This is a genomic window from Pseudoalteromonas sp. B131b (assembly GCF_037162545.1).
GTDB classification, from domain to species: Bacteria; Pseudomonadota; Gammaproteobacteria; order Enterobacterales; family Alteromonadaceae; genus Pseudoalteromonas; species Pseudoalteromonas fuliginea.
Genome location: NZ_JARLUZ010000001.1, coordinates 749,728 through 807,398, shown reverse-complemented (window position 1 = coordinate 807,398; position 57,671 = coordinate 749,728). Strand labels below are relative to the sequence as shown.

General features: G+C 40.1%; 46 protein-coding genes, 3 rRNA genes and 4 pseudogenes (2 of these 53 only partly in view). 26 read left to right on the top strand and 27 right to left on the bottom strand.

The annotated features are described in order from the left end of the window. On the top strand, positions 1 to 925 hold the 3' portion of the coding sequence (locus tag P4S65_RS03815; RefSeq protein WP_008136135.1) for a bifunctional GNAT family N-acetyltransferase/carbon-nitrogen hydrolase family protein. It extends 608 nt beyond the left edge of the window; only the last 925 of its 1,533 coding nucleotides appear in the window; its start codon lies beyond the left edge, outside the window; its stop codon occupies positions 923 to 925. Next, a complete protein-coding gene (locus P4S65_RS03810) occupies positions 925 to 1,242 on the top strand; it encodes a DMT family transporter (RefSeq protein WP_337119598.1) in 318 nt (105 codons plus the stop codon). The genes P4S65_RS03815 and P4S65_RS03810 overlap by 1 nt, the downstream gene beginning before the upstream one ends. A gap of 67 nt (positions 1,243 to 1,309) precedes the next feature. Here P4S65_RS03810 and P4S65_RS03805 read toward each other — a convergent pair whose 3' ends face one another. Continuing rightward, a complete protein-coding gene (locus P4S65_RS03805) occupies positions 1,310 to 2,188 on the bottom strand; it encodes an EamA family transporter (protein ID WP_373462530.1) in 879 nt (292 codons plus the stop codon). A gap of 244 nt (positions 2,189 to 2,432) precedes the next feature. On the opposite strand from P4S65_RS03805, the gene P4S65_RS03800 reads away from it, so the two are divergent. Further along, positions 2,433 to 2,816: an MAPEG family protein gene (locus tag P4S65_RS03800; protein WP_007377321.1), complete on the top strand. Its 384-nt coding sequence runs from the start codon at positions 2,433 to 2,435 to the stop codon at positions 2,814 to 2,816. A gap of 74 nt (positions 2,817 to 2,890) precedes the next feature. Here P4S65_RS03800 and P4S65_RS03795 read toward each other — a convergent pair whose 3' ends face one another. From P4S65_RS03795 to P4S65_RS03785, 3 genes are all read right to left on the bottom strand, one after another. After that, positions 2,891 to 4,099, bottom strand: a complete 1,209-nt coding sequence (locus tag P4S65_RS03795) for a M56 family metallopeptidase (RefSeq protein ID WP_096793970.1) — start codon at positions 4,097 to 4,099, stop codon at positions 2,891 to 2,893. 9 nt (positions 4,100 to 4,108) lie between these two features. Next, the gene (locus P4S65_RS03790) at positions 4,109 to 4,483 is read right to left on the bottom strand and encodes a BlaI/MecI/CopY family transcriptional regulator (protein WP_007377323.1); all 375 of its coding nucleotides are present in this window, start codon (positions 4,481 to 4,483) and stop codon (positions 4,109 to 4,111) included. A gap of 101 nt (positions 4,484 to 4,584) precedes the next feature. Then, positions 4,585 to 5,277, bottom strand: a complete 693-nt coding sequence (locus P4S65_RS03785) for a pseudouridine synthase (protein WP_096793969.1) — start codon at positions 5,275 to 5,277, stop codon at positions 4,585 to 4,587. A 90-nt stretch (positions 5,278 to 5,367) separates the two neighbouring features. Here P4S65_RS03785 and P4S65_RS03780 point away from each other — a divergent pair, with 90 nt between their 5' ends. After that, entirely contained in the window at positions 5,368 to 5,673 is a 306-nt protein-coding gene (locus tag P4S65_RS03780; protein ID WP_007377325.1) for a DUF6482 family protein, read from the top strand. Positions 5,674 to 5,979: 306 nt separating this feature from the next. Then, on the top strand, positions 5,980 to 6,387 hold the full coding sequence (locus P4S65_RS03775; protein ID WP_008136147.1) for a GNAT family N-acetyltransferase: 408 nt from the start codon (positions 5,980 to 5,982) through the stop codon (positions 6,385 to 6,387). Between the two features lie 10 nt (positions 6,388 to 6,397). Here the strand turns inward: P4S65_RS03775 and P4S65_RS03770 are convergent, their stop codons facing one another. The 8 genes from P4S65_RS03770 to lptM all read right to left on the bottom strand — a co-directional run bounded on the left by P4S65_RS03770 (position 6,398) and on the right by lptM (position 12,518). Continuing rightward, complete coding sequence (locus tag P4S65_RS03770; RefSeq protein ID WP_024592619.1) at positions 6,398 to 6,754, bottom strand: HopJ type III effector protein; 357 nt, start codon at positions 6,752 to 6,754, stop codon at positions 6,398 to 6,400. 21 nt (positions 6,755 to 6,775) lie between these two features. After that, positions 6,776 to 7,879 (bottom strand): retroviral-like aspartic protease family protein, encoded by a 1,104-nt coding sequence (locus tag P4S65_RS03765; protein ID WP_096793967.1) that lies wholly within the window; start codon positions 7,877 to 7,879, stop codon positions 6,776 to 6,778. A 28-nt stretch (positions 7,880 to 7,907) separates the two neighbouring features. Beyond that, entirely contained in the window at positions 7,908 to 8,615 is a 708-nt protein-coding gene (locus P4S65_RS03760; RefSeq protein ID WP_096793966.1) for an HAD-IA family hydrolase, read from the bottom strand. A 10-nt stretch (positions 8,616 to 8,625) separates the two neighbouring features. Continuing rightward, positions 8,626 to 9,570: a tyrosine recombinase XerC gene (locus P4S65_RS03755; RefSeq protein WP_337119597.1), complete on the bottom strand. Its 945-nt coding sequence runs from the start codon at positions 9,568 to 9,570 to the stop codon at positions 8,626 to 8,628. Continuing rightward, a complete protein-coding gene (locus P4S65_RS03750; protein ID WP_337119596.1) occupies positions 9,567 to 10,178 on the bottom strand; it encodes a DUF484 family protein in 612 nt (203 codons plus the stop codon). Before P4S65_RS03750 ends, P4S65_RS03755 begins: the two co-directional genes overlap by 4 nt. After that, complete coding sequence (dapF, locus tag P4S65_RS03745; RefSeq protein ID WP_007377332.1) at positions 10,175 to 11,005, bottom strand: diaminopimelate epimerase; 831 nt, start codon at positions 11,003 to 11,005, stop codon at positions 10,175 to 10,177. Before dapF ends, P4S65_RS03750 begins: the two co-directional genes overlap by 4 nt. Before the next feature lie 64 nt (positions 11,006 to 11,069). Next, a complete protein-coding gene (gene lysA / locus P4S65_RS03740) occupies positions 11,070 to 12,323 on the bottom strand; it encodes a diaminopimelate decarboxylase (RefSeq protein ID WP_096793963.1) in 1,254 nt (417 codons plus the stop codon). Beyond that, positions 12,324 to 12,518, bottom strand: coding sequence for an LPS translocon maturation chaperone LptM (gene lptM, locus P4S65_RS03735; RefSeq protein ID WP_008136157.1), 195 nt, complete (start codon positions 12,516 to 12,518; stop codon positions 12,324 to 12,326). 157 nt (positions 12,519 to 12,675) lie between these two features. Here lptM and cyaY point away from each other — a divergent pair, with 157 nt between their 5' ends. The 8 genes and pseudogenes from cyaY (at position 12,676) to add (ending at position 22,441) form a co-directional block, all read left to right on the top strand. Beyond that, positions 12,676 to 12,999: an iron donor protein CyaY gene (gene cyaY / locus P4S65_RS03730; protein WP_007377335.1), complete on the top strand. Its 324-nt coding sequence runs from the start codon at positions 12,676 to 12,678 to the stop codon at positions 12,997 to 12,999. Further along, positions 12,996 to 13,652 (top strand): alpha/beta hydrolase, encoded by a 657-nt coding sequence (locus tag P4S65_RS03725; protein WP_007377336.1) that lies wholly within the window; start codon positions 12,996 to 12,998, stop codon positions 13,650 to 13,652. Before cyaY ends, P4S65_RS03725 begins: the two co-directional genes overlap by 4 nt. A 22-nt stretch (positions 13,653 to 13,674) precedes the next feature. After that, positions 13,675 to 14,651 (top strand): annotated as a pseudogene (locus P4S65_RS03720) (DUF2914 domain-containing protein). A gap of 35 nt (positions 14,652 to 14,686) precedes the next feature. Continuing rightward, on the top strand, positions 14,687 to 15,625 hold the full coding sequence (hemC, locus tag P4S65_RS03715) for a hydroxymethylbilane synthase (RefSeq protein WP_096793961.1): 939 nt from the start codon (positions 14,687 to 14,689) through the stop codon (positions 15,623 to 15,625). Beyond that, on the top strand, positions 15,626 to 17,467 hold the full coding sequence (locus tag P4S65_RS03710) for a uroporphyrinogen-III synthase (protein WP_337119595.1): 1,842 nt from the start codon (positions 15,626 to 15,628) through the stop codon (positions 17,465 to 17,467). Then, a complete protein-coding gene (locus P4S65_RS03705; RefSeq protein ID WP_337119594.1) occupies positions 17,464 to 18,573 on the top strand; it encodes a heme biosynthesis HemY N-terminal domain-containing protein in 1,110 nt (369 codons plus the stop codon). The genes P4S65_RS03710 and P4S65_RS03705 overlap by 4 nt, the downstream gene beginning before the upstream one ends. 58 nt (positions 18,574 to 18,631) lie before the next feature. Continuing rightward, positions 18,632 to 21,314, top strand: a pseudogene (locus P4S65_RS03700) (CHASE domain-containing protein). A 125-nt stretch (positions 21,315 to 21,439) separates the two neighbouring features. Beyond that, a complete protein-coding gene (add, locus tag P4S65_RS03695) occupies positions 21,440 to 22,441 on the top strand; it encodes an adenosine deaminase (protein WP_096793957.1) in 1,002 nt (333 codons plus the stop codon). Between the two features lie 54 nt (positions 22,442 to 22,495). Here the strand turns inward: add and P4S65_RS03690 are convergent, their stop codons facing one another. The 5 genes from P4S65_RS03690 to P4S65_RS03670 all read right to left on the bottom strand — a co-directional run bounded on the left by P4S65_RS03690 (position 22,496) and on the right by P4S65_RS03670 (position 27,810). Continuing rightward, positions 22,496 to 22,906 carry a CBS domain-containing protein gene (locus tag P4S65_RS03690; protein WP_007377343.1) on the bottom strand — a complete coding sequence of 137 codons (411 nt, stop codon included), beginning with the start codon at positions 22,904 to 22,906 and terminating at the stop codon, positions 22,496 to 22,498. A 163-nt stretch (positions 22,907 to 23,069) separates the two neighbouring features. Continuing rightward, the gene (gene fre / locus P4S65_RS03685; protein WP_008136172.1) at positions 23,070 to 23,783 is read right to left on the bottom strand and encodes an NAD(P)H-flavin reductase; all 714 of its coding nucleotides are present in this window, start codon (positions 23,781 to 23,783) and stop codon (positions 23,070 to 23,072) included. A gap of 109 nt (positions 23,784 to 23,892) precedes the next feature. Next, positions 23,893 to 25,359, bottom strand: coding sequence for a 4-hydroxy-3-polyprenylbenzoate decarboxylase (gene ubiD, locus P4S65_RS03680; RefSeq protein ID WP_096793956.1), 1,467 nt, complete (start codon positions 25,357 to 25,359; stop codon positions 23,893 to 23,895). A gap of 71 nt (positions 25,360 to 25,430) precedes the next feature. Then, on the bottom strand, positions 25,431 to 27,461 hold the full coding sequence (locus P4S65_RS03675) for a methyl-accepting chemotaxis protein (RefSeq protein WP_096793955.1): 2,031 nt from the start codon (positions 27,459 to 27,461) through the stop codon (positions 25,431 to 25,433). 67 nt (positions 27,462 to 27,528) lie between these two features. After that, positions 27,529 to 27,810, bottom strand: a complete 282-nt coding sequence (locus P4S65_RS03670; protein ID WP_007377347.1) for an MliC family protein — start codon at positions 27,808 to 27,810, stop codon at positions 27,529 to 27,531. Between the two features lie 147 nt (positions 27,811 to 27,957). Here P4S65_RS03670 and P4S65_RS03665 point away from each other — a divergent pair, with 147 nt between their 5' ends. After that, positions 27,958 to 28,860 (top strand): DUF808 domain-containing protein, encoded by a 903-nt coding sequence (locus P4S65_RS03665; RefSeq protein WP_337119593.1) that lies wholly within the window; start codon positions 27,958 to 27,960, stop codon positions 28,858 to 28,860. Positions 28,861 to 28,904: 44 nt separating this feature from the next. Here the strand turns inward: P4S65_RS03665 and P4S65_RS03660 are convergent, their stop codons facing one another. The 3 genes from P4S65_RS03660 to P4S65_RS03650 all read right to left on the bottom strand — a co-directional run bounded on the left by P4S65_RS03660 (position 28,905) and on the right by P4S65_RS03650 (position 33,602). Continuing rightward, positions 28,905 to 29,846, bottom strand: a complete 942-nt coding sequence (locus tag P4S65_RS03660) for a tetratricopeptide repeat protein (protein WP_096793954.1) — start codon at positions 29,844 to 29,846, stop codon at positions 28,905 to 28,907. Positions 29,847 to 29,932: 86 nt separating this feature from the next. Then, on the bottom strand, positions 29,933 to 31,333 hold the full coding sequence (locus tag P4S65_RS03655) for a M20/M25/M40 family metallo-hydrolase (protein ID WP_337119592.1): 1,401 nt from the start codon (positions 31,331 to 31,333) through the stop codon (positions 29,933 to 29,935). Between the two features lie 181 nt (positions 31,334 to 31,514). Further along, the gene (locus P4S65_RS03650) at positions 31,515 to 33,602 is read right to left on the bottom strand and encodes a TonB-dependent siderophore receptor (RefSeq protein ID WP_337119591.1); all 2,088 of its coding nucleotides are present in this window, start codon (positions 33,600 to 33,602) and stop codon (positions 31,515 to 31,517) included. A 189-nt stretch (positions 33,603 to 33,791) separates the two neighbouring features. On the opposite strand from P4S65_RS03650, the gene dbpA reads away from it, so the two are divergent. Then, positions 33,792 to 35,180, top strand: coding sequence for an ATP-dependent RNA helicase DbpA (dbpA, locus tag P4S65_RS03645; protein ID WP_007377352.1), 1,389 nt, complete (start codon positions 33,792 to 33,794; stop codon positions 35,178 to 35,180). Positions 35,181 to 35,200: 20 nt separating this feature from the next. Here the strand turns inward: dbpA and P4S65_RS03640 are convergent, their stop codons facing one another. Next, positions 35,201 to 35,773, bottom strand: a complete 573-nt coding sequence (locus tag P4S65_RS03640; protein WP_033028913.1) for a DNA-J related domain-containing protein — start codon at positions 35,771 to 35,773, stop codon at positions 35,201 to 35,203. A gap of 76 nt (positions 35,774 to 35,849) precedes the next feature. Between P4S65_RS03640 and P4S65_RS03635 the strand changes: the two genes are divergently transcribed. Then, a complete protein-coding gene (locus tag P4S65_RS03635) occupies positions 35,850 to 38,675 on the top strand; it encodes a tetratricopeptide repeat-containing hybrid sensor histidine kinase/response regulator (protein WP_337119590.1) in 2,826 nt (941 codons plus the stop codon). 68 nt (positions 38,676 to 38,743) lie between these two features. On the opposite strand, the gene rho is transcribed toward P4S65_RS03635, so the two are convergent. Then, a complete protein-coding gene (gene rho / locus P4S65_RS03630; protein WP_007377355.1) occupies positions 38,744 to 40,003 on the bottom strand; it encodes a transcription termination factor Rho in 1,260 nt (419 codons plus the stop codon). A gap of 186 nt (positions 40,004 to 40,189) precedes the next feature. Then, complete coding sequence (gene trxA / locus P4S65_RS03625; protein ID WP_002960942.1) at positions 40,190 to 40,516, bottom strand: thioredoxin TrxA; 327 nt, start codon at positions 40,514 to 40,516, stop codon at positions 40,190 to 40,192. A 91-nt stretch (positions 40,517 to 40,607) separates the two neighbouring features. Here trxA and rhlB point away from each other — a divergent pair, with 91 nt between their 5' ends. From rhlB to rrf, 5 genes and pseudogenes are all read left to right on the top strand, one after another. After that, positions 40,608 to 41,885 (top strand): ATP-dependent RNA helicase RhlB, encoded by a 1,278-nt coding sequence (rhlB, locus tag P4S65_RS03620; RefSeq protein WP_337119589.1) that lies wholly within the window; start codon positions 40,608 to 40,610, stop codon positions 41,883 to 41,885. A gap of 43 nt (positions 41,886 to 41,928) precedes the next feature. Continuing rightward, positions 41,929 to 43,421, top strand: a pseudogene (gene gppA, locus P4S65_RS03615) (guanosine-5'-triphosphate,3'-diphosphate diphosphatase). A 526-nt stretch (positions 43,422 to 43,947) separates the two neighbouring features. Then, a 16S ribosomal RNA gene (locus P4S65_RS03610) occupies positions 43,948 to 45,483 on the top strand. A gap of 298 nt (positions 45,484 to 45,781) precedes the next feature. Beyond that, positions 45,782 to 48,672: ribosomal RNA gene (locus P4S65_RS03605) — 23S ribosomal RNA — on the top strand. A 210-nt stretch (positions 48,673 to 48,882) separates the two neighbouring features. Next, positions 48,883 to 48,997: ribosomal RNA gene (gene rrf / locus P4S65_RS03600) — 5S ribosomal RNA — on the top strand. The 16S, 23S and 5S rRNA genes sit together here, the layout of an rRNA operon. A 181-nt stretch (positions 48,998 to 49,178) precedes the next feature. Here the strand turns inward: rrf and P4S65_RS03595 are convergent. The 3 genes and pseudogenes from P4S65_RS03595 to uvrD form a co-directional block, all read right to left on the bottom strand. Further along, positions 49,179 to 50,027 carry a chemotaxis protein gene (locus P4S65_RS03595; RefSeq protein ID WP_337119588.1) on the bottom strand — a complete coding sequence of 283 codons (849 nt, stop codon included), beginning with the start codon at positions 50,025 to 50,027 and terminating at the stop codon, positions 49,179 to 49,181. A 103-nt stretch (positions 50,028 to 50,130) separates the two neighbouring features. Then, positions 50,131 to 52,199 (bottom strand): annotated as a pseudogene (locus tag P4S65_RS03590) (GNAT family N-acetyltransferase). Then, positions 52,177 to 54,342 carry a DNA helicase II gene (gene uvrD / locus P4S65_RS03585; RefSeq protein WP_002963007.1) on the bottom strand — a complete coding sequence of 722 codons (2,166 nt, stop codon included), beginning with the start codon at positions 54,340 to 54,342 and terminating at the stop codon, positions 52,177 to 52,179. The pseudogene P4S65_RS03590 and the gene uvrD overlap by 23 nt, the downstream one beginning before the upstream one ends. Positions 54,343 to 54,644: 302 nt before the next feature. Between uvrD and P4S65_RS03580 the strand changes: the two genes are divergently transcribed. The 5 genes from P4S65_RS03580 to dcd all read left to right on the top strand — a co-directional run bounded on the left by P4S65_RS03580 (position 54,645) and on the right by dcd (position 57,012). Continuing rightward, on the top strand, positions 54,645 to 54,869 hold the full coding sequence (locus P4S65_RS03580; RefSeq protein ID WP_002963009.1) for a hypothetical protein: 225 nt from the start codon (positions 54,645 to 54,647) through the stop codon (positions 54,867 to 54,869). Positions 54,870 to 54,985: 116 nt separating this feature from the next. Beyond that, positions 54,986 to 55,354 carry a YacL family protein gene (locus tag P4S65_RS03575; protein WP_169060704.1) on the top strand — a complete coding sequence of 123 codons (369 nt, stop codon included), beginning with the start codon at positions 54,986 to 54,988 and terminating at the stop codon, positions 55,352 to 55,354. 97 nt (positions 55,355 to 55,451) lie between these two features. Next, positions 55,452 to 55,907, top strand: coding sequence for a dUTP diphosphatase (dut, locus tag P4S65_RS03570; RefSeq protein ID WP_182693661.1), 456 nt, complete (start codon positions 55,452 to 55,454; stop codon positions 55,905 to 55,907). Between the two features lie 20 nt (positions 55,908 to 55,927). Further along, on the top strand, positions 55,928 to 56,491 hold the full coding sequence (locus P4S65_RS03565) for a dCTP deaminase domain-containing protein (RefSeq protein WP_182693662.1): 564 nt from the start codon (positions 55,928 to 55,930) through the stop codon (positions 56,489 to 56,491). Continuing rightward, on the top strand, positions 56,491 to 57,012 hold the full coding sequence (gene dcd / locus P4S65_RS03560) for a dCTP deaminase (protein WP_337119587.1): 522 nt from the start codon (positions 56,491 to 56,493) through the stop codon (positions 57,010 to 57,012). The genes P4S65_RS03565 and dcd overlap by 1 nt, the downstream gene beginning before the upstream one ends. Positions 57,013 to 57,050: 38 nt before the next feature. Here the strand turns inward: dcd and yrfG are convergent, their stop codons facing one another. Continuing rightward, a protein-coding gene (gene yrfG, locus P4S65_RS03555; RefSeq protein WP_007378908.1) for a GMP/IMP nucleotidase crosses the window boundary here: on the bottom strand, positions 57,051 to 57,671 show its 3' portion. It continues 27 nt past the right edge of the window; 621 of the gene's 648 nt are visible here — the last part of the coding sequence; its start codon lies off the right edge, out of view — the gene reads right to left on this strand; it ends in the stop codon at positions 57,051 to 57,053.

The window sequence follows — 57,671 nt, the reverse complement described above, 5'->3', positions numbered from 1 at the left end:
GTGGAATAACATTATGTATGAACCAACCGACACGGTACTCGAGTCAACTAAATCAATTGTGCGCGTAGGTGCTGTGCAATGGCAAATGCGTTGTGTTGAATCGGTTGAAGAAATGCTAAAACAGGTTGAATACTTTGTAGATACCGTATCTGACTACAAAAGTGACTTTATCCTATTCCCTGAGTTTTTTAACGCGCCATTAATGGGCTTAGGAAATCAAAGCAACCAAACTGAAGCGATTCGTTATTTAGCGGAATATACCGAAACGTTTAAAAACGCGATGTCGCGTATGGCAATAGAATACAACGCCAATATTATTACCGGCTCTATGCCACTTGCCGAAGATGATAAAATTTATAACGTGAGTTATTTATGCCACCGCAGCGGTAAAATAGACGAGCAACGTAAAATACATATTACCCCGCATGAGCAAAACGATTGGGTTATTCAAGGCGGCGATAAAATTGCCGTGTTTGATACCGATGCTGGTCGTGTAGGTATTCAAATTTGTTATGACGTAGAGTTTCCTGAGCTTTCACGCATATTGGCCAAACAAGGTTTAGATATTTTGTTTGTGCCATTTTGGACCGATACCAAAAATAGTTATTTACGTGTGCGCCATTGTGCACAAGCGCGTGCAATAGAAAACGAATGTTATGTGGTTATTGCGGGCTCGGTAGGTAACTTACCACAAGTAGAAAGCCTTGATGTGCAGTATTCGCAATCAGCTGTATTAACGCCATCGGACTTTTCGTTCCCGCACGATGCAACACTTAACGAAGCCACGCCAAACACCGAAATGCTATTATTTAGCGATCTTGATATGGATAAACTTAAAATTCTTCACAGCGAAGGCACGGTGCGTAACTTAAAAGATCGCCGCGAAGATTTATACGAAGTTATTTTGAAAAAGAGAGACGTTTAATGGCGTGGGTGTACTTAATTATTGCTGGGTTACTTGAAATTGGCTGGCCGATAGGTTTAAAAATTTCGCAAAACGATGATACTCGCTGGCAAGGTATAGCAATAGCTGTGGCATTTATGGTCGCTAGTGGCTTTATGTTGTGGCTTGCGCAAAAGCAAATATCAATGGGCACATCATACGCCGTATGGACAGGTATTGGCGCTGCAGGTACGTTTTTGGTGGGGATATTGTTTTATAACGATGCCGCTACATTTAGTCGTATTGCGGGAGTATTAATGATTATTAGTGGTGTGATAACCCTAAAAATCAGCTCTTAGAATCAGTTCTTAAAGCTATAAAAAATTATAACAGCGCAGGTATAAAAGCCTGCGCTTTTTTATGCCCTTAATTCGGCAACATAACCAAAACAGCGGCAATGGCTATGAGGATTAAGCCTGCGGTGTCTTGCTTTTTAAGCGGTTGTTTTAGCCAAAGCACAGCAATTAGCATGGTAAAAAACACTTCAACCTGTCCAAGTGTTTTAACGTAAGCAACGTGCTGTAAGCTCATTGCACTAAACCAGCCAATAGAACCGACACAACTAAAAACACTAATTGCGGCTGTAGTGCCTTTGTATTGCCACAGTTTACTAAGTGTTTGCGGCTCTTTTAATAATAAATAGCCCAGTAGTATTAGTGTTTGTAGGCTAATTACAAACAGCAAAACCCAAGCAGCTGAGTGAGGAAATAGTAATCCTGAGTTTAAGCTCGCTTCACGTACCCACAGCGAGGTAAGTGCAAAGCAAGTACCACAAGCCAGTCCTAGTAATGCTGTTTTAGCATTAAAGTGTTTAACGCTTGTTATGCCGCTGAGTAGCAATACGGCAATAGCGCCAAAAAACACACCAAGCCAACCGAGTAAAGAAAGTGCCGAGCCAAAAAATAATACGCCTAAAATGGCAGCTACTAACGCCTCGCTTTTGGCAAGCCCAGCACCTACGGCGTAATTATTCATTTTAAATAGCTTAACCATTAAACCAGTGGCAAGTATTTGCATCACACTTGCGCCTACAATAAATGCCCAAAAGGCATTATTAAACGTAGGCATGGCGGTATCTTGATATTGATACAAACCATATAAATACACGCCAGCAATAGGGCCTGCGATAATAAAGCGGGAGAGGGTTACGCCAGCAACACTCACATCGTTACTTAATTTACTTTGCAGGGCATTACGCCATGCTTGCATAAAGGCGGCTAAAAAAGTGAAAAATATCCAGGTCATGGTCGTCATCGTTAAAATGTAAGGCAGTAAAGTTAACAAGCTTTTAGAAGTAAAGCGATGCATTAACCGTGATGTTGAATATTCATCATCTGCGACATTATGTCGCACAAGATTGAAGATAAATTTAGTTATAGTAAGCCTGATGTTATTGCTAGCCGCTAGAGTTTGCCATAAAACGCATCTGGCGGCTTTTTTACATTGGTTGTGTTATTTTATCTAATTAACAATAACTCAGAATACCACTATGACTATTTTAATTGTTTGTGCTTTATTGGCTGTATTAATGCCATACATTGCTAGAATCCCTGCCGTAATTGAGTTAAATAAACTCGGCGGATACGATAATAAACATCCTCGACAACAACAAACTCAATTAACCGGTTTGGGAGCACGTGCTTTGGCAGCTCATCAAAATTGCTTTGAGTCGCTAGCTGTTTTTGCGGTCGCGCTTGCGGTAGTTTTAGGTACTAACAATGCAAATGCAGTGACTGAAACCCTTGCCATGACACATATTATTGCACGTGTTTTATTTTGTGTTTTTTATTACTTAAATCTTGATATTATTCGCTCAATTATGTGGTTTATTGGTTTGGGGTCAGCCATTGCCATGATTGTGGTGAGCTTATAACTTTATAGCGTAAAACCACAAAGCAAGCAGCCTAAAAGGGCGCTTGCTTTGTAGTCTTGAAAAATCTAATAAAGTTAGTGCGATACTTTAATTCGCTCTATTAAATCGGTATTAGCAACTTCATTGTTTATTGCAAAATCGAGCTGTACAAGTACGTTTTGATAACCCATTGATGAGGGTTTATATTGCCACTGTCTTAGCGCCTTTTTAGCTTCACGGTCAAATATGGCTTCAGGCTTTGCACTAACAACAGAAACATTAGCGGTTTCACCATTGGGAGTTATATCGTACTTTAATACCACTGAGCCACTGATGCCTTGTTGAGCTGCTTGTTTCGGATAAAGGGGTTCAATACGCATTGTCGGTGAAATGTGATCCTCTTTAGTCATTGCCTCTGGTTGCTTTGCAATCGCCAATCCACTTAGCATACTTGCTGCTACAAGTAATAAGCCACCTTTAGCAAACTTTGAATGTTCTGTGCTGTGTTTTATATTAGTAAGTCGTTGTAACATCGTTTTTTTATCTCCGTAGTGTGAATAAGCCATAAGTCCTGTGGGCGCATTTTCCGCACAGCTTATTAAGGCTTTGCTGTATAAAATGTGTTGTTGTGTGGTTTTATTGGCAAGTACCCGTTCATCACAAGTCAGCTCTTGTAGTCGGCGCATGCTTGCGTAACAAGCCCAAGCTAGTGGGTTAAACCAAAGTAAAATAGTAGGCAGTAATATAAGTGCGTTTGTTAGGTTGTCTTTGCGTTTAATGTGTACGTTTTCGTGCTCTAAAATAAGGGCTAATGTGGCTTTATCGAATTGCGCATTATAGTTACTAGGTAACACCAGTTTACTGTTTAAAATCCCGATCACCATTGGCGTGGCTACATGTTGACTGATGTAAGTTTTAACATCAGCGGTAAGAGTGCCTTCAAATTGGGTTAACTCAGTTAACTGCAGGCTTTTAACAAAACGGGTATGTGTAATAAAACTAGCTATTAATAACCCTGCGGTAATAAGTGCATACATGAGCGCCCAGCTAATACCTACCTCGTTTGTAAAAGGTTGGTTGGGGGTGATTAAGTAGTGACTAATATTACTGTTTTGCAGTGGTTTAATCGCATTTGGTAAATTAGCAATAACCAATGCTGCAGGTAATAGCCATGCTAATTTATATACAAATCGCGAGCCAAGGGCTTTTAAACCAAATCGCTCGAGTAAAATAAATCCACAAAACAAAATACTTAATAGTAGTTGCTGCTCAATCAACCAATTAAAACCAGTTTGAATAACCATGTTAATCCCTTACTTTTGGTTTTTTTCCCAGTCATCTATAACTTTTTTAAGCTCGTTTATATCTTGCTGAGAAAGCTGCTCCGATTTAGCAAAGCCACTTACAAGTGGCGCAATACGCCCACTAAAAAATCGCTCAATAAAGTTTTGGCTTTCTTTTAGGGTGTAGTCGGCGCGCTCCATACAGGGAGTATAAATATATTGGCGACCTTCTTTTTCAAATGTAAGTGCGCCTTTTTTTACTAGTCGACCTAGCAGGGTTTTAATGGTTTTTTCGTGCCATTGCTTATCGTCGCTTAAGCGCTCAATTATTTGGCTCGCGGTGGCGGGGTAGTTAATCCAAAGTGCGTCGAGCACGTCAAACTCTGCTTTTGATAACTCAATCATGCTATTACCTACAAATGTAATCTTTAATTAAAGACTACACCTGTAATCTATAATTGCAAGTTTATTTTTAACTTTTTGAGATGTAGTTAAGTGACTTGGTATTAGATTTTTGAAATGTCGGTTTTATTAATTTGTATATATTGGTTTTCAGGTAGGTTTAGTTTTGAAAGGGTGAGGTCACTAAATTGCGATCTATATAAATCAATAACTTTGTATCCGCAGTAATGCGCCATTTTACGTATTTGCCTGTTTAGCCCTTGTTTTAAAACAATACTAAACTGATTACTGGCTATTTTATTTACTTCACAAGGCAGGGATATGTGTTTATCAACGGGTACGCCTGCTGCCATTTTGCTACAAAAAGCATCGTCTAAAGGCTTATTTACGGTGACTAAATAATGTTTAGGCTGGTGGAAATCAGGATGTATTAGTTGGTTACAAAAATCCCCATCGTTGGTCAAAATAAGCAAACCACGAGAGTCTTTATCTAATCGACCAATAGGGTAAACACGGGTAAGTGTAGGCAAGTGGTGAATAAGGCTGGCAGGGTCATCAATATTTAATTTGCAGTCAATGCCTACCGGCTTGTGATACGCAAAATAAACTAAATCGGCCGCGCCTTTAATTTCTTTTTCGTTCACTATTATCGTGTCTTGCTCGTCAACGTGATCTATATGATTCGCTGGGCGATTATTTACAGTCACAACACCTTCATCAATTAAACGCGATGCTTGTTTACGAGAGCAAATACCTGCATGGGCAATATATTTAGCGAGTCGGATTTTTGTGATCATAACGTGTGACGCCAGCGGCTAATAAAAATTTGATCGCGATTATAGCAAAGCTGCGTATCTATAAGGTTACTTTTAAAAAAGGTGGTTGTTATGGGTATGAAATTCTCAGAATTAAAAAAACATGAGCCATTACAAAAGGTGGTTGCGCATTCTCTTGAAATGGCATTATACCAAGTCTCTGTAATTATAAATAATGTCGAATACTATGTGACAGAGGAAAATGGTGAGTTTATAAAAGCACTAAGTCCACTGCATATTCAAAAGCGTTTTGAAAAAATAGCCTATGCACAAATGATGCTACGCCATACAAGTGCTTACGATGAAATGTGCGGTCAACCCGAAAAAACAGCCAGTAATATGCTTGAAGTCCCATTTGGAAAAAATAATCTGTTTTGATTGAGCTAGTTTGCTAGGGCCTGTTGACCTTTCAGGATTAAAATTTGTTCAATCTAGGGGCTATTTAATCGCGGCGCGAGGTTTGTGACCTAGTGGGCTAAGTAAAAACCGAGCAACAAAGAGTAAATTGCCCCTAGGCAGAACCCTTCGGGCAGCGTATGTTTGGCATTTTTGCTACGTTATCGCCTATTTATGGGGAATAACCACACTACATAGGCTCTGCCTTGCCTAAATACCAAACATACTGCTGCAAATTTAACCTCGAAAGATAAACAGGTCCTAGTATCCGCTTTTTAAGGGCGATAAATGTATCAATTAACAGCAGATAATACTGATGCGTTAAACGTAGCGCTTCGCGCGCAAATGGTTGAATTTAACGCCCAGCATTTTGATGCGCAAAGGCTGCCACTAGGCTATAAATTTACTGATGAGCAAGGCGAGCTTGTTGCCGGTATTAGTGGGTGTGTGTTTGGTAATTGGCTAATGATTAACTGGCTTTGGTGTAGCGATATTGCGCGAGGTAAAGGGCTTGCAGATAAACTGCTAACGGCACTTGAACAAGCTGCTATTGAGCTAGGTGCTACAACTGCTCAGCTTGATACACTTGATTTTCAAGCAAAACCTTTTTACGAAAAGCGCGGTTATAGTGTTAAGTATCAACTTAATAATTACCCACGCTCAGGTACGCGTTACTTTATGGAAAAGCCACTTTAATTTTTGCGGGCTATTTTTCTTTTAGTGGCTCGCCTTCAAAGGTAATACCTAAAAAAGGTGTTGCCTCTGGTGCTAACATGAAAGTGCGAATATTTAGGTGATCATCGCCTTTTGGGTTTTGCAGCACGTCTTCTCGGTAAAACTTACCAAAGCAATCTAACGTATTTTGTTTACTTAAATCGTTTAATTTAGCAAACGCAAAAATTTTACATGAGCCGTTGTTCTCACTCGCAGCGCTAAGTAATCCATGGTTATTAAAGCCACATGCAGTAAAGTCGTAATTTGCTTCAATCACCGCCATTGTATCGGTAAATTGAATGCTTTTTGGGTTTTCAGCAAGTGCTTTTAAATAGTTATTTAGTGTCATGTGTTACCTTTGGATTTTTAATTATTTAGCGCTCAACTCTAGCTCATCTGTTTGCTGATTTATATTGAATTTAAATCGCGATAAAAAGTTCATCCCTAGCAAACCTTGTCCGCGTGTGTTTTCAATGCTCAACACTTCAAAACCATAAATAATTTGCGAGCCCACTTTAAACGATTCAATTTGATAACGTTTTACAACAATTTGACCGTTAGCTGTGTTTACCGTTACATCGCCTAAATATAAAGGTTGTGGCGAAATTTGCTCAATTATACTTGTAGGTAGTGAGGTTACGCTTGCGCCTGTATCAATCATTAGTTCGGTTGATAGATTATTATTTATTTCGGTGTTTATTAAGTAGTGCGCGCCGTAAGGCGTTAAAGCAACGAAGTCGTCTTGCGATTGTACTTTATTGATCATAGCTTGCAGTGTTTGCACTTGGCTTTTCAGATTGTGCTGGTTTGGCATTCGATCGAGGGTTGCTTGTGCGCTAATTAAATCGCCTTGCTGATAGTAGGCATACGCAAGCGGATATAAAAACTGTGCGTTATCGCTTTTATAGTCGAGCCAAATTTGTGTTTGCTCAATAATAGCTTGCCAATTTTGTTGCTCAGTTAATGTGTGTAATTCGTTTTGAGTGAGCGTATTTAAACGTGTATTTACGTTACTTTGCTGATCAGCCGGCAGTAATGAATTAAGCTCAAATAAAGCAATAATGGCATTTTGTGTTTGCTCGCTATTTATTAAATACTCAACCTGTAAATTAAGTAACTCTACGTTATAAGGGTTATTATTTAATAGCGCATTGAGAAATGATTCGCTAAGTAATAAATTGCTATTTAGCCATATTTTAAGCTGTATCAGCCATGATGAATAAAGGTTTATTGCGATTTCTGGATTGCTGCTTTTGAGTTGTTGATAGCTACTAAGTGCGGCTTCAAATTGGTGTTTTTTAAACTGCTGCTTTGCCGTATTTAATAGCGTATTTTGCTGTTTAGGCGATATGCTTTTTTCAGTACCTTGCGTTTTTTGTACTTTGGTTGGCGCGGGCTGCGGCCACAATAAATAAGCGTTAAGGCTAAGTGAGCCAATTAATAACAAGGTAATTGGCTTGGTATAGTGGCTCATTGTGACCTCTTATTTAATGCAATTGGTATTATTTAATAAAGCGCGTTAGGGCATGAATATTGGCTATTTCAATATCAGCTAGCCCTTTATAAGCATAATTGGCGTCTTGATCGTTTAACCATACCGATTGGCAACCGGCATTATTTGCGCCTTGTACGTCGGTATCTAGGCTATCGCCAATGTGTAAAATTTCACTTTTAGCAACGTTTAAGTGCTCGGCGGCTTTATCAAATAAGGTGCTGTGAGGTTTTGCTTTACCGTGCATACCTGCTTGTAATACTAGCTCAAATTTATCGTGTAAGTTAAAGCGTTCAATTTCAACATTACCATTAGTTATAGCAACCAGCGTAAAGTGCTGGGCTAAGTTATCTAGCAGCTTTAGTACGTCATCGGTTACTACTATTTTACTGCGCGCATCGGCAAAGGCGTTGTAGGCAGCATCGGCATGATGCTCTACCTCTTGCTCGTTCAAATCTAGTTTAGAAAGGGCTAAGCGCAATGTATGTTGGCGCCATTTAGTGACGTTATCAGCAAGTTCAGGTAACTGTAATACGGCCTCATTGCGGCATTGTTGCCAGTATTTTGGGCCTTGGGCTAAGTAGCTAGGGAGCGCATTTAAATAATCTTGCTGCGCTTTAACCGCTGCTTTTATAATGGGGTGATTGTTGTAAAGAGTGTCGTCTAAATCAAAGCTCATGACAGAAAATGGCTTAATAGCACGATTAAATCGGATCATTTTTATTTACCTAATCAGTTCGTTTTTTTGCACGAGGGTGAGTGTTGTCGTACACCTTGGCTAAATGTTGAAAATCTAAATGCGTATACACTTGTGTAGCCGACAAACTGCTGTGCCCTAGTAATTCTTGCACGGCGCGTAAATCACCAGATGATTCTAAAATATGTGACGCGAACGAGTGGCGCAGCTTATGCGGGTGAACCTGCGAGCTAATACCTTGTTTTATTCCCCACTCTTGCATACGCAGGCGTACTTGGCGAATCGAAATACGATTTTTTTGGCTACTTAAAAAAACGGCTATTTCATCGGGCTTTGTAAACTGAGGGCGTATTGTGAGCCATTTTTTTAATGCGTCTAACGCTTTTTTACCCACCGGAATTAATCGCTCTTTATTGCCTTTACCACGCACTAAAATTTCGCCATTGGCAGCGCTAATATCTTGCATGTTAGCGCCAACTAACTCGCTTATACGTAGCCCTGATGAATACATCAACTCCATCATTGCTTTATCTCTAATAGCGAGAGGTTCGTCGTCGGGTATTTCGAGCAAGCGTGCCATTTGATCTACATCGAGATTTTTAGGTAAAGGCTTTGCAAACTTAGGGCCTTTTATACCTATAGCCGGATTATGGTAATGCGATTGCTCGGCAATGTTTTTTGCTTTTAAAAACTTATACAAACTGCGAATGCAGCTGAGCTTTAAGCTAATAGTACGGCCACTTAATTGTTTTGAACGCAGTGCCATGCTGTAGCGGCGAATATGCTCGCCTTGCACGCCAAACCAGTCATCACATAATTTGTTAAAATAAAGAGCTGCAAAGCTAAGCTGGCTTATGTATTGATTAACTGTGTGCGCTGAATATTGTTTTTCAAACTTTAAATAGTCGCTAAATAGCATTATGGGTGTGCGCCAATTGTCGCTTAATTGGGTAATGTTAGGCGCGTCTTCACTCATGCTAGTTCAAGTAAACGTAGTTGTAATGAACGTACAAAATCGAAAGCAAATAAATTATCTTGTGTGGGCTCAAAATGGTTAGCATTATTGCTACCAAAAGCCAATATGGCGATTGGGTTTACAGCCTCTCCAATTAAGTAAATAGCCGTTGATTGTGTTGTTTCATTAAATAACAACAGGCTTTCTCGTTGATCTATGCGGCCTAAATAATGGCTTGAATTAGTTAGGCGGTGAGCAATCAATTCATCATAATTTTTGTTGTACTTTAATAATTTACAATTGCTTATTGTTGGGTTTGTGCAAATAATATTTTGTAAGTTACTTGCTAATGTATTGAAGTCGTAGTTACTCCAAAGCTGGCGATGACATTGACTAAATAAGCGATAAACAAACTCGTTTTGAGTAGCGTGTTGGCTCATGGTCTCTATTTGGTTTTTTAAAAGCGTATTATGCTCGCGTAGCTGGCGTTGTTGAATATGTACTAGCGATGTTGCACCTTGAGTTTGCTGCTGCAGTTCAAGTTGGACTAGTAGTTCTGGATGCTGAATTAAAAAATCAGGGTGTTGCTGCAAGTAATCAATAACTTGCTCTTTATTTAGCTCGGTCATAGCGCGACTTGTCCATCGAATACATGCTCTGCTGGGCCTGTCATACGTACTGGGTGACCTTCGCCACTCCAGCGTACTTGCAAACTTCCACCTGGCAAATCGACTTGAACGGTTGTTGATAATTTATTTTGAATATGACCAATAACCATTGCTGCACACGCGCCAGTTCCACACGCTAGGGTTTCGTTAACGCCGCGCTCCCAAACTCTTAATTTAATGTGCTCTTGCGATACAACCTGCATAAAGCCAATGTTCGCTTTTTGCGGAAAGCGTTCATGGTTTTCAAGCAATGGACCCAATATATCAACTTGGGCGGTAGTGATATCGTCAACTTCCAGCACACAATGCGGATTACCCATAGATACCGCGCCACTAAATACCGTGTGCTCTTGCGTTCTAATAATATAAGTAAGCTCACGCTTGCTGGCTTTTAAAGGGATTTTACTTGGCTCAAAGTTAGGGTGACCCATGTTAACCGTTACTTGACCGTCTTTTTCTATGTAGAGCGTTAAGTTGCCCGACTTGGTCGATACACTAATTTTGTGCTTGTTAGTAAGGCCTTTCATACGTACAAAACGGGCAAAACAGCGTGCGCCGTTGCCGCATTGCTCTACTTCGGTACCGTCGGCATTAAAAATTCGATAATGAAAGTCGAGATCGGGAGAGTACGGCGCTTCAACCATCAGTAATTGGTCAAAGCCAATGCCAAAATGGCGATCTGCCAGTTTTTTGATTTGATCTCGCGACAAAAAAACATTTTGTGTAATGTTATCAATCACAACAAAGTCGTTGCCTAAGCCGTGCATTTTGGAAAAATTAACTAACATAGCGCTCTAATTCGGTTTTGCTCTGTGCTAATCATGCCACAGAGCAGCTAGTAGACAAAAACGTTTATGGTAAAACTTTCTCACCTTGATAAAGGCTTTCAATAGTTTCGCGTTCGCGAATAAGATGATGCTGCTGACCATCTACCATTATTTCTGCAACACGCGGGCGCGAGTTGTAGTTTGAGCTCATGGTAAAGCCATATGCCCCCGCACTTCTTTGTGCGAGTAAATCGCCTTGTTTTAGGGCAAGTTCGCGGTCTTTTCCTAAAAAGTCGCCGGTTTCGCACACCGGCCCCACAATATCAAAGTTGTGAGTCGGTGTTTCGTCGTCGCGCACGGATACCGGAATAATTTTTTGCCACGCTTGATAAAGCGCAGGGCGAAGCATATCGTTCATACCAGCATCGACAATGGCAAAAAATTTGTCTTGGTTTTGTTTAATAAATTCAACTTGAGTAACTAAAATACCTGCGTTAGCTGCAATAGCGCGCCCTGGTTCAAAAATTAGTTCAAGGTGTTTATAGTTAGCTAAGCGCTCGGTAACTTGCGCTGCATATTCACTTGGGTGCGGTGGTTGCTCGTTGTTGTACGGTACGCCTAAACCGCCACCAATATCTAAATGAGTTAGCTCAATACCGTTAGTTTTTAGCTCATCAATAAGCGCCATTAGTTTATCAAGGGCTTCTAAAAAAGGTCTGACTTGCGTTAATTGAGAGCCAATATGGCAATCGACACCAATTACTTTTAAACCAGGTAAAGCCGCTGCTTGTTGATAAACACTCACTGCTGTTTGAATATCAATACCAAATTTATTCTCTTTTAAACCGGTAGAAATATACGGATGTGTTTTTGCATCTATATCGGGGTTTACGCGAATAGAAATAGGCGCTTCTAGGTTAAGCTCGCAAGCCACTTCAGAAATACGTTCAAGCTCAGAGGCTGATTCAACGTTAAAACATTTAATACTCAGCTTTAATGCGTACGCTATTTCGTCAGACGTTTTAGCCACGCCTGAAAAAACCACTTTAGAGGCGTCGCCACCTGCTTTAATTACACGCGCAAGTTCGCCTTTGGATACAATATCGAAACCCGAACCTAAGCGCGCTAATATATTAAGTACGGCAATATTTGAGTTTGCTTTTACAGCGTAACATACCAGGCTTTTGTGATTTTTAGTGGCGTTAGCAAACGCTAAGTAATGGCGCTCAAATGTAGCACGCGAGTAAACATAACATGGCGTACCGTATTGCTGCGCTATGCTTGCCACATTGACGTCTTCGGCAAATAATTGGTTGTTTTTGTAATTAAAATAATCCATTTATTGCTCCTGACTTTGCTGTGCTTTGGCTTGCTCAGCGGTAGTGGCTGGCTGAGCTGTATTTTGAGGTTGGTTTTGCTCTGTTTGTGGCTCTGGTAAATATAACGGACCGCTTTGTCCGCAGCCAGCTAAGGCGCTTAACAGTACAGTGCTTATTAATAGTTTTTTTAATTGTAAGGTATGTGTCGCTTTCATTAGATTAATACGGTTGCTGGCTTTATAATCGCAGAGTAACAGAATATCTAAAAAATGCAGCTATTCGCGGATGATTTTATTCCTGTTACACTAGCTGCACATTTTTAAAGCTAAAACGTACCCAATATTAGGCGGCTCGCCTGCAAAGGAAATAACAATGACTGAACACGAATATCACCAATTAGCCGAAGCCCTTATGTTCACTATTGAAGAGCAGGTTGATGATTGCGAAGCTGATTTAGACTACGAATCGGCACAAGGTATTTTAGAAATTATTTTTCCTGATAAAAGTAAAATAGTGATCAACAAGCAAGCACCTCTTCATCAAGTGTGGGTTGCAACTAAGTTTAACGGACATCATTTTGAAATGCGTGATGGGTTATGGATTGATAACCGCTCTGGCGCTGAATTTTGGGCATTTATTAATGAAGCGTCAACGCGCCAAGCTGGCCAAGAAGTTAAATGGCAATCAACACTATGAGTTTAGAATTTGTAGAATACCCAGCCCAAGGTGAGCACAAAGCGACCGTTATTTGGTTACATGGCTTAGGCGACTCTGGTGATGGTTTTGCACCAGTAGCACCGCAATTAAACCTACCAAGCGAGCTTGGTATACGGTTTATTTTTCCGCATGCGCCAGTGCAACCGGTCACCATAAATGGTGGTATGGAAATGCGCTCTTGGTACGATATTAAATCTATAGAGTTAGATAAACGCGCTGATGAGCAAGGTGTGAGAGATTCGGCTGCTAAAGTAGAAGAATTAATCAACACAGAAATAGCAAATGGCATTCCTGCTAATAAAATTATTTTAGCTGGTTTTTCTCAAGGTGGTGTTGTGTCGCTGCATTTAGCGCCGCGCTTTGAGCAAAAGCTTGGCGGTGTTATGGCGCTTTCTACTTATATGTGTGTGCCACAAAAATTTGCTGATGAAGCAAAACATACCGATTTAAATGTATTTATGGCGCATGGTAGTCAAGATAATGTTGTACCTTATAGCGCAGGTAAAAGTGCGTTTGAAGTATTAACAGCACATAACATGGATGTAAGCTGGCAAGAATATCCAATGGCTCATCAAGTTTGCGCAGAAGAACTGCAAGCTATTCGCCAATGGTTGGTTGCTCGTTTAAGTTAATTTTGGAATCGCTGAGGTCAATATGAGTCAAAAAATAGTTATTAAAGCAAATGTTAAACGCGAACTACAAGAGAGCTTACCAACGGTAAGTTACGAGTGGAATTGGCGTCGTATTGTGAGTATTGCTATGTTGGTATTAATGACCTCTGCAGCTGTTGTGTATGGTTTAACAACGTCAGTCAGTGCAGAACAAGGCGAGCATCCAAATGAGCAAGAGCACTTTTTAAGTTTTAGTAATAACGCAGAGAACCAGACAAGCGATGAAGTAACGGATGTTGAGCCAGACTTATCGGTAAACAATATCCCAGATGAGTCTGTGGAGATAACGCAGACGAGTATCGAACCGTTGTCAGCTGCGCAAAACGAAAATCAAAAAACATCTCAAGTAAAACACTAGGCGAAGTCGAACTTGTAAATAATAATACGGTTTTATTAGCTAACAACGATATTGTTACTGATCAAAGCGAAAGCATTAATATAGAGTTAAACTCAAATATTGATAATGAAGTACAAGAAAAAATCGCAGAAGCTCAAAATGAAGCTGAGCTAGCCAATCAGAGCGACTTACTCTTAGAGCTAGAAAACGATGATGGCGCATTGAGTGGCACTGAAGGCTTTTCGCCTACCGCGCAAGTTGCAAGTGTGGCATTGGGCGCGCAAATAGACACGGGTAAAATTAGCCGTGCAGTACTTACTCGAAAAGTAAGCCGACGTGAGCCTACAAATGTGTTTGCTGCTGACATTCGTTTAAGTCAGTTTGAGGAGTCATTATCATTTTTTAGTGAACTTAAAGGCTTACAAGGTCAGCAGGTAAAGCATGTGTGGTCTTTTGAGGGCACTACGATGGCTGAAATTTCGCTCAATGTAACCTCTACTCGCTACAGAACATACTCAACGAAAAATATTATGGCCACGCAAACAGGTCACTGGCGTGTAGATGTCGTTGATGGGCAAGGTAACTTGATAGCTCAAAAAGAATTTAGAATTTTAGCAGACTAAAACTAGCTAAACGCAGTAATTAATTGGATACCCTTATGACAGAAAAAACAAAATTAGTACGTATCGCAACGCGTAAAAGCGCCCTAGCACTTTGGCAGGCCGAATTTGTGAAAGCAGAGCTTGAGCGTTTTCATGCAGATGTGTGCGTAGAATTAGTCCCTATGTCGACGCAGGGGGATATAATTTTAGATACGCCATTGGCTAAAATTGGCGGTAAAGGCTTATTTGTTAAAGAGCTAGAGCAAGCTATGTTAGATGGTCGCGCTGATATTGCCGTGCATTCTATGAAAGACGTGCCAGTAGAGTTCCCAGAAGGATTGGAACTACATACTATTTGTGAGCGTGAGGATCCACGCGATGCTTTTGTATCAAACAATTTTGCTAATTTAAGTGAGCTACCACAAGGCGCTATTGTTGGTACTTCGAGCCTACGCCGCCAGTGCCAAATTAAGGCGCTTCGCCCTGATTTAGATATTCGTGATTTACGCGGTAATGTAAATACGCGTTTAGGTAAATTAGATGACGGCCAATACGATGCTATTATTTTAGCGGCAGCGGGGCTTATTCGTTTAAAAATGAAGTCGCGTATTGCTGACTACATTGAGCCAGAAGTGTCATTACCAGCAAATGGTCAAGGCGCTGTAGGTATTGAATGTCGTATTGATGATGAAGTAACCAAAGCATTACTTGCACCACTTGAGCATACACAAACACGTATTCGCGTAAACGCAGAGCGTTCGATGAATCGCTATTTAGAAGGTGGTTGCCAAGTTCCTATTGGTGCTTATGCATTAGTTGATGGCGAGCAAGTACATTTACGTGGTTTAGTTGGTGCTGTTGATGGCAGCGAAATTTTACGTGACGAAGTAACAGGCCATGTAAATGACGCAGAAAAACTAGGTATTGAGCTTGCTAAAAAATTACTAGCTCAAGGTGCAGACAAAATATTAGCTGAAGTTTATAGAGACGCATAAATGACACATATTCTGATAACTCGGCCCGAAGGAAAAGGCGCAGCCCTTGCACAGCAACTTGAGCAAGCGGGTTATCAGGCGTCTTTGTTTCCGGTATTAAAAATAACGCATTTAACACCCTCTAGCACTGAACTTAGTCCGCTGTTAAATGCAGATAAAATAATATTTATATCGCAAGATGCAGTTAGTGCACTTTCGCAATTAAAACCCGATATAAATACTAAAGCTCAATTTTATGCGGTTGGGCAACAAACAGCCGACATTATATATGAGCAATTTGGTGTGCGCGCAGCATTACCAAAGCAGTATGATTCAGAAGGGTTGCTTGCGCTTAAATCACTCGCAGAGGTTGATGGCAGTAATATAGTGTTAGTTAAGGGGCAAGGTGGCCGCCCTGAGTTAGCTAAAACGCTCAAAGAGCGCGGTGCTTTTTTAAATAATTGTGTTGTGTACAAACGTGAACCCACAGAGAGTATCACCTCTAACTGGACAGACCACTGGAAAAGCCAGAATGTACACGGTATAGTCATAACAAGTAATGCAGCAGTTGATGCTATATTTAAAAGCCTTGCTGCACAACAACTACTATGGTTACAACAGTGCCAATTTTATGTTGCCAGCGAGCGGATAGCCGCTTATTTAAAGCTGCAACAAGTAAGCTTGGCTAATATACATATTGCAGCAGGGGCTAGCGATGATGCTATGTTTACCTGCATAAATCAGCAAGGTAGCAACATGAGCGAACAGTCAAAGCCAGTTACGGCAGAAAAAGCCACACCAACAACAGCTAACACAGCCTCAGCTAAATCAACAAAGCAAGAGCCTGTAGCTACAAAAAATACGGCAGACAAAAATAAACAAAAGGTAAGTAAGGTTGCAGCACTTGCGCTTTTGATTTCGTTAATTGTGGCCTCTGGTGTTGGATACGAGTTTTATCAAAAATTAAATGCTGGTAAGGCGCAAAACCTAGCCGTTAATGAGTTAAGCGAGCAAAATAAGTTACTCGTTCAAGAGCTGCAAGCACTTAAATCGGCGCAATCTAATTTACAGCAAGCGCTGTTTAATAGTGAGAAAAAAATTGCCACAGCCCTCAGTGAAAGTGCAGCTCAAAATCAGCAAGAATTGAAAGCAGCTTTGCAAAAGGCGCAGCAACAAGGCTCGTCTCTAAACCCACAAGAAGTAACCAGTTTACAACGTATGGCTGAGTTTAAACTATGGGCTGAAAAAGATTACCAAGGCACTAGTGCTGTTTTAAAACGCTTAGATGGATTACTTAGTGAGCATCCAGGAACAGTTGAAGTTCGCCAAGCTATTATGCAAGACATACAAACACTTGATAGCCTTAAACCTGTTGCAACAGAAGCTATTTATTTACAGCTAAACAGTGCACTTAATAACGTTGATAATTTAGTTTTTAATGCGGTTAATTTACCTGAAGAAGCAGCTGAAATAGATGAGAATGCTTTAAGTGGTGACGTAAGTGATTGGCAGCAAAACTTGAGTAATAGCTGGAATAAAATTGTGGATAGCTTTATTACTATTCGCCAGCACGAAGGTGTTTCTATTGAGCCATTACTTACGGATCAAGAGCGCCATTTAATAAATCAACGAATCAAGCTTAATATAACTCAGGCACAAGATGCACTTATGAGTAAACAGGCGAGTATTTTCTTTAGCGCCTTAAGTGAAGCAAAACGTTTAGTTGGTGAGTACTTTAAGCAAGACGATGATACAACTAAAACGGTACTTAAAGCGTTGTCTAAACTCGAAAAAGAGCAGCTTAACTTTAATCCAAAAGTAACCTTAAACAGTACACAAAAGGTTAAGGAGTGGGCGCAATGATAGGGCTAATTATTTTAATTGTAGCTATTGTTGTTGTATTAGCGGTTACTCCATTTGTGCTAGATGAAAAAGGTTATGTACTTATTTCGTTTAACAATACGACGATAGAAGGCACGATAGTATCGTTTTGTATAATGGCAGTCATTACCGCTGTTGTTTTATATTTAACATATAAGCTAATCCGCTACTTATTATCGATTTATCATAATACTAAACATGGCTTTTTTGCACGTAATCAAGAGCGCAAACAAGCAGCTATTGAGCAGGCTCTGTGGAGTGCTATTAACGATGATTATGAGCATGTAGAGCAGGCTTTATCGGGTAATAGTGTGCCAGATAAGTTTGAAGATATTCGCTTAGCATTACTTGCAAAAGCAGCGCTTGCTAATAATCAAACAGATAAAGCACTTGAGCGTTTATTTGAAATAAGCCCTGAGCATCAACTAAAAGTCGCGAAACTTTGGCTAGCAAGTGGCGATAGTAGCGCAATTGAATCGCAGATGCGTGTAAGCGCCGAATCTAAAAAAGCTACTGCGCTTGAGTTAAAGCTGTATACCGAAGTGTTGGTGCAACAGCAGCACTTTAGTGCTTTAGAAGACATTTTACCAAGATTGTTGCGCAAAAAGGTGTTTTCAAGCGAGCAGTGGACATGTGTTTTTAATGCTTACTTTTCAGCTCTGCCAATTGAAAAAATTACACATAAATATAAACAGCTTCCTAAAAAGCTACAAGCTTATGCGCATACTGCTTATTTAGCGAAAATGGCAGCGATAGGTCAGCTAGCTGTAATTGAGGGCGACTTGATAAAAATGGTTAAACACAACGAACAGCACAATCAACTTGCCCATATCTTAAATGGCGCAGCCAATGCTGATGCAATCAAGTTGCAGACCTGCATTCAAGAGCGCCTTAAAAAAGATGAAAGTAATAATGCTTTATTACTAGCACTTGCTTGCCTTGCCAATGCACAAGGTGACTATGATTTAGCCGCAAGGGTATTTGATAAAGCGTTGAACTCTGAAAATAAAAAACAGTACGCAGAACAAGCTGCGCTAAGCTATAGTAAAAGTGCACAAACTGAGAAAGCACTGGTTTTGTATCAATGAGCTTAAATATGAAAAACTAAACTAAACTAAATGTAAGTACAGGTATAGGAGCTGAGTATTGAAAAATTTATTCGTATTAACTTTCAGCCTAGCCAGTGCTTACTTTTTAACTGGATTTGCTAGTAATCTTCTTCTTTCTATTGATGGTTATGCCGTTGCTTCATGGCCTCCTTCGGGCATTGCACTGGCTGGACTTTTACTGTGGAATCGTAGAGCTTTACCTGGCATCATTATTGGTGCGTTATTAACAAATATAGTTAACCTCGATAGCGCATCTGATATCTTCAATTGGCAAATTGCCATTCAAGCCTTGTTAGTTACTATAGCGTCTGTGTTGCAAGCATGGATAGGCGCTCAATTTATTACAAAAGTTATAAAAGCCCCCTTGATCTCTCTTCTTTAAAGTATTGTATACAAAGCTTATTTATAGCTGGTCCAGTGTGTTGTGTTCTGGCTGCAGGAGTCGGTACGTTTTTATTAGTTAGTAATCACGTAATACCAGCACATGGCGCTATTGATAATTTTATCGCATGGTGGATAGGTGATAGCGTTGGAGTATTAATTTTTACTCCGCTGGTGCTTGCTGGGTTTAACTATCAACAAGTTCAAAATAGGCTGCAGGTTATTATTCCTTCTCTAATGATATATATCATTATTAGTGCAGGATTTTATACTGCGTCTAATTTTAAAAAAGAAAAAGAAATACAAAAACAAGAGCTTAAAATATTGTCTGTTCAAGATGCTATAAGCCAACGAATTGATGAAGTGTCAGCCCATCTAAGCTTGCTAGCAACATTTTTTGCAAGTAGTGATGAGGTGACTTTTGATGAATTTAAGCTATTCACTTCTAAACAGCTTAGTTATAGTCAAGAAATTGTTGCATTTGAATGGGTACCTTACATTTCAGCAGAGCAATTAGCCGATTTTGAACGCTCAGAAAATGCTCAATACATTGATGATTACTATGTAAAAGAAAGATGGTCAGAAGGGGTATGGGAGCCAGTAAGTTCACGTGACTTTTATTACCCTGTACTTTATGCATACCCATTGATTGGTAATGTAAGTGTTATTGGTTTTGACTTAGCCTCAAATAAAGGGAGGGCGGCAGCATTACACAAAGCAAAAATTTTAAATGAGCTAGTGCTGAGTGAGCCAATCGATTTAGTACAAAATACGCAAGAAAAAGGTGTGTTATTTTTGCACCCTGTTTTTGGAAACTCCACTACTGAAGATGACTTTAAAGGGTTTGTTGTTGCAGTAGTAAGCCTTAAAAAATTATCGCAATCGTTATTATTTGATCAAAATAACCTCGTTGCAGCTAGCTTTTTAGATGTGACTTTACCCAATCAAAAACAGAGTATTTACACAGCCGATACTCATTCTTTTGAACTATTAAAAGAATACCAATTACTTATTGGCAAGCGGATCTGGCAAGTGCAATTACATGAGCCTGTAGTTAGAACATCATGGTTAATGTATTGGCTTGCACAAATAGTAGGTATGCTATTTGTGTGGTTATTAATAACTTTTTTGATTTCGGTTACTGGTACAAATATACAAATTCGTGAGCAAGTGGCAAAACAAACTCGTGTTTTACGTCAAGAAAAGCAAAAAGCTGATGAAGCAAGCCATATTAAAAGCCAGTTTTTAGCTAATATGAGTCATGAGGTGCGCACACCTATTAATGGTATAAAAGGACTGCACTATTTAGCGCTGCAGCAAAATGATTGGCCACAGGCTCGAACTTATATAGAGCAAGCGGATGGTGCGCTTGGTGTGTTACTGAGGGTATTAAACGATGTACTCGATTTCTCTAAGATGGAAGCTGGCAAACTTGATTTAGTACAAGAGCCAATTAATGTGGGTCGCTTAGTGGATGAAGTGACGAATTTAATGCAATTTGAAGTAGATGTTAAGTCACTGGAATTGCATCTCGATTACGATAAAACAACAAACTTAACTATTCATACCGATCCTATTCGTTTAAAACAAATACTTTTAAATTTACTTAATAATGCAGTTAAATTTACAGCGCAAGGCTGCATAACACTTAAAGTATGGCAATCAAAAAAGATGACTTATTTTAGTGTTAACGATACGGGTATTGGTATTAGTGAAGCAGCTCAAAAACAGTTGTTTAAACCTTTTTCTCAAGCCGATAGTTCTACTTCTCGACAATATGGTGGCACAGGACTAGGTTTGAGTATTTGCAAAAAACTGGTTGAGTTGATGGGAGGGGCTATTGATTTAGCTAGCCACGAGGGTAAAGGCTCTACTTTTACATTTAGTGTGCCGTTGAATTCCCCCTACCAAAAGCAGAGCAGGTACAGCAACAATATAATGAGATAGATGTTGAGAGCTTATCGTTTACTGATTATAAGCTGCTTTTAGTTGAGGACAATTCTTTAAATCAACATGTTGCTAGTGCAATATTAAAGACCAAGGGGTGTGTAGCTGATATTGCGAGTGATGGGTTTGAAGCAATAAAAATGTTGACTACCAATAGTTATGACATTGTGCTGATGGATATTCAAATGCCAAATATGGATGGTTTACAGGCAACCAAAGTTATCCGTAATGATTTAGGGCTGATTGATTTACCTATTATTGGTTTGTCTGCCAACGCGCATGATGATGATGTTAAAAAAGCAGTTGCTTGTGGAATGGATAACTATATAACCAAGCCAATTGATGCTAATACGCTATTTAAAACACTGTGGCATCATTTATCACATAAATAAGTTACGTTATTTTTGCACAAAAAGCAGACATATGACCGCTTAAACTTACCGCAAACCATATAGACTTGAAAAATAACTATATCTGCGTATCATGCGCGCAAATTTAACTAAACTGGGTTGCTATTATGATCAATAGAAAATTACCTTTGCTAGATATTCACCGCCATTTAGACGGTAATGTACGTGCGCAAACCATATTAGAACTTGGTCGTCAGTTTAATATAGAGTTACCTGCAGATAATGTTGAGGCACTCATTCCTCATGTTCAAGTTATTGATCCTGAGCCAAATCTTATGGCTTTTTTACAAAAGTTAGATTGGGGTGTTGCAGTACTTGGCGACTACGATGCGTGTAGGCGCATAGCGATTGAAAACATTGAAGATGCTCAAGCCCAAGGCCTTGATTACGTAGAGCTTCGTTTTAGCCCTTACTATATGGCACAAAGCCAAGGTTTACACCCAGAAGGGGTTGTAGAAGCGGTTGTTGATGGTATTAAATCAGCAACAAAAGGCGCAAACATAAAAGCAAATTTAATTGGTATTTTATCGCGTACTTATGGCGTAAAAACATGCCAGAAAGAGCTTGATGCATTACTCGCATTTAAAAATGATTTAGTAGCGGTTGATTTAGCCGGTGACGAAATTGGCTTCCCGGGTGAGTTGTTTGTAGCGCACTTTAAACAGGTACGAAATGCCTATTTAGCATCGACTATTCATGCTGGAGAAGCTCTTGGTGCTCCGAGTATTTGGCAAGCAATTAATGAATTAGGGGCGAGCCGAATAGGGCATGGCGTTAAAGCCATTGAAGATCCAAAGCTCATGGATTACTTACGCGATAATCGCATTGGTATTGAGTCATGCTTAACAAGTAATATTCAAACCAGTACAGTGAGCGACCTAGCTAAGCATCCACTTAAGCAGTTTTTAGATCACGGTATTTTAGCGTGTATTAATACTGATGATCCTGCTGTGGAAGGGATTGAAATTGAGTATGAATATGCAGTTGCAGCACCTCAAGCTGGTTTATCTCAAGCTGATATGGAAAAAGCCCAAGCAAATGCATTAGAAATAGCATTTTTAAGCGATGGCGATAAAAAAGAACTTTCGGCAATCGTTAGCGCACGTTAATTTAAGAGTATTAAAAATGCCGCTTTATATAAGCGGCATTTTGTTATCTGCAATTTAGTGTGTTTGGCAGCTTATGTAATTATCGTAAAGTGCTTTAAGTACATCTGCCCGGCTGATCATACCGATTACTTTAATGCCATCTACAACTGGGTAGTTTTTTGGTTTACCAGGCTGCATTTTTTCAGCAAGCTCAATAATATTTGTATCACCATCTATAGTAACGACTCCTGTTTGCATAAGCTGCGATACTTTTACTATGCCATCACAAAAATAACTGCTTTGCATAAGTGGCTTTAAAAGCTCTTGTTCGGAAATAAATCCGACTAGGCATTTATCTTTATCGAATACTGGTGCACCAAGCAGTTTAAATTTTTGTAGTTCTGCTATAGCGGTGGTCATTTCTGTATCTGGTGTTATGTTTGGTAACTTGCGTTGCATAAAATCTTTTACTTTTGTATTTAGCATTTGGGTCTCTCCCGCTGATGTTCTATACAAAGTATGGTTTATAGATAGGGATTTAGGAAATTGTTTATACTGATGAGATTGATAGATTTTAACTATTGAATTTTTGTTATTATAAAAATAAAGGCACTAGGTGCCTTTATTTATAAGTAAAAGTTAATTTTAATTACTTTATAAATGCGAATGCGTCGGCGTACATGTTTTCACGAATTGCACCATGAGTAATAAAGTCATCACGGACTATACCTATCATGTCAAAACGACCCGCCATATAAATATCATATGGGGCAAGTGATACGATATCTTGCATTACGGCTTTGTGTACATAGCCAGTATGACCTTGCCAATTCGCTGATGGATTTTCTACCACAGGGATAAACTCAAAGTTTTTATGGCTATCGGCCCATGTTTGCATTTCTGTGTGCGCGTATAAAGCTGACTCTTCTTTTACACCCCAGTAAAATAATACAGGACGGTCGCACTTAATTTCAGCTAAGTGATCAGCCATTGATTTTGCGTATGAAAAACCAGTACCGCCGGCGAGTAAAATAATAGGACGCTCACATTGCAGGCGCAACTGTGAAATACCTAGGCCAGCTTCAATGTCTACTAACTGCCCTGTGGTATGGGCGTTTCGTAAATGTTCTAACGATTGCATTGCATAAGAATCGGCACCAGATGCGCCAATATGCAGTTCTATTGCATCGCACTGTGAAGGGCGGCTAGCAATAGAAAAAGCACGTTTGTCTTTTTCGCCTAATACGAGTTGCATGTATTGGCCAGCTTCAAAGGTCACAGGTTGTTGTGGCTTTAAAATTACTTTATGAACAAATTCTGTAAGTGGGCTGATAGCTACAACTTCAGCTTTTAATGTTTGCATTTTTTACCTTTTAGCAGCGCTTTTAACAGCAGATACGCAATCGAATGACTCGATTCTAACATATCTGCAGGGTTATTTTATAGCCTGTTATGTACTTACATATAAACACTTAAACAATATTAAGGCTTTCCCAAATATCATCTACGCGGTCTTTGGTGTCTTTATCCATAACAATAGGCTCGCCCCATTCGCGGGTGGTTTCGCCAGGCCATTTATTGGTAGCATCCATTCCCATTTTTGAACCAAGGCCAGAGACTGGCGATGCAAAATCGAGATAATCAATAGGTGTGTTCTCTATTAATGTTGTATCACGCGCTGGATCCATTCGGGTTGTTATAGCCCAAATAACATCTTCCCAATCACGGGCATTAATATCGTCATCGCACACAATTACAAACTTGGTATACATAAACTGACGTAAGAACGACCAAACCCCCATCATCACGCGCTTGGCATGGCCAGGATATTGTTTTTTCATTGTTACAATCGCCATACGGTACGAGCATCCTTCTGGCGGAAGGTAAAAGTCGACAATTTCAGGAAATTGCTTTTGTAATATCGGCACAAACACTTCATTAAGTGCTACACCTAAAATCGCAGGCTCATCAGGCGGTCGGCCAGTAAATGTGCTGTGATAAATAGGGTCTTTACGATGCGTTAAGTGAGTGACCGTCATTACTGGAAAGTCATCTACTTCATTATAGTAACCGGTATGGTCACCATAAGGACCTTCTGGCGCCATTTCACCAGGCATTATGTAACCTTCAAGTACTATTTCTGCACTGGCAGGGACTTGTAGGTCATTTGAAATAGATTTTACAACTTCGGTTCTGCTACCACGTAATAAGCCAGCGAATGCATATTCGCTTAGAGTGTCAGGTACAGGCGTTACGGCACCTAATATAGTGGCAGGATCGGCACCTAGTGCTACCGATACAGGGTAAGGTTGCCCTGGGTTTTCTTTACACCATTCTTGAAAATCAAGCGCGCCACCACGATGTGACAACCAACGCATAATTATTTTATTTTTTCCTAATAATTGCTGGCGATAAATACCCAGATTTTGGCGTTTTTTATATGGGCCTTTAGTGACCGTAAGGCCCCAAGTAATTAATGGCGCTGCATCACCTGGCCAGCAATGCTGAATGGGCAACTTAGTTAAATCGACATCATCACCTTCTAAAACTATTTGTTGGCAAGGCGCTTTTTTAACTTCTTTTGCTGGCATATTAAGCACTTGCTTAAAAATAGGTATAGCGCCTAGAGCTTCTTTAATGCCTTTTGGTGGCTCAGGCTCTTTTAAAAAAGCGAGCAGTTTACCGACTTCACGTAGCTCGCTAACCTCTGTTTGGCCCATTCCCATAGCAACGCGCTTTGGTGTACCAAATAAGTTGGTAAGCACCGGCATATCGTAGCCTTTTGGATTTTCGAATAATAACGCAGGACCTTTTGCACGCAATGTGCGATCAGATATTTCGGTCATTTCAAGATACGGGTCGATTTCTTGGGTGATACGTTTAAGTTCGCCTTTTTTCTCAAGTAAATCGATAAAATCACGTAGATCTTTATATTTCATTGTGGGCCGCTATTAAGCAAAAGAGTTGAAGTATTATACCCATTTCATGCAAGGCAAGTCATTACTTGTGCTTAAAACTTAAAGCGCTCTACGGCACTCGTTAGAGAGTGTGCAAGTTGATTTACGTCTTCACTTTCGCTTGCTAGGGTTGTCGCGTTTTTGGCATTTAAGGTGGCTTGCTCTGTTACCTTTGCCATTATTTTTTGGATGTCGTTACTATTAGTTAACTGTTCATGAGAGGCCTTTGCTATTTGTTCGCTCATTTGATTAACCGATAGTAATGTGCTTTTTATACGCTCTACAGCTTTATTTAGTTCAGCACTATTTTCAACACATTTTTTGGCTTGTTGTTGGCCATCGTTAATTTCACTTTGTGTTGTTTTAGTATGCTGTTGTAATGTTTGGATCATGGTATTTATTTCGCTTGTTGAGCTTTGTGTACGCGCAGCTAGTGAGCGAACTTCATCAGCGACAACTGCAAATCCTCGTCCATTTTCACCAGCTCTTGCCGCTTCTATTGCAGCATTGAGCGCAAGCAAGTTTGTTTGCTCAGCAATACTGCTAATAGTCTCTACAATGGCACCAATGAGTTCGGTAAATTCAGCAAGCTCTTTTGTGCTACTAACTGCCTTATCTAAACGGCTTAATAGTGCCTCAATACTTTGGCTATTTTGATTGGCTATTTGGTTAACGTCATTAGCAAACTGTGAGGCGTTAGTTATTTCATTTGATGTGCTATCAGCTTGTTCGTACACGACTTGTGAATTATCTAGCATACTTTGTGCAAGCGCAGTTGCTTGTGCGCTCCGCTCTAGCTGTAGTTGGGCAACAATGGTCATTTGCTGACCTTTTTCACTGGTTTGAATCGCTGATTTGTCCAGTTCATGTGCATCGTTACTAATTGCTTTTATTAAATGGCTTAAGTCGTCACTAAGTTTATTAATATTGTTAAGTAAAGTGCCAAACTCATCTTTACTGCGTGGATGGCTGCGCTTAGAAAAGTCACCTGAGGCTATGCAAGCTAAATCACGATTTACTTTATTAAGGGGCTTTAGCATTGCATTGGTGGTAAAAATTGAAATTATGATCACCAGTATAATCAGTACAAGGGCGATTATAATTACCGAGCTTGAGCCCATATTAATGGCTGATTTGGCATTATTTTGAAGGGTGTTAAATCGTTCATCAGCAAGTTTATTAAGTTTAAGTAATTGGTTTTCTGTGTTTATAAATTCTTGTTGAAAGCGTTCAAATTTTTGTTGCGCCGTTGTTTTGTTTTCAATCGTTTTCTTTTGTTTTACGTAAATACCATTTGGCGCATTTAAGAGATCCCTTAAATCGTTGAACTCAATAGTAAGTTGGCCGATGTTTAGATCATTACTGAAAGGTGCCGCCTGCTGCTCTAGGTAAGTAAAGTTAGGCTGAATATTATCGAGTAAAAACAAAGTATCTTGTTGGTGATTACTTAAGTCGCTAGTACTTGTAGTTTGAGTGATGCTTTTAACATTGTTACTTAAATTAAATAGTAGATCATCAATACGTGTTGCCGTACCAAACATAGAATCGAGTAGAGGCTGTTGTGTTGAGGGTACTTCTAATAGCTCTATGTCAAGCAAACGATTACTCAAGCCACTCAATTGCTCAATGAATTCTTTAATAAGTGATAGGGCCGAGTTTTGTGCTTTAAATCGTTGTTCCTTTGCACTAAACATTGCAGCACTTATTTTGCTTAGTTGATTAAAGTTATCAGTTGTTGCTGCAAGTAAAGCTTGCATATTTTGCTGCTGAAACAGTTGGGATTCAAGCGCATTAAGCATTGTTAGAAATTGCTCTTGCTCTGCGTATGCTTGGTCTTTATTTCGCAATAGTGAATCTGGTTTGGTCTGGCTGTAAGCAACAGCATTAAATTTAGTTATGGAAAGAAGTGAAAGCCTTAAATTTTTACTAACTTGTTGTACTGGAACGGCTAAGGTTTCTATACGTGAAGTAGTAATACTAATTTGGTTTAACGACCAATAAAAAAACACACAGCTAGTCAGCATTAACAGCCCTATGGCAGAAAAAGCTAAGATTATTTTATGTTTTATAGCAATAGAGCGCATAACTTCATCAACAAAATTAACACTTTATTTAGTGTAGCAGTGTTTTTTAGATGTTGTTAATTGGTGGCTAATTAATAATGCATTGCTGCTTTTTCCCTGAAATTATAAGCATGGCGTGATTATCTTTACCCCAAAACAGTACATTTTCGCTTATGTACTTATTCCCTGATGCACTTTTTTCATGATTAATTAAATGCGTTTCGTTGTTAAAAGTAAGCTCAGCATATTTATCGTTGATAATACTTAGTGTTAGTTTGTTTTTACCACATAGATAGGTAGTATTTACTTGCTGTTCGCTACATGCGATTAAGCTAAGTAAGCTGACTATGATTGCTATATTTATTTTCACTCTTACCTCCATCTACGTTCAAAATGATCATCTTTGGGAAGCCCTACCCTTAATTCTAATTAGAGATTAACAAAGCTAAATTAACCGTTGGTGAAAGTAGTGCTTTACGTTATGTTTATAGCAATATTTTTTGAGCTCGGAAGCTTTATGGCTGGTACTAACCTTTTAACATTATTAGACGATATAACCACTTTGCTCGATGACATTGCGACAATGAGTAAAGTAGCAACAAAAACAGCGGGTGTATTAGGCGATGACTTAGCACTCAATGCGCAGCAGGTTACAGGTGTAGCAGCAGAGCGTGAATTACCGGTTGTTTGGGCTGTGGCAAAGGGCTCATTTTTAAATAAAGCGATACTCGTACCCGCCGCTTTATTAATAAGCGTATGGCTGCCTTGGTTAATAACACCGCTTTTAATGATGGGTGGTTTATTCTTATGTTTTGAGGGGGCTGAAAAAGTATTTGCTAAGTTTTTACCCCACCAGAATGAAGCGATAGACGAAGATGAAAAATTAGATTTAGTTGAGTACGAAAAACAAAAAGTAAAAGGGGCAATAAGAACCGACTTTATTCTTTCTGCTGAAATCATTGTTATTACGCTAGGTACTGTTGCTGGTGCTACATTATTTAACCAAGCGTTAGTGCTCTGTGTTATCGCAATTATAATGACTATTGGCGTTTATGGTTTGGTTGCCGGTATTGTAAAGCTGGATGATGCCGGGCTTTATTTACTCAACCAATCTAAAGTGTCAGCTAATAAATTTAAAGAATTACTTGGTAAAGGCTTACTCGCAGCAGCGCCTAGGTTGATGCAGTTTTTAGCATTTGCGGGCACTATTGCGATGTTTTTGGTGGGTGGCGGTATTTTGGTCCATGGTGTTGCGTTGCTGCATCATATACAGTTGGATGTAACAAGCTATGCTCAATCGGTTGCTGGCGGTACAGGAGAAGTATTAGCACCTCTCTTGTTTGATGGTTTGCTAGGCGTTATTGCCGGCTTAGTTGTTGTGCTTATACATGTAGGTTATACAAAGTTATTTAAAAAATAATTTATAGCTGGCGTACTTGTTGCGCCAGCTATATTGAAATTCACTCATTTACAGATAGTTATTTTACAAAGCGATTCTAATTCAAATTGTGCTTTAGTATTTTTTTGCTCAATGGCCTTTTTATACCAATAAATAGCCTGTTGATAATTTTGAGCTATTCCCTGACCATCACGATACATTTGCGCTAAATTTAATTGCCCCCATTGAGAACCCGCTTCAGCAGCTAGCTTAAAGCTATTAAATGCTTCAAAAAACAACTTATCTTTAAAATAAATAATGCCTTGTTGATTGTTTTTATCGAGTTTTAAACCTTTATATAGTGGCTTAGGTTTGGGAGGAAACATCACAAACCCGCCATAAAGGCTGTTGGCATAAGGTCGCAGCACGTCGTAAATAGCTTCGTCGTTGTAAAGGCGTGCTACTTCATCACGAGGGAGGGTGATTGTTTTAGTGGAAAAGTAATTGTCTTGAATTAGCTGGCTAGTACGCATTGCCAAAGTAATACTATTATTACGTTTATAGCTGTAGTTGCTTATCTGAAAGGTAATAAACTGTTTATCAAAACTTAAAACTTGAGCAATTCTTAAATTGGTTAGGGTCCAGGGTTCGTGTGTAAATTTGTCGGCGTGTACTAAATAGGTGTCATATATTTTAGGTGTATTCAAATAGCTTTGCTTTTTAGTCTCGGTATCAAGATGCTGTTGATAAAAAAACGAAACAATCCAAAGCAATAAAAATACACCAATAAAGTATTTAGGTAGGCTTAGTTTTTCTATTAACGGTAGTTGCGATATTTTAACCTGTTCGCTTTTTCCGCATTGATAGCACTCGCGTTTATAACTTAATTTTAAGGCAAGCATAGGTAAAATACTAAACCGTAAATAGCGGCTTTTATTTACTAAATGGTAGGCGTCGCTTTGACAATGAGGGCAGCGTGTTGTTTGTGCAAAATGTGGAAATGATTCACTCGTGTTGAAAAGTAACATAAAGCACGCTCCTTGTTTAATTACCTAAAGGTAAAACAAGAAGCGTGTTAGTTAAAGCCACAAACTGTAAGTAAGTATGTCTGTTATTACTTATTTTGAGCTTTAGGCCTAATTGTTGTTTTTGCATCAGCAGCCATTAGAGCAAATACAGCGTATGCAGCGGTATTTTGACGCAGCTTAGCAGGTGTTACTTTATCAAGCGTATCGTCAGCTGTATGGTGGTAATCAAAGTAATCTGTTCCATCTTGAGCAAGTTCAAAAATAGGTGCTGAGGTTGCTGCTTTAAGTGGAATTAGATCAGGGCCACCATTCGCTTGGTTTTTACCAATATGCTCAATATTTAACGGCGAAAGTTCTTTTGCAATAGCACGCACTACAGGAAGTGACTCTGCGCTTACGTTCGATTCAAAAGCATATACAACATCGGCGCCAAAATCAGACTCAGCTGCTGCAACAATATTGCTTAGCTCGTTTTTATGCTTTGCAAAATAAGCTTTTGCACCCCAAAGACCTAGCTCTTCAGCTGCAAAAAGTACCACACGAATACTGCGCTTAGGACGCTTTACATCGCTAATATGCTTAGCGGCTGCCATTGTTAGTGCAACGCCTGCACCGTCATCTAGTGCGCCAGTCCCTAAATCCCAAGAATCTAAATGCCCGCCAATTAATACATATTGCTCAGGGTTTTCGGTACCATTAAATTGGCCAATAACGTTATAACCGGTGCCTTCACCAAGGCTTTCGGTTTGCACATTAATATTTACCGACACTTCTTTATTTAAAGCGACTAAGCGTGCGATTTGATCGGCATCTGGGTTAGCAATGGTTACGTTAGGTATTTTTGTAACACCTTCTTTGTAGTAACTACCGCCAGTGTGTGCAAAACGATGATGACCGGTACTTACCGAGCGCATCATGTAGGCAACAGCGCCTTTTTTAGACGCCTCAATAGCGCCTGTGCCGCGTGCTTTTACTGCAGGTCCGTAACCATTGCCATCAATGTGGCGGTTCATACGATAATTAATATACGCAATTTTGCCTTTTAAGCTGTTCGCCGGTGCGGCTTTTAGTTCATCAAGTGTTTCGAACAAGACTACTGGTGCGGTAATCCCATCTTTTGGGGTACTTATACTGTTACCTAATGCAGTTAAGTGCAGTGGTTGCTCGCTTGGTGTTAGTATTTTTCCGCTTTCACTATAACGGCGCCATTCAGGAAATGTTGCTTTTTCTAGCCATACTTTATCAAAACCAAGCTCATTAAATTTAGCTTTAGCCCATGCCACTGCTTTTTTATCATTTTCAGTACCAGGTAAGCGAGGGCCTACTTCAGTTGTTAATGACTCTAGTAATTTATAGCTTAGATCACTATTTAGTGCAGAGGTGCGCACTTCATTGACTTGTTGTAATTGCTTTTGGGTAAATTCGGCGTTGTTAGCGTTTGCAGCCATACTGCTAGTAAGCAGCAGTGCGGTAATTAATTTTTTCATTTGGGTAAGCCTTTTTAATAATTAGTGCTATTAGAACATGTAACAAACATGATAAAAAATAGATGAGATGAATAGGCTTTGTAATAGGTTTAATGCTGTTAGGTATAAACGTTTAGATATAAAAAAAGCCCGCGTACATGTACGCGGGCTATATTTTAAAGCTGTTATTTAAGGCATTTATTTAAAAGCTAAATTGTGCAGCTAAACGAAGATTAGTACCTTCGCCAACAGTTACGTTATTAGTGCCGCCACCACCTAAATAGCTTTTATCAAATAAGTTTTCGATGTTAAGGCGTAAGTTAATATCGGTATTACTTAAATTAAACTTATAAGTAGCACCTACATCAACACGCGTATATGCATCTTTAGTAATTGTATTATCGCTATCTGCAAAGCGCTCGCCTTCGTAAAAAGCGCCAGCGTTAATGGCAATGGCGTCGTTTAATTCATAACGAGTCCAAAGTGATGCTGACCATTTTGGAGCATCGGTAGGGCGCTTACCTTCCAATACTTCATCGCGTTCAAAGTTAGCATCTAGATACATAGTTGATGCCATAACAAATAAGCGGTCAGTAGCTGCACCTTGTGCGCTTACTTCAACACCTTTATGGCGTTGTTCACCCACTTGGTTTGTTTCACTTGTGAATGAGCCAATAGGCGTCTCAAGCTGTTCGCTAACAAGTGTGCCTTCTTTACTAATATCAAAAATTGCACCTGTAAGCAGTAAACGGTCATCAAATAATTGCCATTTAATACCAATCTCTCTTTGCTCTGAGGTAATGGCATCTAGCTTCATGCCATTATTTACATCGGTTTCATCAACCAGAGTTTCACTACCTTGAGGCTCAAAACCTTCTGAGTAACTAGCATATATAGTTGCCGAAGTATTTGGATGATAAAGCACACCTACCTTTGGTACAAATGACTCGTTATCTGCACCTTCACGCGTTTGCTTATCGTAACGGCCACCTAGCGATAATTGCCACTCTGGTGAGAACGAAATTAAGTCTTGAACGTAAATACCGTAGTAGTCGTATTCAGTTTCGCTTATTGTATCATCTGTTTTATAGCTTATTGATGGACGAGATGGCTCGTCTTGACCTGCTGAATAGTAAAGGTATTCTTCTTTAGGCAGTGCTGTGCGTAATTGCCCGTAGTAGTAATCAAGCGAGTTAGCGCCTACTAATAACTGGTGTTGAATGCCCGCGGTTTCAAATTCCCCAATAAAATCAATAAATGCAGTTTTAAATTGCCAATCGTCAAAACGGTCGTAAGGACGAGATTCATAGCTGTCACCTTCAGCAAAGCCACTAGGCATGCGAGGTGCTGACTCAAAGCGTTGGCGCTCAAACGTTTGTTCGTTATAGCCAAGTTTTACTTGCCAGTTATCGGTTAAAAATACTTCTAGGTCTACACCTAGGTTTTCTACGGTAATATCGGTAAACGCCCAAGACATATCACGGATTGTTTTATCGCTACCAATTACATTAGCATTATCATCTATCCATGCACCAGTATCTAAACCGGCTTCGTCATCTGTGCGGTCGTAATGCACACGGACTAATGCGTTATCGCTAATATCGTAATCTACAACTAAAGCACCTAAAAAGCGGTCGCGTTCACGGTTTTCACCATTTTGGTATTCACGCCAGTAGTCAACGTCTTGCTTTACTAAAATCCCGCGAGCACGTAAATCTTCAGATTCAGTTAATGCGCCTGCAGCATCTACCATAAAGCGAGTTGAACCATGCTGATCTACATCAGCACTGGCATTAAATAATGTTTGTGCGGTAGGCTTTTTAGTTACCATGTTAACCAAGCCACCCGGGCCTGACTGACCATATAAAATACTTGATGGGCCTTTAATTACTTCAACTTGTTGCAAGATTTCGATTGGTTGCTGATAGTGCGACCAATGCTGATGACCGTCGCGTAAATAACCTGTCGATGAGCTCAGCTCAAAGCCGCGTAAGTTAAATACTTCACGGTTTCGTTGTTGTGAGCCAGCTGTTAGGCTTGCGTCATTTGTGAGTACTTCGCCAAGGGTAGTGGCAAGTTGTTCGCTAATAATAGTGTCGGTTATTACAGTGACAGATTGTGCAGTTTCAAGTAATGAAGCTGATGTTCTCATTGCGCCATTGGCGTTATCTACTTTGTAATCGTTAAAGTAGCTACCTTTTACTTCTATGCGTTCAAGGTCGGTAGAGTTTGCATGTGCGTTTGCGGTAATACTTGCTAATAGTGCTATGTAAAGAGAGTTCAGTTTCATTAATTGCTTCCAGGGCAGATATGTAAAAAACAATCGAGATCTTAATGCAAATTACTATCATTTTCAACACCTTTCATTAACCTGTTTATAATGTGTTTGCTAATGGTTGCCAATTACGAATTCTGCTATTATTAGCAGCATATTTAGTGGGACTTTCTCCCATGTTATTTTATTGCTATGGAACTTACTGTGACTTCAACTGCTTTTTCATCTTTGGCTTTACCGGCTGGACTCGTTGATAATTTATCAACACTTGGCTATGCCCACATGACACCTGTGCAAGCGCAAAGTTTGCCGCCTGTACTTGCTGGTAAAGACATCATTGCTCAGGCAAAAACCGGTTCAGGTAAAACTGCTGCGTTTAGCTTGGGTGTGTTAGCTAAACTAAACGTAAAACGTTTTCGTATTCAATCTTTAGTGTTGTGTCCTACTCGTGAGCTTGCTGAGCAAGTTGCAGTTGAAATGCGTAAATTAGCGCGCGGCATTCATAACATTAAAATATTGACGTTATGTGGTGGTGTTTCAATTGGCCCGCAAATAGGTTCACTTGAACATGGCGCGCATATCATTGTTGGCACACCTGGGCGTGTTGATGATCATATTCGTAAAGGTACTTTACGTTTAGATGATGTTGAAACATTGGTACTTGATGAAGCCGATCAAATGCTTGATATGGGTTTTCAAGACACACTTGATGCAATTATTGAGCGTATTCCACAAAATCGTCAAACATTGTTATTTAGTGCTACATTCCCAAGAGCCATTGAAGCAATTGCTAAGCGTGTACTTAAAAATCCAGAAATGGTTAAAGTAGAAGAAGAGCAAGCCAAAAGCACAATTAAGCAGTACTTCTACAAAATGGATAACAATAAGCAGCGCTATCCAACGCTTAAGTTATTACTTCTTAAATTTACACCACAAAGCTGTGTTGTATTTTGTAATACCAAAGTAGAAACACAACAAGTGTGTGATGATTTAGCTGACGAAGGCTTCAGCGCTGTTGCATTGCACGGTGATTTAGAACAACGCGATCGTGAACGTACGCTCATTCACTTTGCAAATAAAAGTGCTTCAATACTTGTTGCCACCGATGTTGCAGCGCGTGGTTTAGATATTGATGATATGGACATGGTTATTAACTACCATTTAGCACACGACACGCAAACACATGTTCACCGTGTTGGCCGAACTGGGCGTGCTGGTAAAAAGGGCATTGCTTGTTCTATTTACGGTGAAGCAGAAGCGTTTAAAATTGCACAAATTGGCGATCATTACGAGCGTGATATTACTCCAGAGCAAATGCCGCCGTTTAATTTATTAGATAAACCGCCGTACCGCCCTGAAATGGTTACTTTGATGATTGATTCAGGTAAAAAGCAAAAAGTACGTGCAGGCGATATTCTTGGTGCTCTAACAGGTAAGGATGGGGTTGCAGGTCGTCAAGTAGGTAAAATTAACGTACTTGATAACGTAGCATTTGTTGCAGTTGAACGTAATTCATCAAAACCAGCACTTCGTAAATTAACTGAAGGCAACATTAAGGGGCGTAAAATACGCGCTCGTCGCCTTACTCGTTAATTTATATTTGAATGAATGTACTAACGAGCAGCTGCTTTTAGTTGCTCGTATTCTCCTTTTACTTTTTTAAATTTTATTTCGCAGCCGCTAGGCTTGTCGGGATGATTTTTGAGAGCTTGTTGCCGCCAGCGTTTTTGTAGCTCTTTAAGGGTAAAGTTAGTTGGCAGTTCCCATTTAGCAGTGAGCTCATCATAATTTTCTTTTGTTAACGTTACTGTTGTATCTGCATGTTTTACCCTCTCCCAAAAACTAGTCAAGAGTGCATCTACTTCTTGTGCTGAGGCGTCGTAATTTTCCCAGTTTAGATAATAGTCCTTCAAATTTGTTTTAATTGTTAGTGGGTACTCACACTCTTTTTCTAAAAGTTCTATATGCAAAGCTGAAACTAACAATGTTTGTGGATGAAGCTGAGTTTGAAGTTGATACAGTGCATTCATGATGAGAAAGTTGCGCTTAAATAAATCACGATCAGGATTTTTATCAAGTGATTTAATTGCACCACTATTTATAAGTTCTGATGCTAGAATATGAACTTGCCAAACTTGCTTTGTTAATATTAAATCAAATATCTGGTCAATCAGTGGGTTAAGCATTGTTTACGCCCTAGTAATTGGTGTATCTTCGATAAAGATTACATTGTTATAAGTAACAATCTGAAGGATTAAAATTATGCGAGGCAAGTTTAAGTGCCTTTTATTCATTGTATGTAGTGCGCTAGCTCCACCGAGCTGTGCACAAAATGCTACTTTGTTACTTGATGAGTTTAAACAACAACAGCAATGGAGTGCAAAGCTTCAATCTGGTAATACATTGCTGGAAATGCAGGCAACCACCGCTAAAGATCGTGCTTTAGTGTATTCAGAGTTGGGTAACTTAGCATTTTCTAACGGCCAATATCCTGATGCATTACACTATTTTAAACTACTCGAAAAAGAAACATCCCTCTCATTTTTACCTACAGAAAATTTTCGCGCAATAAAAATGCAAGGGGTGATACTGTTTTATCAAGGCTTATTTCAGCAGGCTATTGTTGAATATAGTCGTGCATTGGTTATTGCTGAAAATAACAATGAAAAGCTTGAACAAGCTAATATATTAAATAATATAGGTTTAGCCTATTTTGATATGCATAATTTAAAGCTCACTCTTGATTATTATTTAAAAGTACAAAGCCTCTATGAAACTGAAGGTAGCGATCAGGATAAGGCTGATATTTTGCTTAATATCGCTGGAGTTTATGTGCGGTTATCGCGCTATGAAAGTGCATTCGCTATCTATAAAGATGTTCTTCAAGTTTACCAAAAGCTAGGAGATCAAAGTGGTATTGCCCAAGTATATAACAATATGGGTGTGGCTTCTTTTGAAAGTAATCAATTCGACTTAGCACTACATTACTACGAGTTAGCACTGCATTATTATTTATCTGTTAATGACTATAACCACTTATCAACTCAGTACACCAATTTAGCGAATATTAACTTAATATTAAATAAAGTGGATGTTGCCTATGAACAAGCAAGATTAGGTGAGAAATTTGCACTTAAAATTTCAAATCAAAGTTTGGAGCTTAATGCGCTATATGCTTTGGGAAAGGTACAATTTGTAAAAGGGGAACTCGATAAAGCTAAAGTGAGCTTGGAGCGTTCAACAGCGCTTGCCCACGAGTATAAAAGTGAGCGGATGATCCGAAATGGTTTAGGCACCAAGTCATTACTTGAAGCAAGCCAAGGTAATTACTCTAGTGCAATGATCCTTCACGAAAAGTTTATAGGTGAACTAAGACTATTGAGAAGCGATAGTATTATTAATGCATTGGCTGCATTGCAGGATCAATTCAAAGCAACTCAATTAAACCAAGAAATAAAGCAACTTAAGCAAGAGCGCAAAGTACAAGAATTAAAAATGGCTCAGCGCTCTCAGCTCACTTTGTTTGTTTTTGTATTGTTATTCTTGGTTGTTGTGACTGGTGTGGCACTGTATCGGCGTGGTGCAGAAAAGCGGGCGAAACATCACCTAGCTGAGCAGGTTGAGCAGCGTACAGCTGAATTGCAAGCAGTGGCGCAAGAATTAAGAGAAGCTAATGATGTAAAAAGTCAGTTTTTAGCAAATATTAGTCATGAAATTCGCACTCCTCTGACCGCAATTTTAGGCCAAACTGATGATTTAATTAACGGACTGTATGAACCTGAGCAACTTCAAGATGAATTAGAGATAATTCAACGCCATAGTGATCATTTAAAGAGTTTAATTAATGATGTGCTCGATTTAAGTAAAATAGAAGCAAACAGATTAGAGCTCAGTATTTCTTGTTTTGATATTGTGCAGTTAATAAATGATGTACACGCTATGTTTATTACTCAAGCGACAGCAAAAAACCTACGTTTAGTGTTAGATAATCAAATTGGTGATGAGTTCTACACAAAATTAGATTTAATTCGTGTTAAACAAATACTCATTAATTTATGTGCTAATGCGATCAAGTTTACCCATTCAGGCCAGGTAGTGATTGTTCTAAATAAGACAGAACAAGGAGTCGTATTGGTCATTAAAGACACCGGAATCGGTATGAACTCAACACAATTAAAACTGATTTTCGAGTGCTTTAGCCAAGCTGATAACAGTATTAGTCGCCGATTTGGTGGTACGGGTTTAGGTTTGAGTTTGTCGCAGCAATTAGCCTCTATGATGGGAGGTTATATTAGTGTGCAAAGCGAATATAAGAAAGGCAGTCAGTTTTCATTCTTTTTACCGTGTGTAAAAGTTTCGAAAGAGCAGGGTCTTGCCGAATTACAAGCTCCAGTTTTAAAAGACAAGCAGTTAAGTGGGAGGGTTTTACTTGCTGAAGATCACCCTGATAATCGAAGGCTAATAAGTCGTTATTTACGCTCAATGGGACTCGAAGTTATTGCAGTTGAAAATGGTGAGCAAGCCGTTGAACAATGCTTGCAAGAAGATCCAGATATAGTCTTACTCGATATACAAATGCCAGTGATGGATGGACGAGCTGCCTTTCAATTATTACAACAATGCGGTTTTCAACGTCCTATTTTTGCTTTAACTGCGAATGCAATGAGCCATGAGGTGGATGATTATTTAACACTAGGGTTCAGCGGATATCTAGCCAAACCTATCGATAAAGAATTATTTTATAAAACGTTAACTCAGTATCTTGGTTACACTAAAACGCCACAACAAGTTGAACAAAGTGATATTGATATGAGTGACTTGGTTATTAGTTTTAAGCAGAGTTTTACTTTAGAAAATGAGACTATAACACAGCACTTTATATGTGAAGATTTTGAAGCATTACAAAAAGATAGTCATCGTATTTTAGGTGCAGCGCAAATGTTTGGGCTGGATGAAATAGCGCAAGCAGCTAAAGATCTAGACAGAGCTTTATTACAAAAAGAAGATAATAGGAATAAGCAACATATCAAAGAGTTAGTGTTTAACCTGCAAGCTATTCTTCGAAAATACATGAAGGTTAACACATAAGTCAAATTGTTATTTATGGTATTAAAAAAGCGCCAAAAGGCGCTTTTTATTTTGAGTTTGGACGCTTCTTATTGACGTCTCATCGAATCAAAGAACTCATCGTTGGTTTTGCTCATTGATAGTTTATCGATTAAAAATTCCATCGCATCAATTTCTGACATGTCATGAACAATTTTACGTAAAATCCAAAGCTTCTGTAGCTCATCTGGCTTAGTTAGTAATTCTTCACGACGAGTACCTGAGCGGTTAAAGTCGATAGCAGGGAATACACGTCTTTCCGCAATTTTACGGTTAAGGTGCAGTTCCATGTTACCAGTACCTTTAAACTCTTCGTAGATAACTTCATCCATTTTAGAGCCAGTGTCGATAAGCGCTGTAGCTATGATTGTTAAGCTACCGCCTTCCTCAACGTTACGTGCAGCACCAAAGAAACGCTTAGGTTTATGAAGTGCGTTAGCATCAACACCACCAGTAAGTACTTTTCCTGATGAAGGAATAACGGTGTTATAAGCACGTGCTAAACGAGTGATTGAATCTAATAAGATAACAACATCTTTTTTATGCTCAACTAAACGTTTTGCTTTTTCGATAACCATTTCGGCAACTTGTACGTGACGAGAAGCGGGTTCATCGAATGTAGAGGCAATAACTTCGCCTTTAACTAAGCGCTGCATTTCTGTTACTTCTTCCGGACGCTCATCAATTAACAATACCATAAGCGTTGCATCTGGATGATTGTGTGTAATCGATTGCGCGATATTTTGTAGTAGCATTGTTTTACCCGCTTTTGGCGGAGCCACTAACAAACCACGTTGACCGCGGCCAATTGGCGATGCTAAATCAAGTACACGGGCTGTAATATCTTCTTTACTGCCGTTACCGCGTTCCATACGAAAACGTTCGTTAGCATGTAACGGAGTCAGATTTTCGAAAAGAATTTTAGTACGAGAGTTTTCAGGTTTATCAAAGTTAACTTCATTTACTTTAAGTAAAGCAAAGTAGCGTTCACCGTCTTTCGGTGGACGGATAAGACCTGAGATTGAATCGCCAGTACGCATGCTGAAGCGGCGAATTTGGCTAGGTGAAACATAAATGTCATCTGGCCCAGCTAAGTAAGAGGCTTCTGATGATCTTAAAAAGCCGAAACCATCTTGTAAAATCTCTAATACACCGCCGCCGAAGATGTTTTCTCCGCCTTTGGCATGTGATTTAAGAATAGCAAAAATAATGTCCTGCTTTCTTAAACGGGCTACGTTTTCGAGCCCCATGGACTCAGCTTGGTTTACAAGTTCTTTTATAGACTTGTCTTTTAATTCGCGTAAATGCATATTGGTGGGTTCTTTATTACAGTTGTCATACTCAAAATCGCTTTGATCGTTGAGTGAGGTTTGTTGAATATAACTAAGGATTAGTTGGCTTTATAAACTAGCAGTTCACTGGCGAAGCGTCCAGTCTTTATACAAAATAAATTCAAAAAAGGGCAAAAAGCCCTTTTTTATAGTTCTAGCTTACAGTTAGATGTTGTTTTCTAAAAACTCGATAAGCTGAGTTTTTGAAAGGGCACCTACTTTCGTTGCTGCAACTTGGCCGTCTTTAAAAAGAAGCAAAGTAGGGATACCACGAATACCAAATTTTGGCGGTGTGCCCGCATTTTGGTCAATATTTAATTTAGCAACAGTTACACGGCTGTCGTATTCATCAGCAACTTCGTGAAGAATAGGGGCGATCATCTTACAAGGTCCACACCATTCAGCCCAGAAATCTACTAGTACTGGTTTGTCAGATTGTAATACGTCAGCTTCAAAGCTATCGTCAGTAATTTGGATTATTTTCTCGCTCATTGCGCTCTCCGATTTAGTTAGGCGAAATATTTAGTGCGTATTTAAACACTCTTGTTTCTTATTGCAAGTTTAAACGTTATGCTTAAACGCTATGACTAAGACACATTTAACCGATAAAAAGTTTTCAGACTTTGCTATCGCACCGGAAGTGGTTGCCGGTTTAACCGAGAATGGGTTTGAATATTGCACACCTATTCAAGCAAAATGCCTACCTTTTATTTGTGATGGACGCGATATCGCGGGCCAAGCTCAAACTGGTACAGGCAAAACGTTGGCATTTTTAACTGCCACGTGTCATCGGTTATTACAATCTAGCAAAGCACCTAGTAAACATCCAAGAGCCCTGATCATGGCCCCTACTCGGGAGCTTGCGATTCAGATACACAAAGATGCTAAAATTTTAGCGCCGCACTGTAATCTTAACTTAGGTTTAGTATATGGTGGCGAAGATTACGAAAAACAACGTGCACAACTAGAAAAAGGCGTTGATATTTTAATTGGTACTACAGGTCGCCTAATTGATCTGTATAAGCAAGGCTGTTACACCCTTAATGAAATTGAGGTTGTCGTGCTTGACGAAGCTGATCGTATGTTCGATTTAGGTTTCATAAAAGATATTCGTTATATGTTTCATCGTATGCCGGATACATCAAAGCGTTTAAACTTATTATTCTCTGCCACACTATCGTATCGCGTACAAGAATTAGCGTTTGAGCACATGACAAACCCAGAACATGTTCAAATTGAACCTGATGTTAAAACGGGTAAACGCATCCAAGAAGAGCTATTTCATCCTTCGCAAGAAGATAAAATTAAGCTGTTATTAACCTTAATTGAAGAAGAATGGCCGGAAAAGGCAATTGTATTTGCAAATACAAAACACAGTTGTGAAACCGTTTATGCTTGGCTTAAGTCAGACGGTCATTGTGTGGGCATGCTTACTGGTGATGTTAATCAGAAAAAACGCCAAACTATATTAGCGCAATTTAGTAAAGGTGAATTGGACTTTTTAGTAGCAACTGATGTTGCAGCACGCGGTCTTCATATTCCAGAAGTAAGTCATGTATTTAACTTTGATTTACCGGACGATTGTGAAGATTATGTTCACCGTATTGGTCGTACTGGCCGCGCTGGTGCATCAGGCCATGCAATTAGCTTTGCGTGTGAGCAATATGCATATAACCTGCATGAAATTGAAGAATATATAGAGCACAGCATTCCTTTATCGCATTACGATAAAACTGCATTGCTAGATGATTTAACTCAGCCTATTATTCAAAGAAAGCGCAACTATTCAACAGGTCCACGTAGCCGTAGTAATAACAGCGGACGTCGCCCAAATAATAGTTACCAAAAAGGACGGTCGTAAGCGATCGTTTGTATAAGCAGTAGTAACTAGAGGTTTTTGAACGGTGGGGCAACTTAAACCGCAAAAAAATGTTTATGCAGTTATTGATTTAGGCTCAAATAGCTTTCATATGCTTATTGTTAAATCAATCGCTGGTGGCCTACAAACAATAGGCCGCGTTAAACGAAAAGTTAGATTAGCCGCAGGACTTGATACAAAAAATGTATTGAGTTCTGAAGCAATGCAGCGAGGCTGGGAATGCCTTGCTCTTTTTGCTGAGCGCTTACAGGATATCCCCAAAAAAATATCACCATAGTTGCAACTGCAACACTGCGTTTAGCAACGAATGCTGATGTTTTCAAAATTAAAGCCGAAAAAATTCTTGGTCATAATATCAATGTAATTAGCGGAGAAGTAGAAGCGCGCACAATTTATAAAGGTGTTGCTCATACTTCATCATGCACGGGCAAACAGCTTGTTATTGATATCGGTGGTGCTAGTACCGAGGTTGTTATCGGCAAAGGTTTTGAAGCACTGCACTATAAAAGCCTCAATATGGGGTGTGTAACCTATCTTGAACGCTACTTTAAAGATTGCCAATTAAGTGATAGTAACTTTAATACGGCAATAAAAGCAGCTCGCACTGTCATTGACGAAATATCTCCCGAATATAAAGCCGCTAGTTGGAAAGTTGCTTCAGGTGCTTCTGGTACAGTCCAAGCAATTCAAGAAATAATGGTCGCGCAAAATCTTGACGACTTACTTACGCTTGAAAAGCTTAACACGATAAAAAATCAAGCCATTGCATTTAGCACTATAGCCGCATTAGACCTTCCAGGGCTAAGTGAAGACCGCCGCTTGGTATTTGTATCCGGACTCGCTATCTTAATTGCGTTATTTGAATCTCTTGAAATAGAGAGCATGGGATTAGCGGGTGGAGCTCTGCGTGAAGGTGTTTTATATAGTATGGTGCCAGAGCTTCATAATAACAATATTCGTAAACGCACAGTTGATGGGTTTATGAGTCGTTATCATGTTGATCAAAAACAAGCGTGTCGAGTTTCAGGTTTAGCTGTGCAGTTAGCTGCAAATATTAATAAAGATTGGCCAATTGAAAGTTTAAATGGGCTACCATTATTAAAAGCAGTAGCACAGCTTCATGAGGTTGGATTGCTAATTGAGTATAAGCAGTACCATAAACACACTGCTTATATTTTGGAAAATACCGATATGCCAGGTTTTTCACAGTCTGAGCATAAATTAATAGTAGCGGTAGCAGATGCACATCGTTCTGACTTTCCAAAAGACTGCTTTAACTCTCTCGGTATAAATAGTTTATTGGCACAATACATTGTTAGGCTATTACGTATTGCGGTTATTTTATCAATGCGTAGACAAGATGATGTAGTGCCTCATTTTGAGTTAACTGCTAAAAATGAAGTGTTAGACCTTAAGTTCGAAAGAAACTGGTTAAAGGATCATCCATTAATAGCCAGCGAGCTACAACAAGAGTCTAAACAACAAGGTAAACTTGGGTGGAAGTTCATAGTAAACTAATTAAAAAAGGCCCATCAGGGCCTTTTTAGTGTTTAAAGTAACCATTTCGATGCAAATATGTGCGAACAGCATATTATTTCAAGTTTTCTTCAAAAAAGGGTTGATCTGTTTTCGGATCTCCCTATAATGCGACCCCACTGAGACGGGAAACGCTGAAGCATAGCAAAGCACGAACTGCTCAGAGAGTTAAATAAAACTTCGGTTTTGAATCTTCTAAAAAGAAAGTTTAAAACTAAGTGTTGACTCGAAAAATAAAGGGTGTATTATTCGCATCCCTTGAGACGCTAAAGCGACTCAAAACGTTCTTTAACAATATAAAGCAATCATCTGTGTGGGCACTCGTACAGATTGAGTTCTAACAGCCAAGCTTAGTTCGCTAAGTAAGGCAAACAAATTAGAGTCTCAATTGAAAACTGAGTGACCAACAGAATAGTTATTTCGGTAATTATTCGGCACAGTCAATTCAATATCGAAAGATATTAAAAAATTCAGAATTCATTGAGCTGTCGAAAGACATAAAACTTTTTAATTGAAGAGTTTGATCATGGCTCAGATTGAACGCTGGCGGCAGGCCTAACACATGCAAGTCGAGCGGTAACAGAGAGTAGCTTGCTACTTTGCTGACGAGCGGCGGACGGGTGAGTAATGCTTGGGAACATGCCTTGAGGTGGGGGACAACAGTTGGAAACGACTGCTAATACCGCATAATGTCTACGGACCAAAGGGGGCTTCGGCTCTCGCCTTTAGATTGGCCCAAGTGGGATTAGCTAGTTGGTGAGGTAATGGCTCACCAAGGCGACGATCCCTAGCTGGTTTGAGAGGATGATCAGCCACACTGGGACTGAGACACGGCCCAGACTCCTACGGGAGGCAGCAGTGGGGAATATTGCACAATGGGCGCAAGCCTGATGCAGCCATGCCGCGTGTGTGAAGAAGGCCTTCGGGTTGTAAAGCACTTTCAGTCAGGAGGAAAGGTTAACGGTTAATACCCGTTAGCTGTGACGTTACTGACAGAAGAAGCACCGGCTAACTCCGTGCCAGCAGCCGCGGTAATACGGAGGGTGCGAGCGTTAATCGGAATTACTGGGCGTAAAGCGTACGCAGGCGGTTTGTTAAGCGAGATGTGAAAGCCCCGGGCTCAACCTGGGAACTGCATTTCGAACTGGCAAACTAGAGTGTGATAGAGGGTGGTAGAATTTCAGGTGTAGCGGTGAAATGCGTAGAGATCTGAAGGAATACCGATGGCGAAGGCAGCCACCTGGGTCAACACTGACGCTCATGTACGAAAGCGTGGGGAGCAAACGGGATTAGATACCCCGGTAGTCCACGCCGTAAACGATGTCTACTAGAAGCTCGGAGCCTCGGTTCTGTTTTTCAAAGCTAACGCATTAAGTAGACCGCCTGGGGAGTACGGCCGCAAGGTTAAAACTCAAATGAATTGACGGGGGCCCGCACAAGCGGTGGAGCATGTGGTTTAATTCGATGCAACGCGAAGAACCTTACCTACACTTGACATACAGAGAACTTACCAGAGATGGTTTGGTGCCTTCGGGAACTCTGATACAGGTGCTGCATGGCTGTCGTCAGCTCGTGTTGTGAGATGTTGGGTTAAGTCCCGCAACGAGCGCAACCCCTATCCTTAGTTGCTAGCAGGTAATGCTGAGAACTCTAAGGAGACTGCCGGTGATAAACCGGAGGAAGGTGGGGACGACGTCAAGTCATCATGGCCCTTACGTGTAGGGCTACACACGTGCTACAATGGCGCATACAGAGTGCTGCGAACCTGCGAAGGTAAGCGAATCACTTAAAGTGCGTCGTAGTCCGGATTGGAGTCTGCAACTCGACTCCATGAAGTCGGAATCGCTAGTAATCGCGTATCAGAATGACGCGGTGAATACGTTCCCGGGCCTTGTACACACCGCCCGTCACACCATGGGAGTGGGTTGCTCCAGAAGTAGATAGTCTAACCCTCGGGAGGACGTTTACCACGGAGTGATTCATGACTGGGGTGAAGTCGTAACAAGGTAGCCCTAGGGGAACCTGGGGCTGGATCACCTCCTTATACGATTTAGAACTTATTTGTTCGTAGTGTCCACACAGATGATTGTTAATTAGTGCGTGTCCTTTGGGATAACTAATTAATATGCTCTTTAAAAATTTGGAAAAGCTGATAATAAAATTCTGATGAGATACATTGTATTTATCAAGAGTTTTCAAAAGTAAAAAACAATGGTAGCAGTACCATTGAGTGCCATTTAGTTAACTCTTATGAGTTGATTGATTGGTATCTACTTTAGTATTCAATATTGACTTCTGGCGAAGTTAAACTGTCACACAACAAAGACCCGTTTGGGTTGTATGGTTAAGTGACTAAGCGTACACGGTGGATGCCTTGGCAGTTGGAGGCGATGAAGGACGTATTAACTTGCGATAAGCCTAGTCAAGCTAGTAAAAAGCGCTTGAGACTAGGATTTCCGAATGGGGAAACCCACCTGCTTGCAGGTATCGTTAACTGAATACATAGGTTAACGAGGCGAACGCGGAGAACTGAAACATCTAAGTACCCGTAGGAAAAGAAATCAACCGAGATTCCGAAAGTAGCGGCGAGCGAAATCGGAACAGCCCTTAAGCTTATTATGTGTTAATGGAAGGCTGCTGGAAAGCGCCACGATACAGGGTGATAGTCCCGTACATGAAAAGACATTTTAAGTGAAATCGAGTAGGTCGGAGCACGTGAAACTTTGACTGAATATAGGTGGACCATCATCTAAGGCTAAATACTCCCAACTGACCGATAGTGAACCAGTACCGTGAGGGAAAGGCGAAAAGAACCCCTGTGAGGGGAGTGAAATAGAACCTGAAACCGTGTACGTACAAGCAGTAGGAGCCCACTTGTTGGGTGACTGCGTACCTTTTGTATAATGGGTCAGCGACTTATATTTTGTAGCGAGGTTAACCGAATAGGGTAGCCGTAGGGAAACCGAGTCTTAACTGGGCGATTAGTTGCAAGGTATAGACCCGAAACCCGGTGATCTAGCCATGGGCAGGTTGAAGGTTGAGTAACATCAACTGGAGGACCGAACCCACTAACGTTGAAAAGTTAGGGGATGACCTGTGGCTAGGAGTGAAAGGCTAATCAAACCGGGAGATAGCTGGTTCTCCCCGAAATCTATTTAGGTAGAGCCTCGGACGAATACTTACGGGGGTAGAGCACTGTTAAGGCTAGGGGGTCATCCCGACTTACCAACCCTTTGCAAACTCCGAATACCGTAAAGTAATATCCGGGAGACACACGGCGGGTGCTAACGTCCGTCGTGAAGAGGGAAACAACCCAGACCGCCAGCTAAGGTCCCAAAGTCATAGTTAAGTGGGAAACGATGTGGAAAGGCCCAGACAGCCAGGAGGTTGGCTTAGAAGCAGCCATCCTTTAAAGAAAGCGTAATAGCTCACTGGTCGAGTCGGTCTGCGCGGAAGATGTAACGGGGCTAAACTATGCACCGAAGCTGCGGATTCAGAATTTATTCTGAGTGGTAGGGGAGCGTTCTGTAAGCCGTTGAAGGTGTACCGGGAGGTATGCTGGAGGTATCAGAAGTGCGAATGCTGACATGAGTAACGATAATGGGAGTGAAAAACTCCCACGCCGGAAGACCAAGGGTTCCTATCCCATGTTAATCAGGGTAGGGTAAGTCGACCCCTAAGGCGAGGCCGAAAGGCGTAGTCGATGGGAAACAGATTAATATTTCTGTACTCGATATAATTGCGATGGGGGGACGGAGCAGGCTAAGCAAGCATAGCGTTGGTAGTCTATGTGAAAGTGAGTAGGGCGTTTGTTTAGGTAAATCCGGACGAACACTAAACCTGAGACACGAGACGAGTCACTACGGTGATGAAGTTGCTGATGCCATACTTCCAGGAAAAGCCTCTAAGCTTCAGATTATATGGAATCGTACCCCAAACCGACACAGGTGGTCAGGTAGAGAATACTAAGGCGCTTGAGAGAACTCGGGTGAAGGAACTAGGCAAAATCGTACCGTAACTTCGGGAGAAGGTACGCTCCTATCTGTGATGAGACTTGCTCTCTAAGCGGACGGGAGCCGCAGTGACCAGGTGGCTGGGACTGTTTATTAAAAACACAGCACTGTGCAAAATCGCAAGATGACGTATACGGTGTGACACCTGCCCGGTGCCGGAAGGTTAATTGATGGGGTTATCCTTAGGGAGAAGCTCTTGATCGAAGCCCCGGTAAACGGCGGCCGTAACTATAACGGTCCTAAGGTAGCGAAATTCCTTGTCGGGTAAGTTCCGACCTGCACGAATGGTGTAACCATGGCCACGCTGTCTCCACCCGAGACTCAGTGAAATTGAAATCGCAGTGAAGATGCTGTGTACCCGCGGCTAGACGGAAAGACCCCGTGAACCTTTACTACAGCTTGGCACTGAACATTGAACCTACATGTGTAGGATAGGTGGGAGACTTTGAAGCAGCGACGCTAGTTGTTGTGGAGTCAACCTTGAAATACCACCCTTGTAGTTTTGATGTTCTAACGTTGGCCCCTGAATCGGGGTTACGGACAGTGCCTGGTGGGTAGTTTGACTGGGGCGGTCTCCTCCTAAAGAGTAACGGAGGAGCACGAAGGTTGGCTAAGTACGGTCGGACATCGTACGGTTAGTGTAATGGTAGAAGCCAGCTTAACTGCGAGACAGACACGTCGAGCAGGTACGAAAGTAGGTCATAGTGATCCGGTGGTTCTGAATGGAAGGGCCATCGCTCAACGGATAAAAGGTACTCCGGGGATAACAGGCTGATACCGCCCAAGAGTTCATATCGACGGCGGTGTTTGGCACCTCGATGTCGGCTCATCACATCCTGGGGCTGAAGTCGGTCCCAAGGGTATGGCTGTTCGCCATTTAAAGTGGTACGCGAGCTGGGTTTAGAACGTCGTGAGACAGTTCGGTCCCTATCTGCCGTGGGCGTTTGAGAATTGAGAGGGGTTGCTCCTAGTACGAGAGGACCGGAGTGAACGAACCGCTGGTGTTCGGGTTGTCATGCCAATGGCATTGCCCGGTAGCTACGTTCGGAACTGATAAGCGCTGAAAGCATCTAAGCGCGAAGCAGGCCTCGAGATGAGTTCTCACTAGACTTTTAAAGTCTCTGAAGGGCCGTTGAAGACTACAACGTTGATAGGCAAGATGTGGAAGTGGTGTGAGCCATTAAGCTAACTTGTACTAATTACCCGTGAGGCTTAACCATACAACGCCAAACGCGTTTTATGTGATAGTGAAACAAGCAAGAAGTTAATATGACTAAAGTAGAAATTACTTAGAAAGACTTAAAAAATATTATCAGATATTTTCCAAATTCAAGAGGTGACTCTTAGCGCGTAGCGTTAAATTTTAGGCACCTTGCGCAAAGAAAATGGTAGCACTACGTGCTTGTCATTAATTCTTTGCACCATATTTGCTTGGTGACAATAGCGTTTTGGACCCACCTGATCCCATGCCGAACTCAGTAGTGAAACGAAACAGCGCCGATGATAGTGTAGCATTTGCTATGTGAAAGTAGGACATTACCAGGCTTCAAATTGTAGAGAGCCCGACTAGAAATAGTCGGGTTTTTTTACGTCTGCAGAAAAGTGAAATATGGGGGAGTAACGAACATTACATACTCGATTCTTCTCCAATTCATCTAAATGTACAAGTTGAGCGGAATAGCTCATTATTCCAGTACTAAAGTTAATAACCAAATTTAAAGGTTATTTAAAATAGTCCGTAAGCTTGGGTTTCTTCACTTTCGGATTCTTCTATTTGGGTTGGTTTAAATATCACGCTTGGATCAATTAACACACTGTGCTTTTGTGAAAGCTTGATTAATCCTCGCATCATATTTTTAGTTTGTGGGTCTAGATCAAAACCAACCTCAGTGAGCTTATCCAGTGGCCTTATGTCTTCTTTTTTATAGTCGATATTGTCTTCGACTTTATCTACTAATAAACCAACATGTGGATTTAATCCGTCTTTGGTGGTGAAAACAATAATAGGTTTATAGTCTAAGGTTATTTGCTCTTTAGCTGATTCAAATAAACGCTCAAGCTGAATTAGACTATTACGCTTAATTTTATCGAGCAGAGCTGATGTGTGTTTATGATCACTTTGATTATGGGCTGCTATGGCTGCCTTTGCTGTCTCTAGTAATGATTGGAAAGGCTCGTCAAGCCGAGAGATTGTTAATTTTAAATCTTCATTGTCGGTGTTGAATTCTTTGTAAAACAAAACAAAATCTTGTAGTTCTGCGTCATTATTTGAAATAGAAGCCGAGCTATTTAATACGTTACTTTGAAGGGTATTAAACCAGTTTAATAGTTTGTCTTGCCATATTCTTAGTTGCTTTAGTACATGCGTATTACTTTGTTCAGTTGAGATATTATTTAAAATAATACCTAAATCAAAAACAGGTGTTGGTATATCCATATAATCTTTAACACCAATAAAGCTTTTATTATTGTTTGGTAAAGTTGTTAGATTATTGTCAAAGCGCTCAGTTAATAAAATGTCGAGTATCTTTAGTGAAATTGTTTTGCAGCCCACTTTAAAGTTTATTAATTCCATGCCTTTATCTTAATTTACCTATTAATGCTTTAAGGATAGAACAAATTAAATAAATAGCTTAAAGATGGATAAAATTTAACAGAGATAGGGCAACTAAAGGTTATTAGATGGTACTAGTGAGGTTTTTTATGGCACGTTTAAATTGATTCTCAAGCTGTTTTTTTCCTAATAAACCTAAGTGTTGAATCACTTTTTCATTACTTTCATTTTGAAGCACTAACTTTATTAACAGTTGTTTATCAGACTCTGTTAATTGAGATATACAAGAAGGTGACTGGTTCACTACCTGCCAAAGAGTCGCAGAGATACTAAATTGAGTGAAGTTACTTTTAGTGAGCAGCGCTAGTCGCTCGTGAGTCTCTAGGCTTATTAACTCGTCGCTAAATCCTTCAATTAAAATACTTACAAGTTGCCAATCTAGTGTTTTAAAGTGTGTTAAAAGAGCATAAAAAAATCGTTTTTAAACTGCTTTTTCAAAGGTTGAATAATTGTACTTTTGTCACTTAAGCATTTAACCACAAGCGCCGAATGTTCAGCGGTGCTTTTATCGCGTTGATATCCCAGTTTTACAGTATCAAACCCTAGGTTTTGCCAAAAATTAAGTAACTGCGCTGTTGCCCCAAAGCTTGCACCAAGCCAACTACATTGGCTTTTTACCTGCGACTCGCAATAACTAAGTAGCTTTTTACCAAGTCCTATATTGTGGGAACTCGGATCAATTGCTATTCGTACAACGCGAGCGCTCAGTTGTGTTAAACAGTCATTATTAAAGCTAAGTTGTGAGAGTGCTTGCGCCATTAAATGTCCTTGCGGACGGCGCTCTCCACTTATAACCTGTAGGGCAAGGTCTTCACTCAAACCACCTTCTATGGCGATTAAGCATACGCCAACTAATTGATTATTAATTTTGCTAATAAATAGCCGTTGCGATGGCGCGTCTAGTAGTTGGCGTAAGTCGTTGACACTACTTTGATAGTGAGCCAGTGCAAGTAGGGCAATAACTTGTTGCAGTAAAGGCTCATTGTTTACAAGGGATTGCTGTGTTATTTCACTATGAACTGGCTGCTCTAATTGATCACTACTTAACTCTATATATTGTGCATCGAGTGCTAGTAGTGTGCGAATGTGTTGCTCAAGAGGATCGTGTTTAGCAAAGCGCAGGGGCTCATCAAGCGTTACAACTTTAGAGGCTTTATAGTGTGCTTTAATATAGTTACTAAAGCGAATGGTATAACCCCTACCATTGCCTTCATACCCAACTAGAGTGCTTGCAAATACTATACGAGGGTAATGAGCTAGCATTTGTAGTAATAACGGAACAGGGATTGCTGCAGCTTCATCAACGAGTAGTAAATCGCATTCAGGTAATGCATTTAATAACGCATCAGGTGCAACGTAGTGCAAGTTGGCGAGCTGTTTATGTTCAGCGTTGTATTGAAGGCTCAGCTCGTTGGCTAAATGTTTAAAGCTACTATGGGTCGCTTTAAACTGAGTGCTGCAAATAATTACTTTTTTATCAGTCAATTTTGCGGCAGCTAAGCCAAGTGCTGCCGACTTACCTCTGCCTCTATCAGCATTAATGAGTAAAGGCCTATTGGCACGGCCATTAGCTACTTTTACTATTTTTTCAACGCAGTTTTGCTGTGGCTCATAATCAATTTTATTATGCATTACATAGCTAGCGTTATTACTAATACAGCCATTTTTTTCACTCAAGTGAAAAGCGGGCAACGGTTTAATAATAGTCGCGAAACGCTGATTAAATATGCTGTAGTTAATGCTCTGACCGTGTGATTGCACCGTACTTAATGAGGGGTCTTGCCAAGAAGTTAAATCATCTAATTCGGGCAGTAATAAAAACAGTATACCGCCTGCTTTAACGGTGCCGGCAAGTGCTGCAAGTTTATCAGGGTGCAAACCACTAAAACCATTGTAAACAGCATGAGCAAATTCTTGCCCTAAAATTTGGTGAGTGCGAGTAGGCCAGTACGAATTTTTAATCGCGCACTGCTTTGATACAACAAGTGTATTGTTTTCATCTATTAATGAGTTAAGTATTTCATAACACCAAGCTGGGCTGCCAGTTATTAACACTAGCTGACGATGATACGCGCCAGCTAATTGTTGCTCTAACTCATTTAGGTGTGCTTTATACCGCTTGTAATCGTGCATAAGCCGTTACTAACCATTTACTACCAAGGTCGTCAAAGTTAACTTGTACGCGAGATTGTGCGCCACTGCCTTCGTAATTAAGTACGGTACCAATACCAAACTTAGCATGCAGTACGCGTTGTCCTAAGTTAAAGCCACTGTCTTCAAATGCGGCATGGCTAACTGATGCGCTAAAACGCCCAGCGGCAGGCGGGCGAGAAACCTGTGTTTTAATACGGATTTCTTCTACGCAGTCCTCAGGGATTTCGCGTAAAAAGCGAGATGGGCTATGGTATTTTTCTTGCCCGTATAAACGGCGACTCTCAGCATGGCTAATATATAACTTATCCATTGCTCGTGTCATGCCTACATAACAAAGGCGGCGCTCTTCTTCTAAGCGACCCGACTCTTCGTTGCTTTGCTGAGAAGGGAACATGCCTTCTTCTACGCCTACCATAAACACTAGCGGAAACTCTAAGCCTTTAGCTGAGTGAAGCGTCATCATTTGTACGGCGTCTTCGTGTTCTTCTGCTTGTCCTTCACCTGACTCAAGTGATGTATGCGCTAAAAAGCCTTGTAGTGGTGAGCTGTACTCTTCGTCTTCAGGTAGCTCATACTGATCACACGCGCTAATTAGCTCTTCTAAGTTTTCTACGCGAGCACGGCCTTTTTCACCTTTTTCGGCTTGGTACATTGCCATCAAGCCTGAGGTTTGAATTGTGTACTTAGCTTGCTCATGCAAAGTTAAATCGCTAATTTTATCTTCTATTTGTTCAACGAGTTCTACAAACTTACTTACTGCGCCAGAAGCACGACCAGATAAATGCTGTTGTTCTACAATTGCTTTTGCGGCATACCAAAGCGGTAACGATTCTGCTCGAGCGCAGTCGCGTATATGGCTCAATGTTTTATCGCCAATACCGCGTGCTGGTGTATTAATTACACGCTCAAATGCGGCATCGTCTTGACGATTACCTACTAGGCGTAAGTACGACAACGCATCTTTAATTTCTTGTCGTTCGAAGAATCGCATACCACCATAAATACGGTATTTTAAGCCTTCTTGTAGCATGGCTTCCTCGAGTACACGAGATTGCGCGTTACTACGGTATAAAATTGCGGCATCTTGTAGTGCATTACCTGCATTTAACCAGCTTCGTAGTTTGCTACTTACAAAGCGTGCTTCGTCTAATTCATTAAATGCCGCATAAATAGAAATTGGCTCGCCATCGTTACCGTCGGTCCATAAGCTTTTACCCATACGCTCTGAGTTATTTTGAATTAATGCATTAGACGCTTTCAAAATAGTTGCTGTTGAACGGTAGTTTTGTTCAAGACGAATGGTTTCTGCGCTAAAGTCAGTTAAAAATCGTTTAATATTTTCGATTTTAGCACCGCGCCAACCGTAAATACTTTGGTCATCGTCGCCTACAATCATGATACTGCTTGTATCGCCTGCAAGTAACTTTAACCATGCATATTGAATGGTATTTGTATCTTGGAACTCGTCTACTAGCATATGTGCAAAGCGTTGCTGGTAATGACGTAGTAACGTAGGGTTATTTTTTAACACTTCGTAGCTGCGTAGTAATATTTCGGCAAAATCAACTAAGCCAGCTCTGTCACAGGCTTCTTGATAGGCGGCGTAAACACGCAGCATCATTTGCTCGTTAATATCGTATGCTTGAATATCTTTAGGGCGAAGTGCTTCATCTTTTTTGGCGCTAATGTACCAGCCAAATTGTTTAGCAGGCCATTTTTTATCATCGATATTCATCGATTTTAATAAGCGCTTGATCATCCGAAGTTGATCGTCAGAGTCTAAAATTTGAAAGGCTTCAGGTAAGTTAGCTTCACGGTGATGAGCACGTAAAATACGATGCGACAAACCATGGAACGTACCAATCCACATACCACCTACAGGGGCTTTTAGTGTTTCTTCAACGCGGCTGCGCATTTCTTTAGCCGCTTTATTAGTAAAGGTTACGGCAAAAATACTGTAAGCAGATGCTTGCTCAACTTGCATAAGCCACGCAATACGATGAACTAACACTCGTGTTTTACCAGACCCAGCACCTGCTAACACCAGCATGTTTTGTAGTGGGGCTGCAACGGCATCGCGTTGTTTGTCATTTAAGCCATCGAGTAATTGTGAAACGTCCATCGTTACGCCTTTTTAATCAATATTGTGGGCAGTATAACAGGTGTTTTTGTTAGGCTAAATAAAATACTGTTTTTATAAACAGCTATTTATAAAATAGCCTTAAAAACGAGTAACTTGCTAATTTTTTGAACAAACAAAAAGCGTAAACGCACAATAAAAATTGCTAATTTGACCTAAAGTTAGCAAAATTTACTAACTCTCTAAATTCAGGGTAATTTAACTATTTGATTTGTAAGCTTTAATAAATTGGCATAGAGTGTGTAAGTAAATAATTATAAAATCAAATAAATACAGAGGTTAGTATGGCAGATCAAGGTTCCGGCGGTAACGTAATCGCAGCATTATGTAATATATTTTTTCCTGGTTTAGGTCAGTTAGTGCAAGGGCGTATTTTAGCGGCTATATTTTTTGCACTCGCTATTATAATAAGTTACGCACTAATTTATGTGCTTGTAGGTTTTGTACTTGTGCCTATTATTTACTTATGGTCGATCATTGACGCAGCGCGTTATAGATCGCGAAGTTAACGGTTTTAAAGTTGAGTAAAATAGCGCCCATGTGGCGCTATTTTACTTTATATGTCCTGTGGTTTACGGGCGTTTACGTATATAATTACGCAATCAAAGATTTACAGGCAAACCCTATGGAATATCAATTTATTCGCGATCCTATTAGCGGGTTACGTATTAAAATAAGCAGTGAACACGCCATTATTGGTCGCTGGCTAAACGAAGAAATAGGCAAAGATAAAGTCGCCATGGTGCAAGCGCTTATTACATCGGTGAGCTCAAGCTATGAGCCGCTAACGCTAAAAGGCCAAGAAATAGATCTAATATTAACGAAAGACGAAGCACTGTTTGAAGCGCATGCGCTTCATCAAGACAGCGAAGACCTAATAGCGTATCAAGATGACGATTTAGCGCTTGAAGAAAATGGTTTAAGCAGTGGTTGTGGCTTTGAAGATTTCATTGATTTAATTGATTCATGGCATGAGTTTACGACGTCACGATAAACATAACCAGCACACTAATAAAAATATACAGCAATGCACAATCAGCATTTTATCTGTATTATTCTGTTTATAAACTTATTCAAAGTAGAAAGTGAAAATGAGAAATATTGATTTAAAAATTATAGATAAGCGCCTAGGCACTGAATTCCCATTACCAAAATATGCAACAGAAGGTTCTGCTGGTATTGACCTTAGAGCTTGTATTGAAGCCGATCTAGTTTTAGAGCCAGGCCAAGTTGAGCTAATTCCATCTGGTTTTGCTGTACATATGAAAGATAATGGTCTTGCCGCTACTATAATCCCTCGCTCAGGATCTGGTCATAAGCATGGCTTAGTCATGGGTAATTTAGTTGGGCTTATTGATTCAGATTATCAAGGGCAAATATTTATTTCTCTTTGGAATCGCAGTAATAAAACATATACAGTTGAAGTGGGTGAAAGAATAGCTCAGCTTGTGTTTGTACCGATTGTACAAGTAGGTTTTAACGTTGTTAACGAATTTGATGCGACTGAGCGTGGTGAAGGTGGTTTTGGTAGTTCAGGTAAAAGCTAACTAAATACTAAGGATAGTCTATGATACTTGCAAAGGATTTAGAAAATAGAAGAATAGATATAGCTCCTCTGTGCACTGATTCGGCAGAGCAGGTTTCTGTTGATCTTAGTGTCGGCTCTATGTACAAGAAAGCTGGGGATTCTGATTGGAGAAATATCACAGATAAAGTCGTGATTTCGCCAAACAGTTGTTTACTTATCTGTACAGAACAGACAATAAAGATGCCGAATAATGCTTTTGCATTTTTGTCTTCTAAAGGAAGTCTTGGTGCGAAGGGAATCCTCGTCGCAAATACCAAGGTAGATCCTTTATTTGAAGGAAAGCTACACATACCGGTTTTTAACGTAGGTAATAAAAAAGTATCTTTATCAGCGAAGGATAAATTTTGCTCTCTGACTTTTTTGACGACAGAGCATCCAATTATTGGCGACAGTACCAGAAATGCTGTAAATATTGAACCTAGTGATACAAGTATAATTAAAGACTTCTTCAGTAACCATACACCGCATGTAATCACGGGAGTTGTGTCTATTTTAGCCTCGCTAATGGCAGTTCTTTTAACATACCTACTTACAAAGGCATAATGATGATTCTGACACAAGTTGCACTTAGAGCTCTAGTTGAAAAGAATGCAGTGGTTAGAAGGAACCAGGATGTTGTTGTTGATACAACATCAATAGGGCTCCATTTAGATAATCAGTTTACTAAATATGCACCTTATGATGGTGAGGCTTTTACTCCACCAAGAAAAATGGAAACAACAACGACGACATTAGGTGAAGGACAAGACATTATTCTTCCGCCTAATGGTAAGTTGCTTGCGTGTACACAAGAAGAAATCGTATTACCTACTAACAAATTTGGATTGGTACAAACCAAGGGCTCAATTGCTCGAGGTTTTCTGTTTGCTCACGTTTGTGATGGTCAAATAGATCCTGGGTATAGAGGAAAAATTACTTTGGAATTAATTAATATGAGTGAATTTTACTATAAATTAGTACCAGGTATGCCTATAGCTTCTTTATTTCTTTTTGAAACGGACACTGATGTAGCAGGTTATGCTGGGCGCTATCAAAATTCAATGCACCCAACAGCCATGGCTTAAAAGAGCATTACCAAAAAGCTAGTTTATCCAAAGTTGAGTTAAATAATCTTACGATAGTCGGTAACACTCAGGTAATCGGCTATTTCGTTATGTGGTTGCTGGCTATCAGGGTTAGCAACTGCAAGTAAGTGCTCGATGCCGTATTCTCGTGCGGCATTTAATACCGGCACACTGTCATCTACAAACAAGGTGCGCTGCTTATTAAACCCTAAGTCTTTTTGTACTTGGTGCCACAAACTTTGTTGCTCTTTACTTACTCCATATTCATGAGTCGACACTACGCCATCTAGGTAGTTATCAATCGCTGTATGCTCAAATTTAAGCATGACACTCTCAGGGTGGGCGTTGGTAAGTAAAATTAACTCTTTGCCTGCTTTTTTAAGCTCAGTTAAAAAATGAGGTACGTCTTCGCGCATTTTAATTAAATGCTGAGACTCTCGTTTAAGCTCCATTATAGGCAAGCTTAATTGCTGCTCCCAATAATCTAAACAATACCACTGTATTTGACCGCTCACAGCTTGATAGCGTTTTAAAATATCTGCTTTAGCTGCATCTAGGCTAATGCCCCTTGCTAATGCGTGTTGCGCAGGAATAACGTTAAGCCAAAAATGACTGTCGTAATGTAAATCGAGTAATGTTCCATCCATGTCGAGCAAAAC

Bases quoted from the DNA above. Each gene is read 5' to 3' on its own strand.
- P4S65_RS03810 (WP_337119598.1), top strand. From the start codon at position 925: ATGGCGTGGGTGTACTTAATTATTGCTGGGTTACTTGAAATTGGCTGG.
- P4S65_RS03805 (WP_373462530.1), bottom strand. From the start codon at position 2,188: ATGACCTGGATATTTTTCACTTTTTTAGCCGCCTTTATGCAAGCATGG.
- P4S65_RS03800 (WP_007377321.1), top strand. From the start codon at position 2,433: ATGACTATTTTAATTGTTTGTGCTTTATTGGCTGTATTAATGCCATAC.
- P4S65_RS03795 (WP_096793970.1), bottom strand. From the start codon at position 4,099: ATGGTTATTCAAACTGGTTTTAATTGGTTGATTGAGCAGCAACTACTA.
- P4S65_RS03790 (WP_007377323.1), bottom strand. From the start codon at position 4,483: ATGATTGAGTTATCAAAAGCAGAGTTTGACGTGCTCGACGCACTTTGG.
- P4S65_RS03785 (WP_096793969.1), bottom strand. From the start codon at position 5,277: ATGATCACAAAAATCCGACTCGCTAAATATATTGCCCATGCAGGTATT.
- P4S65_RS03780 (WP_007377325.1), top strand. From the start codon at position 5,368: ATGGGTATGAAATTCTCAGAATTAAAAAAACATGAGCCATTACAAAAG.
- P4S65_RS03775 (WP_008136147.1), top strand. From the start codon at position 5,980: ATGTATCAATTAACAGCAGATAATACTGATGCGTTAAACGTAGCGCTT.
- P4S65_RS03770 (WP_024592619.1), bottom strand. From the start codon at position 6,754: ATGACACTAAATAACTATTTAAAAGCACTTGCTGAAAACCCAAAAAGC.
- P4S65_RS03765 (WP_096793967.1), bottom strand. From the start codon at position 7,879: ATGAGCCACTATACCAAGCCAATTACCTTGTTATTAATTGGCTCACTT.
- P4S65_RS03760 (WP_096793966.1), bottom strand. From the start codon at position 8,615: ATGATCCGATTTAATCGTGCTATTAAGCCATTTTCTGTCATGAGCTTT.
- P4S65_RS03755 (WP_337119597.1), bottom strand. From the start codon at position 9,570: ATGAGTGAAGACGCGCCTAACATTACCCAATTAAGCGACAATTGGCGC.
- P4S65_RS03750 (WP_337119596.1), bottom strand. From the start codon at position 10,178: ATGACCGAGCTAAATAAAGAGCAAGTTATTGATTACTTGCAGCAACAC.
- dapF (WP_007377332.1), bottom strand. From the start codon at position 11,005: ATGTTAGTTAATTTTTCCAAAATGCACGGCTTAGGCAACGACTTTGTT.
- lysA (WP_096793963.1), bottom strand. From the start codon at position 12,323: ATGGATTATTTTAATTACAAAAACAACCAATTATTTGCCGAAGACGTC.
- lptM (WP_008136157.1), bottom strand. From the start codon at position 12,518: ATGAAAGCGACACATACCTTACAATTAAAAAAACTATTAATAAGCACT.
- cyaY (WP_007377335.1), top strand. From the start codon at position 12,676: ATGACTGAACACGAATATCACCAATTAGCCGAAGCCCTTATGTTCACT.
- P4S65_RS03725 (WP_007377336.1), top strand. From the start codon at position 12,996: ATGAGTTTAGAATTTGTAGAATACCCAGCCCAAGGTGAGCACAAAGCG.
- hemC (WP_096793961.1), top strand. From the start codon at position 14,687: ATGACAGAAAAAACAAAATTAGTACGTATCGCAACGCGTAAAAGCGCC.
- P4S65_RS03710 (WP_337119595.1), top strand. From the start codon at position 15,626: ATGACACATATTCTGATAACTCGGCCCGAAGGAAAAGGCGCAGCCCTT.
- P4S65_RS03705 (WP_337119594.1), top strand. From the start codon at position 17,464: ATGATAGGGCTAATTATTTTAATTGTAGCTATTGTTGTTGTATTAGCG.
- add (WP_096793957.1), top strand. From the start codon at position 21,440: ATGATCAATAGAAAATTACCTTTGCTAGATATTCACCGCCATTTAGAC.
- P4S65_RS03690 (WP_007377343.1), bottom strand. From the start codon at position 22,906: ATGCTAAATACAAAAGTAAAAGATTTTATGCAACGCAAGTTACCAAAC.
- fre (WP_008136172.1), bottom strand. From the start codon at position 23,783: ATGCAAACATTAAAAGCTGAAGTTGTAGCTATCAGCCCACTTACAGAA.
- ubiD (WP_096793956.1), bottom strand. From the start codon at position 25,359: ATGAAATATAAAGATCTACGTGATTTTATCGATTTACTTGAGAAAAAA.
- P4S65_RS03675 (WP_096793955.1), bottom strand. From the start codon at position 27,461: ATGCGCTCTATTGCTATAAAACATAAAATAATCTTAGCTTTTTCTGCC.
- P4S65_RS03665 (WP_337119593.1), top strand. From the start codon at position 27,958: ATGGCTGGTACTAACCTTTTAACATTATTAGACGATATAACCACTTTG.
- P4S65_RS03660 (WP_096793954.1), bottom strand. From the start codon at position 29,846: ATGTTACTTTTCAACACGAGTGAATCATTTCCACATTTTGCACAAACA.
- P4S65_RS03655 (WP_337119592.1), bottom strand. From the start codon at position 31,333: ATGAAAAAATTAATTACCGCACTGCTGCTTACTAGCAGTATGGCTGCA.
- P4S65_RS03650 (WP_337119591.1), bottom strand. From the start codon at position 33,602: ATGAAACTGAACTCTCTTTACATAGCACTATTAGCAAGTATTACCGCA.
- P4S65_RS03640 (WP_033028913.1), bottom strand. From the start codon at position 35,773: ATGCTTAACCCACTGATTGACCAGATATTTGATTTAATATTAACAAAG.
- P4S65_RS03635 (WP_337119590.1), top strand. From the start codon at position 35,850: ATGCGAGGCAAGTTTAAGTGCCTTTTATTCATTGTATGTAGTGCGCTA.
- rho (WP_007377355.1), bottom strand. From the start codon at position 40,003: ATGCATTTACGCGAATTAAAAGACAAGTCTATAAAAGAACTTGTAAAC.
- trxA (WP_002960942.1), bottom strand. From the start codon at position 40,516: ATGAGCGAGAAAATAATCCAAATTACTGACGATAGCTTTGAAGCTGAC.
- rhlB (WP_337119589.1), top strand. From the start codon at position 40,608: ATGACTAAGACACATTTAACCGATAAAAAGTTTTCAGACTTTGCTATC.
- P4S65_RS03595 (WP_337119588.1), bottom strand. From the start codon at position 50,027: ATGGAATTAATAAACTTTAAAGTGGGCTGCAAAACAATTTCACTAAAG.
- uvrD (WP_002963007.1), bottom strand. From the start codon at position 54,342: ATGGACGTTTCACAATTACTCGATGGCTTAAATGACAAACAACGCGAT.
- P4S65_RS03580 (WP_002963009.1), top strand. From the start codon at position 54,645: ATGGCAGATCAAGGTTCCGGCGGTAACGTAATCGCAGCATTATGTAAT.
- P4S65_RS03575 (WP_169060704.1), top strand. From the start codon at position 54,986: ATGGAATATCAATTTATTCGCGATCCTATTAGCGGGTTACGTATTAAA.
- dut (WP_182693661.1), top strand. From the start codon at position 55,452: ATGAGAAATATTGATTTAAAAATTATAGATAAGCGCCTAGGCACTGAA.
- P4S65_RS03565 (WP_182693662.1), top strand. From the start codon at position 55,928: ATGATACTTGCAAAGGATTTAGAAAATAGAAGAATAGATATAGCTCCT.
- dcd (WP_337119587.1), top strand. From the start codon at position 56,491: ATGATGATTCTGACACAAGTTGCACTTAGAGCTCTAGTTGAAAAGAAT.